General features: G+C 60.9%; 56 protein-coding genes and 6 pseudogenes (1 of these 62 running past the window's edge). 41 read left to right on the top strand and 21 right to left on the bottom strand.

Annotated elements, in window-relative coordinates; translation table 11 throughout:
* The 4 genes from galE to NKH89_RS31385 all read right to left on the bottom strand — a co-directional run.
* A protein-coding gene (gene galE, locus NKH89_RS31400; protein WP_352911197.1) for a UDP-glucose 4-epimerase GalE crosses the window boundary here: on the bottom strand, positions 1-953 show its 5' portion. 16 nt of this gene lie to the left of the window's left edge; 953 of the gene's 969 nt are visible here — the first part of the coding sequence; the start codon lies at positions 951-953; its stop codon lies beyond the left edge, outside the window.
* A 218-nt stretch (positions 954-1171) separates the two neighbouring features.
* Positions 1172-2224, bottom strand: coding sequence for a UDP-glucuronic acid decarboxylase family protein (locus NKH89_RS31395; protein ID WP_352484241.1), 1053 nt, complete (start codon positions 2222-2224; stop codon positions 1172-1174).
* Between the two features lie 58 nt (positions 2225-2282).
* Positions 2283-3242, bottom strand: a complete 960-nt coding sequence (locus NKH89_RS31390) for a glycosyltransferase family 2 protein (protein WP_352484242.1) — start codon at positions 3240-3242, stop codon at positions 2283-2285.
* A 150-nt stretch (positions 3243-3392) separates the two neighbouring features.
* The gene (locus NKH89_RS31385) at positions 3393-4637 is read right to left on the bottom strand and encodes a glycoside hydrolase 5 family protein (RefSeq protein ID WP_352484243.1); all 1245 of its coding nucleotides are present in this window, start codon (positions 4635-4637) and stop codon (positions 3393-3395) included.
* A gap of 263 nt (positions 4638-4900) precedes the next feature.
* Between NKH89_RS31385 and NKH89_RS31380 the strand changes: the two genes are divergently transcribed.
* The 10 genes and pseudogenes from NKH89_RS31380 to NKH89_RS31335 form a co-directional block, all read left to right on the top strand.
* Positions 4901-6055 carry a hypothetical protein gene (locus NKH89_RS31380; protein ID WP_352911139.1) on the top strand — a complete coding sequence of 385 codons (1155 nt, stop codon included), beginning with the start codon at positions 4901-4903 and terminating at the stop codon, positions 6053-6055.
* Positions 6040-7593, top strand: coding sequence for a glucosamine inositolphosphorylceramide transferase family protein (locus NKH89_RS31375; RefSeq protein WP_352911136.1), 1554 nt, complete (start codon positions 6040-6042; stop codon positions 7591-7593). The genes NKH89_RS31380 and NKH89_RS31375 overlap by 16 nt, the downstream gene beginning before the upstream one ends.
* A gap of 676 nt (positions 7594-8269) precedes the next feature.
* Positions 8270-8635 (top strand): hypothetical protein, encoded by a 366-nt coding sequence (locus tag NKH89_RS31370; RefSeq protein ID WP_352911133.1) that lies wholly within the window; start codon positions 8270-8272, stop codon positions 8633-8635.
* Complete coding sequence (locus tag NKH89_RS31365) at positions 8632-9438, top strand: glycosyltransferase family 2 protein (RefSeq protein ID WP_352911131.1); 807 nt, start codon at positions 8632-8634, stop codon at positions 9436-9438. Before NKH89_RS31370 ends, NKH89_RS31365 begins: the two co-directional genes overlap by 4 nt.
* Positions 9438-10583: a glycosyltransferase family 4 protein gene (locus tag NKH89_RS31360; protein ID WP_352484248.1), complete on the top strand. Its 1146-nt coding sequence runs from the start codon at positions 9438-9440 to the stop codon at positions 10581-10583. Before NKH89_RS31365 ends, NKH89_RS31360 begins: the two co-directional genes overlap by 1 nt.
* Positions 10584-10591: 8 nt before the next feature.
* On the top strand, positions 10592-12559 hold the full coding sequence (locus tag NKH89_RS31355; protein ID WP_352484249.1) for a putative glycosyltransferase family protein: 1968 nt from the start codon (positions 10592-10594) through the stop codon (positions 12557-12559).
* Positions 12546-13301 carry a hypothetical protein gene (locus NKH89_RS31350; protein WP_352484250.1) on the top strand — a complete coding sequence of 252 codons (756 nt, stop codon included), beginning with the start codon at positions 12546-12548 and terminating at the stop codon, positions 13299-13301. Before NKH89_RS31355 ends, NKH89_RS31350 begins: the two co-directional genes overlap by 14 nt.
* Before the next feature lie 14 nt (positions 13302-13315).
* On the top strand, positions 13316-14596 hold the full coding sequence (locus NKH89_RS31345; RefSeq protein ID WP_352484251.1) for a glycosyltransferase family 4 protein: 1281 nt from the start codon (positions 13316-13318) through the stop codon (positions 14594-14596).
* Positions 14587-15921 (top strand): lipopolysaccharide biosynthesis protein, encoded by a 1335-nt coding sequence (locus NKH89_RS31340; protein ID WP_352484252.1) that lies wholly within the window; start codon positions 14587-14589, stop codon positions 15919-15921. The genes NKH89_RS31345 and NKH89_RS31340 overlap by 10 nt, the downstream gene beginning before the upstream one ends.
* Before the next feature lie 13 nt (positions 15922-15934).
* Positions 15935-16900, top strand: a pseudogene (locus NKH89_RS31335) (acyltransferase family protein); the annotation flags it as partial.
* Between the two features lie 144 nt (positions 16901-17044).
* On the opposite strand, the gene NKH89_RS31330 reads toward NKH89_RS31335, so the two are convergent.
* The 6 genes from NKH89_RS31330 to NKH89_RS31305 form a co-directional block, all read right to left on the bottom strand.
* Positions 17045-17896: a class I SAM-dependent methyltransferase gene (locus NKH89_RS31330; RefSeq protein WP_352484253.1), complete on the bottom strand. Its 852-nt coding sequence runs from the start codon at positions 17894-17896 to the stop codon at positions 17045-17047.
* Between the two features lie 341 nt (positions 17897-18237).
* Entirely contained in the window at positions 18238-18456 is a 219-nt protein-coding gene (locus NKH89_RS31325) for a hypothetical protein (protein WP_352484254.1), read from the bottom strand.
* A gap of 644 nt (positions 18457-19100) precedes the next feature.
* Positions 19101-20099 carry a carboxylate--amine ligase gene (locus NKH89_RS31320; RefSeq protein ID WP_352911123.1) on the bottom strand — a complete coding sequence of 333 codons (999 nt, stop codon included), beginning with the start codon at positions 20097-20099 and terminating at the stop codon, positions 19101-19103.
* Between the two features lie 265 nt (positions 20100-20364).
* Positions 20365-21657: an NAD(P)-binding domain-containing protein gene (locus NKH89_RS31315; protein WP_352911194.1), complete on the bottom strand. Its 1293-nt coding sequence runs from the start codon at positions 21655-21657 to the stop codon at positions 20365-20367.
* 123 nt (positions 21658-21780) lie between these two features.
* Positions 21781-23070, bottom strand: coding sequence for a GNAT family N-acetyltransferase (locus tag NKH89_RS31310; RefSeq protein WP_352484257.1), 1290 nt, complete (start codon positions 23068-23070; stop codon positions 21781-21783).
* Between the two features lie 365 nt (positions 23071-23435).
* Complete coding sequence (locus tag NKH89_RS31305; RefSeq protein ID WP_352911120.1) at positions 23436-25400, bottom strand: polysaccharide biosynthesis/export family protein; 1965 nt, start codon at positions 25398-25400, stop codon at positions 23436-23438.
* 200 nt (positions 25401-25600) lie between these two features.
* Between NKH89_RS31305 and NKH89_RS31300 the strand changes: the two genes are divergently transcribed.
* From NKH89_RS31300 to NKH89_RS31285, 4 genes are all read left to right on the top strand, one after another.
* Positions 25601-25768, top strand: coding sequence for a hypothetical protein (locus NKH89_RS31300; RefSeq protein ID WP_352484259.1), 168 nt, complete (start codon positions 25601-25603; stop codon positions 25766-25768).
* Between the two features lie 249 nt (positions 25769-26017).
* Positions 26018-26299, top strand: a complete 282-nt coding sequence (locus NKH89_RS31295) for a hypothetical protein (RefSeq protein ID WP_352484260.1) — start codon at positions 26018-26020, stop codon at positions 26297-26299.
* A 319-nt stretch (positions 26300-26618) separates the two neighbouring features.
* Complete coding sequence (locus NKH89_RS31290; RefSeq protein WP_352484261.1) at positions 26619-27452, top strand: LuxR C-terminal-related transcriptional regulator; 834 nt, start codon at positions 26619-26621, stop codon at positions 27450-27452.
* A 792-nt stretch (positions 27453-28244) separates the two neighbouring features.
* Complete coding sequence (locus NKH89_RS31285; protein ID WP_502895924.1) at positions 28245-28541, top strand: hypothetical protein; 297 nt, start codon at positions 28245-28247, stop codon at positions 28539-28541.
* Between the two features lie 148 nt (positions 28542-28689).
* On the opposite strand, the gene NKH89_RS31280 is transcribed toward NKH89_RS31285, so the two are convergent.
* From NKH89_RS31280 to NKH89_RS31245, 8 genes are all read right to left on the bottom strand, one after another.
* The gene (locus NKH89_RS31280) at positions 28690-28878 is read right to left on the bottom strand and encodes a hypothetical protein (RefSeq protein ID WP_352484262.1); all 189 of its coding nucleotides are present in this window, start codon (positions 28876-28878) and stop codon (positions 28690-28692) included.
* A gap of 303 nt (positions 28879-29181) precedes the next feature.
* A complete protein-coding gene (locus NKH89_RS31275) occupies positions 29182-29934 on the bottom strand; it encodes a LuxR C-terminal-related transcriptional regulator (protein ID WP_352911115.1) in 753 nt (250 codons plus the stop codon).
* A gap of 941 nt (positions 29935-30875) precedes the next feature.
* Complete coding sequence (locus NKH89_RS31270) at positions 30876-31580, bottom strand: Crp/Fnr family transcriptional regulator (protein WP_352484264.1); 705 nt, start codon at positions 31578-31580, stop codon at positions 30876-30878.
* 590 nt (positions 31581-32170) lie between these two features.
* Positions 32171-32845 carry a protein-L-isoaspartate(D-aspartate) O-methyltransferase gene (locus tag NKH89_RS31265; RefSeq protein WP_352484265.1) on the bottom strand — a complete coding sequence of 225 codons (675 nt, stop codon included), beginning with the start codon at positions 32843-32845 and terminating at the stop codon, positions 32171-32173.
* 192 nt (positions 32846-33037) lie between these two features.
* Positions 33038-34210: a tyrosine-type recombinase/integrase gene (locus tag NKH89_RS31260; protein WP_352911111.1), complete on the bottom strand. Its 1173-nt coding sequence runs from the start codon at positions 34208-34210 to the stop codon at positions 33038-33040.
* Positions 34200-34616, bottom strand: a complete 417-nt coding sequence (locus NKH89_RS31255; RefSeq protein ID WP_352484267.1) for a type II toxin-antitoxin system VapC family toxin — start codon at positions 34614-34616, stop codon at positions 34200-34202. The genes NKH89_RS31260 and NKH89_RS31255 overlap by 11 nt, the downstream gene beginning before the upstream one ends.
* Positions 34616-34858: a type II toxin-antitoxin system Phd/YefM family antitoxin gene (locus NKH89_RS31250; RefSeq protein WP_031195006.1), complete on the bottom strand. Its 243-nt coding sequence runs from the start codon at positions 34856-34858 to the stop codon at positions 34616-34618. The genes NKH89_RS31255 and NKH89_RS31250 overlap by 1 nt, the downstream gene beginning before the upstream one ends.
* A gap of 361 nt (positions 34859-35219) precedes the next feature.
* On the bottom strand, positions 35220-35462 hold the full coding sequence (locus tag NKH89_RS31245) for a DUF982 domain-containing protein (RefSeq protein WP_352484268.1): 243 nt from the start codon (positions 35460-35462) through the stop codon (positions 35220-35222).
* A gap of 157 nt (positions 35463-35619) precedes the next feature.
* Between NKH89_RS31245 and ligD (NKH89_RS31240) the strand changes: the two genes are divergently transcribed.
* Together ligD (NKH89_RS31240) and NKH89_RS31235 are read left to right on the top strand one after the other, a co-directional pair.
* Positions 35620-37398 carry a DNA ligase D gene (gene ligD / locus NKH89_RS31240; RefSeq protein WP_352911108.1) on the top strand — a complete coding sequence of 593 codons (1779 nt, stop codon included), beginning with the start codon at positions 35620-35622 and terminating at the stop codon, positions 37396-37398.
* A gap of 634 nt (positions 37399-38032) precedes the next feature.
* A complete protein-coding gene (locus NKH89_RS31235) occupies positions 38033-38917 on the top strand; it encodes a hypothetical protein (RefSeq protein ID WP_352548626.1) in 885 nt (294 codons plus the stop codon).
* Positions 38918-39672: 755 nt separating this feature from the next.
* Here the strand turns inward: NKH89_RS31235 and NKH89_RS31230 are convergent.
* Complete coding sequence (locus NKH89_RS31230; protein WP_352911104.1) at positions 39673-39981, bottom strand: hypothetical protein; 309 nt, start codon at positions 39979-39981, stop codon at positions 39673-39675.
* Complete coding sequence (locus tag NKH89_RS31225) at positions 39930-40187, bottom strand: hypothetical protein (protein WP_352911101.1); 258 nt, start codon at positions 40185-40187, stop codon at positions 39930-39932. Before NKH89_RS31225 ends, NKH89_RS31230 begins: the two co-directional genes overlap by 52 nt.
* A gap of 22 nt (positions 40188-40209) precedes the next feature.
* On the opposite strand from NKH89_RS31225, the gene NKH89_RS31220 reads away from it, so the two are divergent.
* The 15 genes and pseudogenes from NKH89_RS31220 to NKH89_RS31150 all read left to right on the top strand — a co-directional run bounded on the left by NKH89_RS31220 (position 40210) and on the right by NKH89_RS31150 (position 48649).
* Positions 40210-40422, top strand: a complete 213-nt coding sequence (locus NKH89_RS31220) for a hypothetical protein (RefSeq protein ID WP_156948261.1) — start codon at positions 40210-40212, stop codon at positions 40420-40422.
* 131 nt (positions 40423-40553) lie between these two features.
* Entirely contained in the window at positions 40554-40736 is a 183-nt protein-coding gene (locus tag NKH89_RS31215; RefSeq protein WP_352911099.1) for a DUF3606 domain-containing protein, read from the top strand.
* A gap of 123 nt (positions 40737-40859) precedes the next feature.
* Positions 40860-41636, top strand: a complete 777-nt coding sequence (xth, locus tag NKH89_RS31210) for an exodeoxyribonuclease III (protein ID WP_352911096.1) — start codon at positions 40860-40862, stop codon at positions 41634-41636.
* A 16-nt stretch (positions 41637-41652) separates the two neighbouring features.
* Positions 41653-41883 carry a hypothetical protein gene (locus tag NKH89_RS31205; RefSeq protein WP_023722182.1) on the top strand — a complete coding sequence of 77 codons (231 nt, stop codon included), beginning with the start codon at positions 41653-41655 and terminating at the stop codon, positions 41881-41883.
* Positions 41880-42191, top strand: coding sequence for a hypothetical protein (locus NKH89_RS31200; protein WP_023722181.1), 312 nt, complete (start codon positions 41880-41882; stop codon positions 42189-42191). The genes NKH89_RS31205 and NKH89_RS31200 overlap by 4 nt, the downstream gene beginning before the upstream one ends.
* Complete coding sequence (locus tag NKH89_RS31195) at positions 42188-42811, top strand: cysteine hydrolase family protein (RefSeq protein ID WP_023722180.1); 624 nt, start codon at positions 42188-42190, stop codon at positions 42809-42811. The genes NKH89_RS31200 and NKH89_RS31195 overlap by 4 nt, the downstream gene beginning before the upstream one ends.
* Position 42812: 1 nt before the next feature.
* Positions 42813-43649 carry an NAD(+) synthase gene (gene nadE, locus NKH89_RS31190; protein WP_352911191.1) on the top strand — a complete coding sequence of 279 codons (837 nt, stop codon included), beginning with the start codon at positions 42813-42815 and terminating at the stop codon, positions 43647-43649.
* A gap of 300 nt (positions 43650-43949) precedes the next feature.
* Positions 43950-44159, top strand: a complete 210-nt coding sequence (locus tag NKH89_RS31185; RefSeq protein ID WP_084643038.1) for a hypothetical protein — start codon at positions 43950-43952, stop codon at positions 44157-44159.
* A 983-nt stretch (positions 44160-45142) separates the two neighbouring features.
* Positions 45143-46092: pseudogene (locus NKH89_RS31180) on the top strand (IS481 family transposase).
* A 75-nt stretch (positions 46093-46167) separates the two neighbouring features.
* A complete protein-coding gene (cutA, locus tag NKH89_RS31175; protein ID WP_023722176.1) occupies positions 46168-46449 on the top strand; it encodes a divalent-cation tolerance protein CutA in 282 nt (93 codons plus the stop codon).
* A 4-nt stretch (positions 46450-46453) separates the two neighbouring features.
* A pseudogene (locus NKH89_RS31170) lies at positions 46454-46718 on the top strand (hypothetical protein); the annotation flags it as partial.
* 443 nt (positions 46719-47161) lie between these two features.
* Positions 47162-47389, top strand: coding sequence for a hypothetical protein (locus NKH89_RS31165; protein ID WP_023722175.1), 228 nt, complete (start codon positions 47162-47164; stop codon positions 47387-47389).
* Positions 47390-47514: 125 nt separating this feature from the next.
* On the top strand, positions 47515-47649 hold the full coding sequence (locus tag NKH89_RS31160) for a YHYH domain-containing protein (RefSeq protein WP_156948257.1): 135 nt from the start codon (positions 47515-47517) through the stop codon (positions 47647-47649).
* A 193-nt stretch (positions 47650-47842) separates the two neighbouring features.
* The gene (locus NKH89_RS31155) at positions 47843-48019 is read left to right on the top strand and encodes a hypothetical protein (RefSeq protein ID WP_023722174.1); all 177 of its coding nucleotides are present in this window, start codon (positions 47843-47845) and stop codon (positions 48017-48019) included.
* A 126-nt stretch (positions 48020-48145) separates the two neighbouring features.
* Entirely contained in the window at positions 48146-48649 is a 504-nt protein-coding gene (locus NKH89_RS31150; protein ID WP_352592177.1) for a cupin domain-containing protein, read from the top strand.
* Between the two features lie 352 nt (positions 48650-49001).
* Here NKH89_RS31150 and NKH89_RS31145 read toward each other — a convergent pair.
* Positions 49002-49794, bottom strand: a pseudogene (locus tag NKH89_RS31145) (class I SAM-dependent methyltransferase).
* Positions 49795-49857: 63 nt separating this feature from the next.
* Here NKH89_RS31145 and NKH89_RS31140 point away from each other — a divergent pair.
* The 10 genes and pseudogenes from NKH89_RS31140 to NKH89_RS31090 all read left to right on the top strand — a co-directional run.
* Positions 49858-50064, top strand: a pseudogene (locus NKH89_RS31140) (hypothetical protein); the annotation flags it as partial.
* 348 nt (positions 50065-50412) lie between these two features.
* Positions 50413-50664 (top strand): DUF982 domain-containing protein, encoded by a 252-nt coding sequence (locus NKH89_RS31135; protein ID WP_352911093.1) that lies wholly within the window; start codon positions 50413-50415, stop codon positions 50662-50664.
* Positions 50665-50862: 198 nt separating this feature from the next.
* A complete protein-coding gene (locus NKH89_RS31130; protein ID WP_352496234.1) occupies positions 50863-51108 on the top strand; it encodes a DUF982 domain-containing protein in 246 nt (81 codons plus the stop codon).
* A gap of 8 nt (positions 51109-51116) precedes the next feature.
* A complete protein-coding gene (locus NKH89_RS31125) occupies positions 51117-51362 on the top strand; it encodes a DUF982 domain-containing protein (protein ID WP_352496211.1) in 246 nt (81 codons plus the stop codon).
* A gap of 870 nt (positions 51363-52232) precedes the next feature.
* Positions 52233-52374 (top strand): annotated as a pseudogene (locus NKH89_RS31115) (nucleotidyltransferase); the annotation flags it as partial.
* Positions 52375-52685: 311 nt separating this feature from the next.
* Positions 52686-53828, top strand: a complete 1143-nt coding sequence (locus tag NKH89_RS31110; RefSeq protein WP_352911090.1) for an RHE_PE00001 family protein — start codon at positions 52686-52688, stop codon at positions 53826-53828.
* 90 nt (positions 53829-53918) lie between these two features.
* Positions 53919-54605, top strand: coding sequence for an XRE family transcriptional regulator (locus NKH89_RS31105; RefSeq protein ID WP_352496210.1), 687 nt, complete (start codon positions 53919-53921; stop codon positions 54603-54605).
* Positions 54502-54951, top strand: coding sequence for an RES domain-containing protein (locus NKH89_RS31100; protein ID WP_352496209.1), 450 nt, complete (start codon positions 54502-54504; stop codon positions 54949-54951). The genes NKH89_RS31105 and NKH89_RS31100 overlap by 104 nt, the downstream gene beginning before the upstream one ends.
* Before the next feature lie 199 nt (positions 54952-55150).
* Positions 55151-57049 (top strand): DNA ligase D, encoded by a 1899-nt coding sequence (ligD, locus tag NKH89_RS31095; RefSeq protein WP_352911087.1) that lies wholly within the window; start codon positions 55151-55153, stop codon positions 57047-57049.
* Positions 57050-57152: 103 nt separating this feature from the next.
* Positions 57153-57296, top strand: a 144-nt coding sequence (locus tag NKH89_RS31090; RefSeq protein WP_352911188.1) for a helix-hairpin-helix domain-containing protein, incomplete at its 3' end; no start/stop codon positions are given.

The raw sequence follows: 57296 nt of genomic DNA, 5'->3' as shown, positions 1-57296 counted from the left end.
ATCCATTTCCATGCGTCGCGGATCTGAATTTCCAGGTCAGATCGCTTTGGTTTCCAGCCGAGCAGGGTTCGTGCTCTTTGGAGAGCACCAATCAAAACCGCCGGATCGCCAAGCCGTCTCGGCGCCAGCTCGATTCGGATTGATTTGCCCGTAACGCGCTCAGCCGTGGCCACTACTTCCAATACCGAGTAACCCCGGTCATTAGCCAAATTGACCGCGCAGGTGGCCCCGCCGTCGATAAGATACCTGAGTGCCCTCACATGAGCATCAGCGATATCAAGCACATGGACGTAGTCGCGGATACAAGTTCCATCCGCCGTGTCGTAATCGTTCCCGAACACCTTGATCGCTGTGGCGTCACGGGCGGCGGCGAGGACAAGCGGGATTAAATGGGTTTCTGGCTCGTGAGCTTCGCCGATTTCTGCTTCGGGGTCAGCACCCCCAGCATTGAAGTAACGGAGCGAGACCGAACGAAGGTTGTGAGCCGCGTCGAGATCCCTGAGCATCTGCTCAACAACAAGCTTCGAGTAGCCGTAAGGATTGATCGGTCGTTGTGGATGATCCTCCGAAATCGGAAGCCAATCAGGCACGCCATAGGTCGCGCAGCTTGACGAGAACACCACCGGCATTTGCTTGAAGCTGATCAAGGTTTCAAGCAGGGAGATGGTTTCGCCGATATTGTTGCGATAATAAAGCAGAGGATTTACGACCGATTCCCCGACGTAAGCATAAGCGGCAAAATGCATCAGAGCTGACGGACGGTGTTTTTCGAGTACCGAACGCACCCGAGCGCGATCACCGACGTCGCCCAATTCGAACGGGCCGAATCTCGCGGCCCAGTGGTTGCCACGCGAAAGATTGTCGTAGACAACCGGCTCGAATCCATGGAGCGCCAATACTTTGCAGGTTTGGCTGCCAATATAACCAGCGCCGCCCGTTACCAGAATCTTCATCACGGTCTATATCACCTCAAGCTCAACACTGCGCGAAAAGAAGCTCATCCTTAGCTGTTCGGCGCCATAGCTGGCTCTAATCGGGCGAAATGAGAGCGCACAGTTCACATGGGTTCAGCGGTTCAAAACTTAGAGGCATAGACTGTCGCGAAGCAGCTTCGGGCGCCGGAATATGCGGTCGATAGTCGGAATGGCCGAAGCTCGCGATGTGCGAGTGGTTATCCAGCTGGGAGGAAGTCGCCAGCAATGGAATGGAACCGTTGTCTCCGCTCTTCGAAAGCGATCAGCTGTGGCTCCTCCTGCGAGCATGATCGGCGTGCCTGGTCGCGGCGAAAAAATGCAACGGTTGGCTTCAGCCCGTCTTTCAGTCCCATGGTCGGTTGCCAGCCCAATTCGGCTTTGGCGAGAGAAACATCGGGTCGGCGTTGTCTTGGATCGTCGCGGGGTAACGGCAAATTGACGAGTTTTGACGACGAGCCGGTTTCAGCGAGCACCAGTTCCGCAAGCTCTCGAATGGTGAATTCTCCATCATTTCCCAAATTGACTGGCCCCGTGAATGAGGCTCGACTGTCCATGAGGCGTACAAGACCATCTATCAAGTCATCAACGTAGCAGAATGAACGAGTCTGGTTGCCGTCACCGTAAAGCGTAATCGGCTCGCCGCTGAGTGCCTGAATAATGAAATTGGAAACAACGCGACCGTCAGCCCGATGCATCCGCGGGCCGTATGTGTTGAAGATGCGCGCAACCTTGATTTCAAGGCCGCACTGTCGATGATAATCGAAGAATAGCGTTTCGGCGCAACGCTTTCCCTCATCATAGCAGGACCGAGGGCCAATGGGGTTCACATTGCCCCAATAATCTTCGGTTTGAGGATGAACCGCGGGGTCGCCATAGACCTCACTTGTCGACGCCTGCAGAATTCGACATTTGAGCCGCTTGGCGAGGCCCAACATATTGATCGCGCCTTGCACCGACGTTTTTGTGGTCTGCACCGGATCGTGCTGGTATTGGATGGGCGATGCGGGGCAGGCCAAGTTGTAAATTTCGTCGACTTCGACGTATAAGGAAAACGTGACATCGTGGCGCAGAAATTCAAAGCGCGGGTTTGCGTGTAGATGTTCAATGTTGTGCTTGGTTCCGGTGAAGAGATTGTCCACGCAGAGAACCTCATGACCGTCGGAGAGCAGTCGATCTATTAGATGGGAGCCGAGAAAGCCGGCTCCCCCGGTGACCAAAACGCGTTTGCGACTCTCATAAATCCGTGACATGTCAATCTCCTTACGAAATGAATAGGCTGACGCTGCATTGTGCCAGTAGCTGCGCCACTCACGTCCTGAACGTAACGCCCTTCTGTTCCGGGGCTATCGTTGGATCCTGCGAGATGGCGGCCCGTGCCCGTGCCTGCGTGTAAGCAATTGAGGTAGTCGCCAATCCGACAAAGATGGCGAACGCCTGACCGATTTTGCCAGCCGCTGCGTATTCGAGTACGGAGCGCCCCAGAGTAAGAATGTAATGCCGCTCGGAATCCAGCCCGTCCTTAGTCCCCGCCAAGCCTGCGAGTACCGCTTTGGAGGTCCCCTCCATGCGGCACCGATGGAGGAAATACTTCCAGGTCGTGCGTTCCGCTGTAACCACATGGCGAACGCTGGCCTCGGGTTTGTATATCCATACGCCTCCAATTTTTTTTGTGGCACGGATACAAAACTCGGTGTCGTCGCATGTATTGGCTGAGCCCCTACCGCCGCCGATGCGTCCCATTTGACCGGCAAACCCGCCGCAGCCATGCAGCACGTCGGCGCGGACTGACATGTTCGCGCCTATCACATTACGCACTTCGCCACCGTCTCGTACCCGCATTCCGCGATAGCTGCAGCCGATGATCCAGTTGAATTCAGGCGGGAACCACCAGGGCCGAGCTTTGCGCCATAGAGGCTCAATGCGCCCGCCGACGCCAAGCACGCGCGGATCGGCGTAGGGCACCAGCAACTCTTCCAGCCAGCGCTCATCGGCCATCGCATCGTCGTCGAGAAATGCCACGACCGGTGCGGTTGCCAATCCGGCACCCGTAACGCGACCGCCGCACAGTCCACGCACGTTATTGTTAGGTGTGACGACGACACCCTCGATCTCGCGCCGGGCTCGCTTCAAGAGAGCCTCATTGTTGTCGACGACGAGAATGATTTCGCGGGCGGGGCTGGTCTGGTTGCGCACCGACGCGATGGCCGCATTCAAATCGTCCCAGCGATCGAGTGTGTAGGCGCAGATGACAACCGACGCATCGATCATGGCTGCTGATTCCTTTCGCGTGCCTGTCGAGTTGCGGCCATTACAACGATATCGCGCGGGGCGCGCGTTTGGGTGTGGCCAGACCCGACGGACGCTTCAATTCGTCCCAGCGGTCGAGCGTGCTTGCGCAGGTCACGATGGACACTTCGGTCATGGGATCTCCCCGGTGGTTTCTGAGGCCCGGCGGGCTTCGCGGGTCTGCGCTGCCCGGGCCGTCGCGGCTTTGAAGATCTTCCAAATCACGCTTCCGTCGTTGCGGATATCGAACTGGTCGTGTTCATCGACGGGATAGCGTCCGCTGTCCTGCCGTGAGGCCAGCTGCCACACAATCCAGCCAGAGCACTTGGGATCGCGGGTAAGCGTATCGAGCCATGTAGCGTAAGCATCGGCGGAGTCCCGATTGGAGCGGGCATAACCGAATTCCTCCAGAAGGACCGGCTTATTGGCGCGGGCCGCCAGTTGGCAGAACTCGGTGATCAGGTCGTTAAATTCCTGGACTGTGAGGTTGTAGTAGAGCGGGTAGCCGTGCCAGGTCCCGAAATCGAGAGTTGGGATCATCAAATCGGCCAGCTTCTCGGAAACGTTGGCGTGCCCTGAGCTGACAAGGTGATTGGAATCGAGCGACTTCACGTAGGCCGACATTTCGGCAGTCCAGGCCAGCCGCAAAGCCTCAGGGCGCGCATTGCCTTCGTTCATCAGCTCCCAGGCCATGATGGTTGGATCATCCCGGTAGACAAGTCCGGTGAGCAGGTTGACGCGCTGCACGACGTGGCGGACCCAGGTCCTGTAGTCCCGCTTTGTGCGCGGGTCATCGAAGAAAAACCTGGACTCGTCTTGGCTCCCATACCAGGCCCGCATCTGCTGGGCGCCACCCGTATAGGCCCAGAAATCCAGGAAGGCGATGACGAGCCTGAGGTGTCGCTTGCCGGCTTCGGCGACGAGGAAATCAATCTTCTGCATGCCATTCACGCCGTCATTGATCGCCATCCTGTTCTCACGAGGGTCCCAGGAGAGCAGGTACATTCCTCTCACAGCGACGTCGCTGGCATCAGCCTCAAGCCGCCAGTTCCAGATCGTAGCAGTGCTTCCATCGGGCGACCCGATCACTGGCTGGAGGAAGATGCGAACCGCATTGGCTCCCATTGCCACCGCGTCATCGAGAACGCGGATGACCTCGTCCTTCGACGCGAAAGTCACATAGAAGCTGTTCACGCCGGTCAAGAAAAATGGCCTGCCGTCGACTGTAAACTCCGTGCCGGAAGTCTTGATGAAGGACGCTGGCGCCAAGCTGTCCGCGGCGCTCACGGCTGCCGGAACACATAACAGCGCCAAGACCAGCACACGCCATCCGGCATTGCGCAGCCCGTATTTCGCCCGTTGCCAGCCGACTGTCATCCCGCCATGTGGCTCTCACCGGGCGCCGAGTGCAATGGCGCCTAGGGATTACCCCCTCTGACCTCGCACAGCCCGGCGTCAACGGGGGCATAGTGGTGCTTGGCCGATTACGGTCGCTCGAGTACAGACCCGTGCTGTCAGACGTCGCTCCCAACCAAGAGTTTGGCTCTTCGCATTGGCGGGTCCCCGCGGTTGCAACAGGTGGGGAGCTGAATAGACTCGGGGTGTGCCGCAGCCTCGCCCCAGGCGGAATGCCCAATTGGGTGGTCGACCGCAAGCGGTCGAACCCCGCGCTGTGGTCGCGCTACGCCCACCCCTTCCTGGCAGACGCTCTGAATGGCCATGGCTTCGTGGTCTTCCTCCGCGATCTTCGGAGACAAATCGGAGAGCGGCCCTTGCTGGTAATCACCGATGAGCTGGCGCTTCTTACGATCTCGGAGTACCGCAAAGCGCTGGAGCGGCTTTACCACTTCCGCCTCTCAACTCACGACACCGCTAGTATGCTTCACGACAAAGCCAGGTTCCCCGAGAGCGCCGGAGAGCATGGCTGGCCAGTGCCGAACGGCGTGGTCGTGCGGGACCTCGCGGGTGTTCGCGAGACGTCGCTCCGCCTGGGGATGATCCTGAAACCCGCCGACAAGCGCCACTTCCACGAGGGGCATGCTCCCCGCCCGATCACAGCGAACAGCTACGCTGACGCCGTCTCGGCGGCCGAGAGGCTGCTGGCTCAGACAGGCGAGGTCCTGGTACAGGAGACGGTCGAGGGACCAGATGACAACGTCTATTTCTGCCTGTTCTACCGGGGACGCAACGGCGAGACGCTCGGCATGTTCACCGGGCAAAAACTCGCCAGCATACCGCCGGGCACCGGGAGCACGGCGTTCTGTAGGGCGGCAGTAAACGAGGAGTTGGAACGCGCCACGAAAAACCTCCTCGATCAGGTCAACTACTTCGGATTTGGCGGCCTCGAGTACAAGCGGGATATCAGGAGCGGACGCTTTCTGACAATAGAGCCGACGGTCGGGCGCACCGATTGGCAGGAGGAGTTGGCGACGCTCGTCGGGCTCAATATCTCGCTGATAGCTTGTCGGCACCAACTCGACCTGCAGCCATTGCCGACCGGCTCGCTTGACGGCCGCGTGCTCTGGCAGGGTTCCTGGATCGAGCGGATCCGCTTTGGCGCGAAGCCGATCCCGCCTCGCTCGGTCGTGATGGATGGCTTCCGGCGCCGGGACGATCCGCTGCCGGCCTTGGTGCATCATCCTTGTGATGTGGCGCGCGCCGTGGCTTTCTATCTGCCGCCCTGGCGCGCGGGCCTACGGCGGATAGCTGGCAAGGCGCATCGCTCAAGGTGGTTCTCGTCAAAGCTGGGGTCTTTTTGGAATCCCCCGCGAGAACAACAATGCGCATTTGCTTGAGTCTCGATCCGTCGCGGCCGCTGCGCTGGCATCTGTGGCTGGCAGAAGCGCTTGCTGAAGTGCCCGGCAACGATGTCTCCTGCGCCTTCGCGGCCGGCTGCCGCCCGCTGCCGTTGATCTTCCGTCTGCTGCTCGAACTCGAACGACTACTCTATGGCTTTCGTGTCAAGGGCGCGACCGACGCCGTCGAGGCGGCGCTGCGGTCCCTGCCGCCTCCGGCCGAGCAAGTGGACGTGGTGATCGATTTCAGCGGAGAGGGGCCGCTCCCGTCGGGAAGGCGCGTGCTGACGCCGCTCTTCAACGGCGTACCGGGCGAGATTGGAGTCATGGCGGCCTTGGCGAATGATCAGGACCTTCTCGTCGAGCTGCACGACACGGCGCGCCCGTCACAGCCGTGGATGGCGCGTCCGGCCAGTTTAGACCGTGCAGTATTCTCAGCGAGCCTCGATAGCGTCCTCTCCTGCGCTGTGGCGCTGACCTTAAAAGCCTTGCGCGAGGAAACCAGTTCAGCTGCGGCCGGTGTCCCCGGCCCACGCATGGCCGTGCCTTCGTTAAGCGCGCTTTCGGCCACTGCATGGGAGACTGGCAGGGTGGCATCGAAGATGATCAAGTTCTTGGACATCTTGGCGAGAGGCGGTAAGGCTTGGGGGATTGGCTGGCGCTTCGACCAGGCGGCGAGCCTGCTCGACAAAGGCGGAGCAGCCTTCAAGGTGCTCACCGGGGACACCGGCAGCTACCTTGCCGACCCGTTCCCGTTTCGCCATCAGGGGCAGGACTTTATCTTCGTCGAACAGTACCTCTACTCAAAGAACCGGGGGTGCATTGCGGTCGTGACAGCAGACCGGAGCGGGACCGCCGGCGCACCCCAGATCGTCCTGGAGGAGCCGCACCACCTCTCGTACCCGTTTGTATTCGAGCAGGACGGACAGATCTGGATGATCCCCGAATCGGGGGCGGCCAGGAATGTCGCCCTCTACAGGGCAGTCGAATTCCCGTTCCGGTGGACGCGGGAGGCCTGCCTGATCGACGGCATCGAGGGCTACGACACCACGCCGCTGCGCCATGAAGGCGGCTTCTGGTTTTTCGTCAGCCTCAGGGTATGGAGGTCCACGTCCTGGGATGTCCTCAGCCTCTACCATGCCGAGAGCTTGACTGGCTGTTGGACGCCTCATGCCGCAAACCCCGTCCTGATTGATGCCGCGCTCAGCCGCCCCGCAGGCGCTGTCATCCGACACTGCGGACAGACGCTACGCCCGGTCCAAGACAGCGCGCTCGGCTATGGCGGCGCGGTGACGTTCTGCCGGATCGATGCGCTCGGCGAGTCGGAATTTGTCCAGACCCCCGTCGGTCGCATTCGGTCCGGAGAGTTCGGGTGCCACACCTACAACCGGCGGTCCGGCTTGGAGGTGATCGACTTGTTCGGACATATCCGGGGTTTGCGAGAGGTCACGACCTCGTATCGGTTGCTTGTACCCGACGCGCCGGTCTCAGGACCGCGTGGCCAGCCCCTCTCTAGGCAGGTCTCGCGTCCAGGTTAGCTGCCCGCAGCCAGTTGGTCGAGCGCAACGTACACCGCCTGCGAAGGGCGGGTGCGCTCGACTCCGGCTTGTTGCCGCCCACTTGGCTAGGCGTCACGCTGCCGGTCTGTTCCACCCGCTTTAGCCACTCAATCGCCCCGTTATAGCTGACGCCAAATCGCGCCGCCGCAGCGCGCCGAGAAAGCCCCTCGGCTTTGACCGCATGAACAACCCGTTCACGAAGGTCCATCGAATAGCCAACCATTCATACTGGGCTCCAGCTCCAGCCAGAAGGTTGAAACAATATCCAACCGATCTGGGAATCCCTCCTCGACTTGCCCCAACGTCATCCCGCTCTAGCCGTGGCCGCGGGTCGATGAAGGTCCTCGCTGGCGTTGAAGGTGGCCCCAGAGGTCTAAACGGTTTGGCAACGCTGCCGACACAGCTGCTGAAGATGATCGGTGCCGCTGCCGCACTATCCGCGCCGGTGGCATGGCTCGAAATAACCTAAATGGATACCACCAAAGAGCTAATCACCTATTGTTTCTCCCTAATCATCTATCGTTCTTCCATTTCAGATTTTCATCAGTAATGCTCAGGTAAACACAGATTAAGATGCCATCTAGGCAAATCTTATCCAAGATCATCTTGATTTCACTTTCCGGGGAGTCGGCGCGTGGCTAGATCAAGCACATCCGTGGATGTGGCGGTCATTGGAGCGGGCCCCTACCTGTCGCTGGCCGCGCATTTACGTGCGCGAGATGTCGAGCACCGGATTTTCGGGGAGCTCATGGGGTCATGGAAGCATTTCCTCGGCCCAACGCTGTTGCGCCAGATCCGCCTGGTTGAGGGCGCGCCGCAGCGATCGGCCCATTACGAGACCTCGGTGCCTGGCCTGCATTTCATCGGTCCCGCCGCCGCGAACAGCTTCGGCCCGGTGCGTCGATTCGTATACGGGACCTATCACCCGGCCCATCATCTCGCCCGACGCCTAGCGGCAGTTCTTGCGCGCTTCCAGGCCGCCTTCTGGGTTCCATCGTACGACCTCAAAGCGCTGTCATGAACGCCCGTCTCGCCAGCATTCTCGCCCCTGTCGGTGCCGTATCGCCGCCTGACCCGATTGATTTCGCGCTGCGCCGATCGCTCACTCTGCCCCGGGTCAGCTTCGTCGTCCCGACGCTCAATGAAGCCGAGAACCTCCCTTGGCTTCTGCCGCGCATCCCCAACTGGGCGCATGAGGTCATTATTGTGGATGGTCGCTCGACCGACGACACGGTCGCGGTTGCGCGTCGCCTGCGCGAGGACGTGAAGATTGTCATGGAGCCCCGGCGGGGCAAGGGTGCTGCACTGCAAGCAGGATTCCTGGCCGCCACAGGCGAAATCATCGTGATGCTGGACGCCGACGGCTCCATGGTGCCGGAGGAGGCTATCGTCTTTGTAAGTGCGCTGATGGCCGGCGCGGATGTCGTCAAGGGTTCTCGATTTATCCAGGGCGCCGGCACCGACGACATGTCGCTGTTCCGGATGTTCGGCAATAAGGGGCTGACCCTGTTCGTGCGGCTGCTCTATGGCGGTTGGTTCTCCGATCTATGCTACGGATACATAGCCTTCTGGACCAAGCACGTCGCCACGCTGGACTGCGATTGCGATGGGTTCGAGATCGAGACCCTCATCAACGTGCGGGCCTTGAAGAACCACCTCAATATCGTCGAGGTGGCGAGTTTCGAAGCTCCGCGCATCAGCGGTGTGAGCCATCTGCGCCCCATGCCGGACGGCTGGCGCGTACTGAAAACCATCCTGCGCGAGAGGGTGCACCAACAGCGCAGGCAGAGCGCGACAGCCTGTGTTGTCAGTGGACAGACCTGATGCGAATCCTGATGGTTGCCGCTCGCTGCTACCCCCTCATAGGCGGCATCGAAACTCACATCCAGGAAGTCGGTCCCCGCTTGGTGTCGCGCGGCCACGCCGTCGACGTGCTCACCACCGATCCCTCGGGGGAGCTGCCGGTTGAGGAGGAGGTGCGCGGCATGCGGGTGCAGCGCGTACCGGCCTGGCCGAGGGAGCTGGACCTCTATGCTGCGCCCGGCATTTATACTGCTATCCGGCGCGGGGCTTGGGATTTGATCCATTTCCAAGGTTACAACACCTTCGTGGCGCCGATCGGGCTGCTCGCGGCCGTCCGCGGACACCTGCCGTTCGTCCTGACCTTCCACAGCGGCGGACATTCCTCCCGGCTCCGCAACGCCGTGCGCGGCACACAGCACGCGCTGCTTCGGCCGCTGGTTGCCCGGGCCGCGCGGCTGATTGGCGTCTCCGAATTCGAGGCCAATTTCTTCAGCGGGAGGATGGGCGTGGCGCGGGAACGGTTTGTCATCATCCCGAACGGCGCCGCGATGCCGGCTCCGACCCCTGGCATCAAGGTCGATCCGCACCTGATCGTCTCGGGCGGCAGGCTGGAGCGCTACAAGGGCCATCAACGGGCGATTGCGGCCTTGCCCGAACTGATCCGCCGGGTGCCAGACGCACGACTGCACGTCGTCGGAACAGGCCCGTATGAGGGAGAATTGCGGCGCCTCGTCGCGACGCTCGGCCTCGAGAGGCGGGTCACTATCGCGAGCATCCCCGGGTCCGAGCGGCAGCAAATGGCAGATCTTCTGGCGAGGGCTGCGCTGTTCGTGCTGTTCAGCGACTACGAAGCCCATCCGGTCGCCGTAATGGAAGCCCTGTCGCTGCGCCGTCCGGTCCTTGTCAGCGACACGTCCGGGCTGCGGGAGCTGGCCAGCAAGGGCCTGTGCAGGGCGATTCCGCCCAATGCCGGTCCGAAAGAGCTGGCCGCCGCCATGGCCAAAGAGCTGAAGGCCCACCGGCAGGTCCCGGATTTGGCGCTACCGGACTGGGATGCCTGCGCTCAATCGCTGAGCGACGTTTATTGTGATGTCCTGAGCAGCCGATCCACGGTCCGCTTGCCCCCCGACGGCCTGATGTCGTGGCCTCCTGCGACGGAGGCATGAGGCTGATAATGCCAGCTCATTTCGCCGCGGGAGCCAGGATCAACCCGCTCCGGGCCGGGATAAGGTTCGTCTCGGCCGTTATCGGTCCCGACCTTCGCGGCGGCAGCGCCGATGCCCCGCCGCAACGGGCCAACTTCGGATGGATCGCGGTTCTGTGCCTGACGACCGCCACGGCTCTGCTCCTGGTTGTGGCCGGGCACGCCGCCGGGCGCCGGGGCTATGACGTAGCGCCGCTTTTCTTCTGGTCCGGTGTCGTCCTCCTGGTCGTCCCGACCAGCCTGCGCATAGCTTGGCCGATCGTAGCCCGGGGTGAGCGCCTCTTCCTCCTGTTTTTGCTTGCCGAAGCCCTGTTCTATTACAAGGCGGTCTATTCCCCGACGAGCTTCATCCATCACGACGAGTTCTTGCACTGGATCGCAGCCGACGACCTTATGACGGCCCGCCGGTTATTTCTGTCCAACCCGCTTCTCCCGATCGGGCCGACGTATCCCGCCCTGGAAATCCTTTCGACGGCGATCGTCAATCTGACGGGATTGCCATTGTTTGTGGCGGGGACTCTATTGTTGGTCGTCCTCAGGGGCACGTTCGTCGGTGCCTTGTTTCTGTTCTTCGAAAGCATCACCGGATCGCCGCGCATCTCGGCCATCGCCTGTCTGGCCTATATGGGTTGCTCAACCTTCGTCCTGTTCGAGTCGATGTTCTCTTACGAGAGCCTCGGCATCGTGCTGTGCGTACTGACCTTCGCCGTCGAAGCAGCGTCCAAGGATCTCGTCGGGCGACCGAGGCTGAAGGCGTTCGGTCTGATTGCCTTGCTGTTGGCGAGCCTCGCGGTCACGCACCACCTCTCGGCCGCCTTCACCGCCGCCTACTTCGCAGTGCTGGCGGCCCTCGAGGCTTTGCGCCGGCGCGGCCCCTTGCGGATTAAGGCCAGGACCGTCGCAGGCTTCACCGCGCTCCTGGCCATAGCCCTGCCGCTCCTTTGGATACAGGCCCGTGGCAACCCTCTCACAAGCTATCTCGCCCCGGTGGCCGAAACCGGCTTCAAGACATTGCTCGGAAAGATCCTGGGCGCGCCCACTCCATCGTCGGAGCACCTCGGAGCGCCTACCCAGCCCCTCGGCATGCGGCTTACCACCTTATTCGCGATCCTGCTGTTGGCACTCGGGCTGGCGACGGGTTTCTTTCGGTCGCTGGCCATGGCAGCGCCGCGCGATGCGCAAGCGGGCTGGCGTCCGATCCAGGACATTCTCAACCGGCGCTGGCGCGACAGCCGCATCGTGCTCCTTACCTTGCTGGCCTTCGCGTTCCCGGTCTCGGTGGCCTTCCGGCTTACCATCGCTGGATGGCAAATCGGCCACCGCATGGGAACGTTCGTGTTCATCGCCGTCGCACTGGTCGTCGCGGTGAGCATAGTCCACTTCTGGCAGGGTCGCACGCCACGCGGGTGGCGCCGCGTCGCACCGGCCGTTGCTCTGGCGGCCATCGTCCTAGGCGGCGTCACGAGCGCTTCGCTCGATCCGTTGCGTGGACGCTACAGGGTGGCGGCCGACCAGCAATCGGTCGAATCCATGGGGATCGAAACCGCGCTCTGGACCAAGGAATGGCTCAAGCCCGGCAATCGCTTCACCGCCGACCGCGTCAATCGCCTGCTGCTCGCCGGCTACGGCCGGCAGGATGCCAGGGTCAACATCGTCCAAGGCGTCGATGCCGCGCGCATTTTCGAGGCCAAGGAATTATGGCCTGACGACCTTTACGCCTTGGCGAGGAGCGACATCGATTTCCTGCTGGTAGATCTGCGCCTGTCCACAGCCATCCCGGTGCTCGGGTTCTACTTCGAGCCGTGGCAAGCGCAGGAGGGAACTCCGCTCTCGGGCGCACAGCTGCTCAAGTTCAACAACATCAAGGGGATCACGCGCATCTACGACAACGGCTGGATCGTCATCTACGATGTGAGGGGATTACATGGGAATTTCTAGTAATCGGGACCTTGCGGCCGCCTGCCTGTGGGCAGTGGCCACGGTGGCCGTCGTTGCGATCAGCGACAGCTTGCTCCTCCGGACCGTCCTGGGCGCGCCAATGGTGTTGCTCGTCTCGGGCCACGTGGTGCTGCGGGCTCTTGGGGTGAGGACCACCACCGTGTCGGAACACCTCGTCTACGCGGTCGGAGCAAGCCTCACTTCCGGCATCGCCGGGGGCTTTGCCCTGAACGCCGCTGGCTTCCTCACGCCGCTCGGCTGGGCGGTGTGGTTCTGGACCGTGACGACCGCCGCGGCGCTGGTGGCGGTCCGCCGCGACGCTCCCAATCTGCCAGCTTGGGCGCCTCCGCCGCGGCTCCGGCTCTGGCAGGGGGCCGCACTGATGGTAGCGGTGCTGGTGGCGACCGGAGCTTATGCGCTGGCCGTCCGGGACGAAGCGACCTACCGGCAATTCAAATACACCGAGCTCTGGATGTTGCCATCGCCCAATGGGGAGCCCGACCTACTCACCGTCGGCATCAGAAGCGCCGAAACCCGAGTTCAGCGATTTGACCTGGAAATCACGCTTGACGGGCAACCGTTCGCCGTCTTCCGATCGCTCACTATCGCGCCGGGCGACACCTGGGCGCGGGAAATCTTGGTGCCCGTCTTGGCAACTCGCCAGACGGCGGAGGCGCGGCTCTATGGGCCGGAACACGACCGACTCTATCGCAGCGTTTCGACGCTGGTGCCGCCCATCTGAAACGAGGCTCAACCATGCGCATCCTGCTACTGTCGCAGTTCTATCCTCCGGTGATCGGGGGAGAGGAGCGGCACGTCCGCAACCTCGGCGCGGCGTTGGCGCAGCGGGGCCATCATGTCAGCGTCGGGACCTTGCGGCATCCCGGATCGCCCGAAACCGAGCAGGACGGCGCGGTCCGCGTGCACCGCCTGCGCGGCACGCTCCAGCGTCTGTCAGGCCTTCACACCGATCCCGAGCGCCGCCACGCACCACCTTTCCCGGATCCCGAACTGGTGCTAGCCCTGAAGCGGCTGGTCGCCCAGGAGAGGCCGGACATCGTCCACGCCCATAACTGGATCTATGCGTCCTTCCTGCCGGTCAAAGTTCTCAGTGGGGCACGCCTCGTGGTCACGCTGCACGATTACGGTCTTGTCTGCGCCAAGAAGAACTTCATGCACCTGGGCACCCATCTCTGCAGTGGCCCAGCACCGGCCAAGTGCTTACCTTGCGCTATTGTGCATTACGGAGCGGTGAAGGGAGCCGCGACAACGTTGAGCAACTGGGTGTCGAGCTTCGCCGCTCAGCGCCTGGTGGACCGCTTCATCCCGGTGAGCCACGCGGTGGCGCATCACACCGGACTCACCCAAGGCCGCGCCAGCTATGAGATCATCCCCAACTTCGTGCCCGACGATGTCGGGGTGCTTGGCCCGGAAGATCCCTGCCTGCGGCAGGAGCTGCCTGCGAATGGATTCATCCTGTTCGTCGGCGACATGATGCGCCTCAAGGGCATCGGCGTTCTCCTGCAAGCCTATGCCAGCCTGGAGCGGGCGCCACCGCTGGTCCTCATTGGGCGCCGGGTCGCCGATACGCCTACCGAGTTTCCGCCGAACGTCCGCGTCTTCAATACGTGGCCGCATTCAGCCATCATGCATGCATGGCGGCGCTCACTGTTCGGCGTGCTTCCATCGGTCGGACCCGAAGCCTGCGCGACGGTGATCATGGAAGCGATGGCGTCGGGCAAGGCAGTCGTCGCAACCGACGTCGGCGGCATGCCGGATATGGTCGATCATGGCCAAACAGGGCTTCTCGTGCCGCCTGGTGACACGCATGCGCTGGCCCACGCGATGCAAACACTTGTGGACGACCGCGCCCTGCTGGCCCGCCTGGAGGCGACAAGCCTCGCCAGGGTGGGGCGCCTCAAGGCCGGAGTGGTTGTGACCCGGATCGAGCAGGTCTACTGGGATATCCTGCGTCCAGCCGCCAGCAGGTCCGCGGTGCCGGCGCACCAAGACTCGGAAGAGCCATCATGCCGGTAGATCTCGCCGTGACTGCACTTATTCGCGTGCGCCGAGTGCTTCAAAAGAACGCTACGCTCGCCACGAATTCCGGTGCTCTGGCGATCGGAACAATGGCAGCGGCCGGTCTTGGGTTTATCTATTGGTGGCTCGCCGCCCGACTGTTTCCCCCGGAGGTGATCGGCAAGACCTCTGCCCTTCTGTCCGTGATGGGGCTCGTCGGTCTGTTGGGGGAGGCCGGGCTCGGCACCCTGCTGATGGGCGAAATCGTTCGGCACCCCGGCAAGGAGCGCGGCCTCGTGGCCGCGGCAGCGTCCGTCGGGGTGGCATTGGCGGCTGGCTTCGCCTTGCTGTTTGTCTTCGGAGAGGCGTATTTCAACAGCTCGTCCGGGCCGATTGACGGATGGTTCGGGGGCGTCGCGTTCGTCCTCGGCTGCTGCCTGACCGTTTTCAGCGCGGTGGCCGATCAGGCGCTCGTCGGCAACTTGCGCAGCACCGACAGGATGATCCGGCAAGTGCTGTTCTCCACATTCAAGCTGGTGCTCATCGCCGCCGCAGCAGCAGCTGGCTACGCCTCCAACGCCGCGATTCTTCTGACCTGGGTGGCCGGTATGCTGGCGTCCTGGATCGGTGTCGATCTCTTGACCCGGGGCGGGACGCGTCACCTGGTTGGGGCCCCCGATTTTCCGTTGCTGTCTACGCTCCGCCGCAAGGTCTTCGACCACTACGCGCTTGATGTGGCCTTGCAGGCCCCTGCGGTCATCATGCCGTACCTTGTGCTGATTCTCCTGTCGCCGGCCATCAATGCCGCCTTTGTATCGTTGTGGATGCTGGTATTCATGGCCTCGATCATTCCCGCAGCCATGGCTACGGCCCTGTTCCCCGTAGTCAGAGCAAGCCCGAAACGATTTAGGCACAACATCCTTTTGTGCCTCGTGGCGTCATTGCTCTTCTCAGTGGTCTGCGCCGCCTTCGTCTTCACATATTCTCAGGAGGTCCTTGCGGTCTTTAATCCCGCCTATCCTGAGATCGCTGGTTCGAGCCTGCGCTTTCTCGGCTTTAGCTTGCTGGGATCAACGCTCAAATTTCATGCCTGCACGCTGGCGCGGCTGAGCAATACGATGCGCAAGGCGTCTCGCTGGTTCGCGCTTGGCGGAATACTGGAACTGTGCTTCGTCGTCGCTGGGGCGAAGCTTGATGGACTTCAAGGCCTGGTCCTAGGCTGGACGCTCGCCCTCAGCATCGAGGGTGCATATGCGGCCCTGATTTTGGCCTTCGCCATGAAACTGGATTCTGCCGCCGGCCGCGCGCACGACCGACCGACCCCGTCGCCGCTCCAGACTTGAGGAGACACCGACCATGGCGCAGGATTATCGACCGCAGTTGGATGGCCTACGGGCCATCGCGATCGGACTAGTCGGCGTAGAGCACTTCGGCGGGTCGTGGGTCACAATGCGCTTCCCCATCGGGGCGGGTGCGCTGGGGGTCGAACTGTTCTTCGTCCTGAGTGGCTTCCTGATCACGCGCAACTTGCTGTTCAGACTAGAGCAAGCCCCTGCAGGCGAAGTCATCCGCAGGTTCTTCATCGGCCGCGCGGTTCGGCTAATGCCGGCCTACTATCTAACCCTGCTCGTGCTGTTCGTGCTGGGCGTGCCCGAGGTTCACGACTTCATTCCCTGGCATCTCAGCTACACGAGCAATTACCTCGCGGCGACCGGAGGCCCACTCCTTGTGTTCTGGTCACTGGCCGTGGAGGAGCAGTTCTACCTGATGCTGCCGGTGCTGTTGCTCATCTCCGGTCGCAATGCGATGAGGGTGGGGCTGTTCCTGATCGCGACCGGATTCCTGTTGCGTAACATTGTCCTAACGACGCCGATTGACCCGTTCGCCTTTGAGCTGTCGATCTTCGGAAAGTTCGAGATCCTGGGCATCGGCGTGCTGATCGGCGCTCTGTCCTATGCCGCGTCGCGTGGCGGCCGACGCCTCGTCGCCGGGTGGGACTTTGGGATCCTTGCGCTGGCCTGCCTGCTGTTCCAGGCCGTGGCTTGGTACGTCTACGGCAACGGCATCCTGCGTCACGTGACCTTCAACGCGAGTGTGGGGACCTTCTTTGCCTGGGTGGTTTTGCGGGCCGATGCCGGGCTGCCGGGCCCGCTAGCGTTCTTCAGCGGGTTCGCGTTCGTCCGCTTCATCGGCAAGATCAGCTACGGCATCTATCTCACCCACGCGTTCTTCCCGAGGATCTTCGAGTCGAGCGCCGTGATCGAACGGATGGGATCCGTCCCGGTCTGGGCTCAGGGCATCTGCGTCCTGGTCCTGAGCGTCGCGGTGCCAGCGACCTCGTGGTACGTGATGGAGTTGCCGCTACTCCAGCTCAAGGAACGCCTGTTGGACGGGGGTCCCGCCCAGGTGCGGATGAGGCCGACGGGCAAGGCCCTAGAGGTCCTGGCCGCGCCCGCACCAGCGCTGTTATTTGGTGGCGACTGCCGTGATTCCCATCAGGACGCCGGCCAATTGATTGCGCCGCAACCGAGCCGGAAGCCATTGCAGAGCCCGCTCGATGCCGTGCAGGAGTCGGTAGGGCGGCTTGACGAGCCAATATCCGGTGACCACCAGCGGGAACTCGATCCGGCGAAAGCCCGCCTGGAGCGTCAGCGTGCGCAATGAACGGTAGTCGTATTCCCGCATGTGCATGCCCGTCGCCACCTCGTCGAAAAACACCGAGATATCGTGCGGCCCCGTGACGCCACTCGGGGTCGTGCACACATAGTGCCCGCCGGGCCTGAGCACCCGGTGGATCTCCCGGAGCTGGGCCTCGGCGTCCTCCACGTGCAGGTGCTCCATGAGCTGGTCCGAATGGGCCAGATCGACGGAGTTGTCCGCGAGTGGGATATCGACCCCGCCCGTCTTCAGGAAGCGGAAATTGGTCGGAGCGGCGGCGAAATCCACCAAGGCGTCCGTGACATCGAGGCCCAGCACCTCACGAGTGTTCCCGGATAGCGCGAACGGCAGCGAGGCGTCACCGCAGCCGATCTCAAGGTACACTTCGCCGCGTCCCATTAAAGGCTTGAGGGCCCTGACCTGTTTCGCGACCCGGTTAGGGCGCGAGCCGACGGCGGCTTTTTGCGGATGGTCCGGCAGGCTGTTGAACAGTTCCGAATACACCTCGGCATAGATTCGGGAGCGCTCGTCGCGGGAGGCGGCCCGCAGCCGATCCGCGAGCCGGCGTTCCAGTTCGTAGTGCGCGACCAGGCGCTCAGGCGGCCGTGTGTCCTTGCAGCGCCGCTGGATCGCGACATAGTCAGGCTTCAGCTTTGTCAACACACGCCCCCCTTTGATCTGGCCGCTTCCTGGGGCCGAGTCTGATGAGACCCTGGCGACCGGCTGGCGATGTCCACCCGGCAGCTGAGCGGCCCAGCGCAAAGGGCCCTAGGGAAGCCTCGGCCCGACAGTTGAAGTCCTGGGCCAGCCCCGAGCGTCTCCGTGCAGAACAATCACCTTGCTGACCAATTATGCCGGGCATCAATTCGGCCGATCCTCTCTACTCCCTCACCACGCGGGAGGGTTCGACATCGTTGGGGTTGGACGCGGCCGGCAAGCTCTCGCTGGTCGGCGACGAGTTGAGGCGGTCAACGACGCCGAACAGGGTTCCGGTTGGCACGTCAGGCGCCTTGCTGAGGTTTCTTGGGGCGCTCAGCACTGGTGGGGAGGGCAGGGACGACGCTCCGCTCGACCAACGCCACGGCCGACGCATCCGGTCCCGACACGATCGCGCGGGAGGGTTCGGCCATGGCTTGAACCAGTCGTTCTTGCCAGCTGTCGATAGCAGCAGACACCTTCTGCGCCACGGCTCCGGAGACATCCTGGACCTTCTGCGCCACGGCTCCCCTGCGTCGGGCCGCCTGTCACGAGGGAGTGATGGGCTCGGAATTGTATTTTGCATCCATGGCCAGGGCATGTGGCTTTCACTTTCAAGGGTGGCCATCGGTGGCCATCCCGTCCCGATCTGGTCGGGCACAGGTCGACGAGCAAGGCTCTGCCGTATCGTGACCCTTCACCGCCAGCGGCACAACTATCCCTTTGTGGGCACTCCTTCCGGATAAGGCACCGCCTTGTATGCAGCCGACGGCGCGAGCGCAGTCTATTTTCTTGGCCGGCGTTCGGGACGTGCAATGAAACCGAAGGACATCATTGCCTATTACAGGTCGCGCAGCGATAGTCGTCTCTGAAGAAACGCTTGAGCTCCCATTCAAGCGCGTTGCCAATCTGCGCCGGTCTTGACGAACGTCCGGATCAAAGCACGCAAAAGCTCTGCGAGCCAACGCAGGAGCAGGCCGAATGTTGTAATTGGCAGCGGCGAGCCTGCGCGCCATCGCGATGGGACTCGCCAGCGTCGAGGACTTAGGCGGGCCGTCGTGCCGCGCGTGCAACGAACTATCCCGCGGCCTTCAGCGGATGCCCACGTTTGAGCGCTCTTGCCGATCGCCTCTTTGTTGACCCGCGAGTCGGAATAATGCTGAGCCAATCAGCACCTTAACTCTGATTGTTCTTTTCGGTACGTTGATATCGGTTCAGTTTTTAAAGGCCGCCAGATCACACGGCGCAGCGTTTCTTTCGCGGCTTTCGCTGACTCCAGTAGCGCCGGACCTGGATCGTCCCAGCGCCAGTAGGCGTTGTGAATCCGATGACTCGGTGGATAGAAACAGCCGGCGCCAAGGAGCCGGGCCGAGATGAAATCCCTGAATTCATCGCGCCAGACGTGCGTCGGATCAAGCTCTAATGGTGGGTGTGGCTGCCCGGCGGCGTCGCAATAGCCGACATGACAGAGATTGACGCCACAGAGGGCGGAGATCTCCACCTGCCCATCGATCCGGCCAACGGTTGGCTCAACAAATCGAAATACACCGTCACGCTGGTCGCGCTTGAATTCCATGCTGGCGAATCCGTTTGTCAAACCGATTGATCGGAAGAAACGGATTGTCAGATCCTCCAATTCCTCGGCGACTTCCGGCGCCGCCCAGCAACTAGCGGTTACGCCGATTTGAGGTGGCCAGGAACGGCCTTTGCGGCCTGTAAAGGCGACCGAAGCACCCGGGCGCAGATAGCACAGGCAAAAGTAGATGGAGTCATTCGACCCCTCAATCCACTCCTGAACAATCACCTCCCCCACCGCGTCCAGCACTCGCTCGCAGAGCAACCGAGCATCGGCTTGGGTTTCGATGCGATAGGCCTTCTTGAACGAGCCATCATACGCCGGGGAACGGCTGTTTGGCTTCACGCACAACGGAGGCCGAAGGTCACGCAGGCCAATCAAGTCACCATGGTTCTGCGCCAAGAGGGTTCTTGGCACCGGAAAGCCACCGCGCTCGGCCAAACGAAAAAATGGCTCCTTCAGCGTTAAGTCGACCAGCAGTTCGTGGAGTGGGAGTTGGAAGCTGAACCAGGGAGCCACACGGTCACGGTACCGTGACACAGTCAAAAGTGGACGGTCATCGGCAAATATTATCACACCTTTCTGAGGCATTATTTCTCGCAATCTAACTAGTTCCTCCACGAATTCTTCGCCGTTAAATGTCGAAACAATAACTCTTCGGGCATACCGCGATACAGCTGACACATCATACCTTGTCTCAACTACTACAATCGGCCGAAGTCCCGCTTGAGCCAAGCTGCGTACAGCGGACAGGCCGTTTATTCCTCCTCCTAAGACCACGGGTGTCGGTGCGCCATCGGCTGCTAGAGTGTGTTGCCGCGGATTTATCACGTGACTAGGCATAATAGCCCCAATCCTAGCGAGAAGACTGACTTCCCTTGATTGGTTCAAGGCGAGCGTCCACATTTCCGGCTGAAGTTGTCGGCACAGTGGGCCGATGCTGCCCCGCTCGCCAGGGCCTAGGGCGCAGGCTCGCTAGGTGCCTTGATATCGTGCGAGAGGTGAAGCCGGTGCCAAACACGAAACGCATGACCGGTCCAAACGTCGTAGTCGATACATGCCCGACGAAATACAATCCCGGGATGGACGACTCGAAATTCGTGGACAGCCTGGGAGTTTTTCCGACAAGACGCAGCTGTTCGACAACTGAAGAGCTTAAGAAAGGAAAACGACGCACGTCGGCCTTATATCCCGTCGCCGCGATTACATGATCTGCCTCGACGACGTGAGCGTTGCCGTCCATGGAGAGTAGTTTCAATTGTACTCCGTGCTCTGATAATCTCACCTCTCGCGGCGAGCGTCCCACAAGCAAAGGAATGGTTGCTGCCCGATCTTTCATTGACTCCCCTCCGGACGGCGAGGGAAACTTTTCTGCCATTTCAAGTCGATAGTACTCGGGGAAATACCGAAAGAGCCAAGGCCAGTCTGCGAATAGTCGATGTGTCCAACCCGGGCCGATTCCAGAAACGGGATGTGCCAGGCGGCGTAGCCCCGGGTGCGAGCCTGAGCCTCCCCACCGACCACTGTAAATGATGGCCGGCTTGCGCGAGATAAGCTGAACGTTGACCCGCGCTTCGTTCAAGAGCACCGCTATATCAATTGCGGATGCTCCGCTTCCGAGTACCGCGACGCGCTGCCCCCCGAATCTTTGTAGGTCGTGAATGTCAGCGGCATGCGACAGCTTATCGCTGGGCAGTCGGGACAACAGCTCGGGGATATGGCGGAAATAGGTCAGGCCTGTTGCAATCACCACCTTCCGGGTCCTGAAGGATAGCCCGCTCTTCATGCGAAGATCGAATCCTTCTGGAGCCGGAACCAAGGAAACGAGTTCCTCGTCTTCCACGTCCGGCACGCAGCGTTTTTGGAACGCCAACCCGTAGGCGGAGAATATTTCCAGCGGAATTGGAAGATCCAGATGGTCATAGGGACTGCCGTGCTCGAGGCAGAATTGCCGAAGAGTAAAAGCATGCTCGGGATCAGAAAGGTTTGATGCAAAGCCAGCTGACTTGAGCAGCATGCCTTTCGGCATCTTGCTTTTCCAACTCTCCATGGGGCTGCCGATTATCCGGCAGTCAATACCCAGTCCGCGCAAGTGTGCGGCTACCGACAGTCCATACGGGCCAGCACCGACAATGGTCACATCGCACATCGTATACAAAGCGCACCTCCCGTTGATTCTCGCCTGCCGAAGGTCCGCACCCGCCGACCACATATCCAAGAACCTGCTAACAATACTGACATTGAGTGGCGGGGTCCTTTTTTGGCCGATGCCTCAAGCCGCGGCCTGTTTCATCTGGGCAACAATGCTCCCCAGCACCCGCTTGGCACCGCGCAGCTTGGCTTCAATGCGGCGCTCTGGATTGTCTCTGCCTATTGCGATCCACTTCATGGGATGCTCCGCATTGGCCAGGCGGGACTTGTGCCCGGAGAAGCCTGCCAGAAAATCGTAGCCGCGCTCCCCGCGTCGGATGCTGTCCTCAATAGCCAGAACATGGCTGATAAGCCCGGGCTTGAGCCGGCCGTCGCGCTCATACAGAAAGCCGCTTTGGTAGTTGTAAACACGGCCGTCATGCACGAAATTGTACAGGACCCCAATTGTCTGGTCCCCAGCCAACGTCCGTGAGATGCGGACCGTCCCGCTGGGAGCTCCGCGTGCAATGAGCTCCTCGTGAAATCGACGGAAGCTCGGATTGGCAAAAGCCCCCTTGCGTCCCCACCGCGCCTGATGAAGCTCGGCGAGCAAATCAAACGCGGCGAGCGCCTCCGATGTCATTTCCATAGTCCGGAACGCAATGGGGCCGCGTTCCGCATATAGTCGCATGGCACGGCTTACCGCCTGTCGAGTATTGCTGCCCAATGTGGCGCGGTAATTTCCGCCTTTCTGGCGGACTTCGGCGAAATCGATCCACCGTGCCGTCTCTTCTGCTTTCACCTCGGTAAGGAGCCCGGCTCGGTCCGCAATGCGACAAGCGGCCAACTCGAAGTCCGGTTCAATTCCGGAGAGCACCAGTTGGTCAGAGTGGTGCAAGTGATGCGCCAAGGCCTCGACGCATGCCACTCGAGTGGCATCGGCCAGGGATCGCTCCGCAAGAATATCATTGTACTCGATGAACAATCGATCGAAACGAACATCTCCAGTTTCATTGAGCAGCCAACGCGCCCGCGCATGCCGCCCGAAACTCCACGCCCTCCGCCGGCAAATAATCGCCAATCCAACGATCCTGCTTGACGTCCGAGCGATTAGAACATGTGGTTGCGCGCCCCCCGGCAGATGCCGCAGCCAAGTTCCGATCCAGAGCCAGGACAGATAGAACGAGTGAGTTGCTCGCGCTTCGAGCTCTCTCCAAACGGTCTCGAGTCTCGCGATGTCCGGCAAGGCCTCCACGGTAACGTCGATGACAGTATCCTGGCGCATGGCTTGTTCTACTGAAGCCACCCGATAGGGTTCCGCACCGATGGCTGAGACATCAAGAGGTCCTGACATACAGCCATCTTCCTGATCCTTTGCGCCTTGCGGCGGGAATGCCAGGAGTATCCTCGCTGCGAGCTGCTGTTCGTCCATGGAGCACTCGGGGTTTTCCTGTTCGGTGAAGACTTCATGTCGCTGGAAGGGAAGACTTGCGAGCGCCGGAAGCGTATCCGCCTAGCGCAAATATCCGCTCGAGCGTGCGCGCCGTCGTGACGAAAATTCCGAAATCTTTGACCAATCCCGCTTGATACGCACCTGTGTCCCGTTCGATGTTATCTCACTGCACCTTGCCAATGATCCGAACTCCTGAGGGGAGGCGGACATGCTCGTTTCCTGAAGCGGCTCAAGCTGTCGGCGAGGGGTCGTTTCGGGCTTCCCACTTCGTCCCGACGAGTTCATCCACACAGACCGGTGATGCAGACCAATCTCCTTGCCGGGCATCAATTCGGACCGATCCTCTACTCCCTCACCACGCGGGAAAGCTCGACATCGTTGGGGTTGGACGCGGCCGGCAAGCTCTCGCTGGTCGGCGACGAGGTCGGGACCGGCGAACCGGCCGGCTCTCGTGGCCCGTTTTCGCCCACGATGATGTTGACGAGGTCACCTGGCTGCAACAGGGTCATCCCGACGGACTCAATGCTGACCGGCCCGGCTGCCGATTGCCGCACGATTTGATAGGTTGCGCTGTTCGCGTCCTTAGCAAACTGGACGCGGGTCACCGGCAACGTGTACAGGACGCCTTCGCTGACGTTCAACTCGCGCACATTGGCCTCGATCTGGCTTTCCACGGTCTCGATCTCGACCTCCATATCGTCCCTGAGGTCGGCCCGGGTCCGCAACACCTCAGACTCCAGCGAAGCGAGGCGCTGCTTGGCGCTCGCGTACTGGTTGAGGGCGTCCTGCCGACGCTGTTCTGCGTCGGACAACTCACTCTGGATCTGATCCATTACCGTCATGCTAAGAACTTTGCGGTCCACCAGCGTGCGCATGCTGTTGACGCGCTCCTGGCGCAGCTTGACGAGTTTGTCGAGCGACTCCATGCGCCCATAAGCGACAACATCTTGCTTGGCCGCCTCCAGCGCACGCAGGTTCGCGCGCTCGCGATCCTTGCGGGCCGTGGCGACGGCCTTGCGCCGGTCGCTCTGGTCGTTGACCAGGTTAGCCGCTTCCGTCGCGCCGGCCAGTTCCAGCAACTGGGGCGGGATAGCGGGTGCCGTACCGTCGCGCTCGGCCTTCAGCACCGCCGCGCGCGCGAGCAACTTCAACATGGCATCGATCGCCCCGCTCCGCTTCTGGGTCTCACGCACGGCTTCGATCTTCTGCCACGGCTCGCTCTCCGCCCGGTCGAGTCCGCCGGCCAGCGCGATCGCGTGCAGGATCGTCATGCCGGGCGCGTACTTGAACGAGCCTGGATTCTTGACCGGCCCCAGCACGTAAATGGGCGGGCGCTCCAGCGGCAGGATGTTGACCAGCCCCTTGCGGCCCAGCAGTTGATTGAAGATCTCCGCCAGGTCGGCCTGTACCTGTTGCGTCGACCGGTTGGCGACCGGAATGGAGCCAAGCAAGGGCACGGAAATTGTGCCGTCCTCTTGGACAATATATTCGCCGCTCAGTTCCGGACGCTGCAGGATGCCGTGCAAGGCCGAGGACGCGCCCCCCCACTTGTCTTCCTCGACGTCGACGCGCTCGTAGAATGCGACCTTGAGGCGGTCGCCGACGCCGAACAGGGCTCCGGTTGGCATGCCTGGCGCCGTGCTGAGGGTTTTGGGGCGCTCGGCACTGGTGGGGACGGCAGGGACGACGGTCCGCTCGACCAACGCGGCGGCCGATGCATCCTGTCCCATGCTGAGGGTTTTGGGGGGCTCGGCACTAGTGGGGACCGCAGGGGCTGCGCTCCGTTCGACCGGCGCCACCGCCGACGTATCCGGTCCCGACACGATCGCGCGGGCGCGGGAGGGTTCGATCGTGGCGTGGACCGGTTGTTCTTGCCAGCTATCGATAGCAGCAGACACCTTCTGCACCACGGTTCCGGAGACATCCTCGACGTTCCGCACCACGGCTGCGGAGGCGTCCTTGACCTTCTGCCCCATGGCTGCCGAGGCATCTTCGACCTTCTCCATTACGGCTCGGGAGGTATCTTCGACCTTCTGTATCACGGTTCCGGAGGCATCCTCGACCTTCCGCATCACGGTTCCGGAGACATCCTCGACCTTCTGCGCCACGGCTACCGAGGCATCCTCGACCTTCTGCGCCACGGCTCTGGAGACAACCTCGATGGGTTCCCAGTTTCTGACCGCTCCCGCTCCCAGGACGGCGACCCCGGAGACCCCCAAGACAAGCAGGACGGCCTTCATTCCCCTGCGGCGGGCCGCCTGTGACGAGGGAGTGACGGGCTCGGAATTGTGTTCTGCATCCATGGCCATGGCGCGTGGCTTTCACTTTTATTGGTGGCCAGCCCGTCCCGAACTGGCGAGCATCGGTCGACGAGGAAGGCTCTGCCTTATCGTGACCCTTCACCGCCAGCGGCACAACTGTCCCTTTGTTGGCACTCCTTCCGGATAAACACCCCCTCCGGCGAACCCGTCCAATGAGCAGATTGCTGCGCTGAAGGAGAACCTCTTTGATGGCAAACGGGACAAAGGCGATCGAACGCAACGAAGAGCAGGAAAAAGTGGTCCGACGCGGCGTCTCGAACCCTCTGCGGCCCCAACATGCGTTCGCAGAATGGCTGGGCTCCAACTTCGTCGTCCAGGCCCTGGAGAACGAGCCGATCACGATCTCCGGCTCCTAGTCGCAAACCCGATCATTCTGCTATGTCAATGACCGATCGACGGCTTGACTCGCCTGATGAATGAAGAGGCGACCTCGACGAAGCCGCAATCTTGGCAACCCTATCAAGATAGCAATAGCAGAACTGGCCCGCCTCATCATTTCTCGCCGGATCTCACCAGGCTCGAATTTCGGCCTCAGCCACGGGACTTCCCCGGCAGCGCTGCCCCGATATGGGCCGCCCCAGGGGCCGCGCCAGGCAACTCCTGTATTGCTCACCGCAGGTGCAACGCAAGGAGCGGCTCGGCAGACCATCGCCCATTTCGATGCCCGGAAGGTATCCGTGCTGTTGTGCGCGCTGCGGCTCATCGCGCTGGCCCACACCCAGTCGCCACGCCAGCTGTGGCACGTTGCTCCTCAAGCTGGTGAAGCTCGGGCGCTGGTCAGGATCAGCGCGCGCCGCGTCAAGATCGCCTTCTTCCCGGCCTGCGCCGTCATCCCAAAATCGCGGCTGGTCGCGGCGCGGCCCCTGGCCCGCGGTTCTCCCGCCTGAGACGCCGCGTCGCCCCGCGCCAGACCGGCGGCACCCCCCACGCCCCAGGGAGACCAAGCCCGACAACTCTCGCAGTCCGCGCATGCGGCGCCACGATGGTGCTGGCTGCCGCCCGGAGCGGCTGAAACCCGGGGCTCGCACTCCTCACCAAGACCTCAGGCTTGAGAATCCGGGGTACCCCTCGACGAAGCTACCCTACGCCTAAAGAGGGTGTTCTTGTCTAGGGTTTTCCTAGCGTAAGGTAACACGGTCAAAAAAGAAACTTGCGAGGAGCGCCTTGCGAGACGCGCGTACCTCAATCGCGTCAGGGGAGGCTATGATGACAACGAAATCCTTGGTGACCACAAAGTCTTTTATGACAGTGCTTGTCAGCCAAAGCGAGTTACTCCGAGAGGGCCTTGTTCTAATTCTCGATGCAGCAAAGTTTCGCATTCTTTTCTCTGCGGCTTGTGTTCACGACCTTCTGCAGAAGCCCCTACCCAAGCACCGGTCCATCTTGCTCATCATGGATCTCGACGGTACTGATGCGGGTGCTGGATTCGCACAAATTTCAGAATTTAAAGGGATCTATCCGACCAGCCATGTCGTTGCGCTAGCCGATCACTGTCGACCGAACGATATAGTTTCAGCCCTTCGTGCGGGAGCTGACGCGTATTTGACAAAAGTTGCCGCTCACGACACCTTCATCAAAGCTCTCGAATTGGTTATGCTAGGTCAGACGGTGCTACCTGCAGAAACTTCGACGTTTATTCAAGACATAAGACATGGTCTGAAACATGATGCGGTACATGAGTTTACGAATGTGGCTGTTACAATGGAGAACACTGATCGAGAACCATCAATGTTGTCAACTCGGGAAGATTGTATTATACGTTGCTTGATCGGAGGGGAATCTAACAAAACAATCGCGCGCAAGATTAACATCGCCGAGGCTACGGTGAAGGTGCACGTGAAGGCCATCCTTCGAAAGATTCGGGTCGGCAACCGCACCCAGGCTGCAGTTTGGGCGATGAACCATGGTATGCTCACGTCCGCTCCTGGCACTGGCCCGTCAGGGACCGAAAGGACGGTAACTCAGCCTTCTCCCCATCCGCAAGAGCTACTTGAAGCACAAAAGGAGTACCACCTTGTCAAGAACACTCATCCGATGTGACCGCCTCCGCGTCTTGACAATATCACCTTCGGGCTGCTGACCTGTACGCTGCATTAGCTGCCGCACGAAGGAGACCCCGGTCGACCGATGCGACGAGCTACCAGTACATTAAATCCCGATGCTGAAAACCGCAATTTTGAGATGGTCTCAGGTCCCGCAACCACACCTTTCTACGATGCACTTTCCAAAGCTACGCCCTGATACGAGGTTGCGCGATCAAGAACGGGTAGGTTCAAATCACCCCCGGCGATGGTAGCGTAAGGAGGGTGCAGTAGAGACGGGATCGCAACGGGGCGCTGCGCTGGACCCCGCCAACGGGACCACGACCGGCCTTTTGTGATTGCCGTGGCGGATTTCGAAGACAGCCACTTCCCCGCCCACAGCCGATCGATAAAGCAGCGGCTGACGGATGCAAGATCACGGGTTCATCCCGACGTGGTGTTAATCCAGGCCAGGTTCGACACCCATCAGGACCACCGGGAGGTTCAACCAACTGACCTGGAACGTCTTCCGCGATCAGCGAGATTGCGCGCAATGGAATGCCGGGCACCGAGCATTTCGCCGAGGCTTTCACGCTCCGGAAGGCCAAAATTCTTTAGCAGTTTGCACACAAAAAAACCAATGGGGAGACCATCGAAAAATCGAGTGGGCCTTGAACTCACCGGGCGATCTGCTAACTAATTCGTCTACAGCGGTCCGGCAAGTAGACATCTACAAGGAAAGACAGTACAGAACTAACCATGCAAGCCGCCCGTTTTTACTTTCCATTTTGAAGTTGAGGGATTCATCAAAGTGGGCATGACAAAAATTGCTCCTGGATTTTCGTTCAAGAAAGCCCGGATCGGAACGGTCGAGGGCGGGGAATCCGGGGTTCTGGTGTGGAAATGGGACCAACTGGTAGCGGTCCTTACTCAGATCGACGAGGAAGCCTACTCCACGCAGGGCAAATGGTTCCTCGAGACAGGCTTCGGGCTGCTGAGCGGGCAGCACAAGAATTTCGATACGATCGAAGAAGCCGTAAGATGGGTGGCCAGGCACACTTTCCCTGACACTGCAGATGGATCCGCGGATTCAGCGGCAGGAAGTTAACCCGAATCGCGGTCAGCTTCCGAGCTGGCGGAAGTCGCGCATGTCCCTTTCAAGCGGTCGTCCTCCAGGCCTTCGTGTGCCGCCGTATGTGCAGGTCCCACCGAAGCCTTTCGGCGGGACCTAGGCTTGTTTGTCAGACACCGTCGCCTTATTTGGTCCGCAACCGAAGTGAGATCGTGCTCATCACCGCCAGCGCACCGTCGGCGGCCGCTATCATCTTCATGACAGCCGCCTCGTCGCGGGTGTAGCTGACGACGAGAGCGCGATGAGCACTCCACGCCTGAATGCCCTGCAGGAACACGGGACGGTATGTCCAGCCGGCTTGCCGTTGGGTCAAGCGCCGAGAGCTTCTGCGGCCGCATGCGGACCACTGCCTCTGACACCGCGCCCTTGGAACAGCTTTCCAGAGGACTGCAGAGCAAGTTCATCGCGACGAAACCGGGCGCTTCGGAGCACCCCGCCAAGATTCCTTACAGCATACAATCAGAAAGCTCGGGGCAACGAACCCCACCGGGGCGGGGGCCGCTGTATCTCGGGCGGCTCCCGGATGCCATTCACTGCAACGGAGATCCCCCGACTTTCAATAAGACGGCGCGCCGGGATTCATTCGAGGCTGGCCGTCTTATTGCTTGGGAACGCTTCAGGAAGACTTCATTCTCGCAAAGAGATCGTTGACCTTGTAGGCGACTTCCGTGCGGTTGGTCGCCTTCAGCTTCTTCATGATGTTTCGGATGTGGACCTTCACGGTGCTTTCTCGCAGGTTCAGTTCGTAGGCGATGATCTTGTTCGCTTTTCCGCGCCGGAGCGCCTGGGCGACCTCGGCCTGCCTAAGCGTGAACATGCCTTTCAAAGGCTGGGTGTCGCGGCTGTCCGACCCTATCAGGTGGCGCATGCAAAGGACACTGCTCGCAGTGACGAAGATGCCTCCCGCTGCCGCAAGGTTTATAGCCTCGACACAGACATCGATTCCGACCGAGGTCGGAATGTAGCCGCGTGCGCCGCATTCGAGAGCGGTCAGTATGTGTGCAAGATCTTCGGTGTCGGCCAGGATAACCACAGGAACTGATTTGAATTCGGACGAAATATGCCGAATCTCGTCTGCGATCCCATGATCGGTGACCTTCCGGCCGCCAAGGTTGAAGAGTATGGCTGCGAGGCGAGGGACCGAGCCCTTCTTCACGCGCCATTCATCGATCGAACCCATGGCCGCGATTTCCATGCCGAGTTCGTGGTCCGCGAGGGCAAGTGCGAGACACTCGCCGTCCAGGGCCCTTCCGTCCAGGACGAGGAGGCTTCCTTTGCCTGCTTGGCCGTGGACGCTTTTCGTTCCGCTGGACAGGACTCCTGGCCGATCGGTCGAAGTGTAATTATGCCGCCCTGCTGTGGAACCCATGCCAATCCCCAATCTTTCGGATATAAGCCGCGTTGCGGCTGCCAAAACCCCCTCATTCTTCGCAATCTGAAAGCTTGAATACGCTGCCGTGTGTTTGAGTGCGCTTGTGATTGAGCACCCCGCCCTTGTGAAAGCCTGAGGCTCACCCAGCAGTTTTCAGCAGTTCTTCGCCCCTAGCCGAGAACAGCTTGTGCAGCCTATCGTCTATTTATAAGCGTTCTCTAACATAAGTTAATTTTTAGAAAATTTCGCGTCGACGGTCGCCTGGGGGCATGTGTTCAGACCGCGTCACCCCGCCTTGAAGCTCCCGCGAGTTCGATCGTGACGCGCGGCACCGGCGAGATTCAATCTCTTTGGCCATGTGCCAACCGTTGAAATGATTCCCGACCGCTTAAGGAATGCCAAGGAGTGGGATAGCTCTGCGAGGTTGACTAACCGGGTAGGCGATGATGCCATTCTCAGGATGGGACCGCTCAGCCAAACCCCAAGCCCAGCAGCCATTCGAGGGAGGATCGGTAGTTCCCCGCGATTGTGGACGAGAATTCCTGAAGGTGGATATTGGCATGACCAGGGCGCAGTTCGTGGCATCCGTTGCCAAGCGCTTTAGGTCCGAGAACACCCGGCTGTATCTGCCGCAGTTTATGGGCAGCTTACACGCATTTCGGCAGCACCTTCTCCTCATGCGATAGGCCATGGTGCCGTCGATCATGATAAGCGGGCCTTTGCCGCTGCCCTCGTCAAGATAAACCGCGGCCCCGCCAGGTCAGCCGCGCACTAGCAGCCCGGAAAACATCGTGTGGAACTGCTCCAGCGACAGCGCACTGTCGTCTTCCAGCAGAAATTTTGCTGATGCCCTATGCGCTGGCGCCCAGCACCGCGCCGCAGGGGCGACGCGAAAGCCCCGCTAGAGACGGTTGAACCCGAGCTAGAGGTAATAACCTTTACCTGAGGTACTCGCTGTCGAATCCGGCTGTTTTGACCAGCTTCTTGCGGTTGATCACCTCTACATGGCCTGTCTTGAAAGCGACGAGATCGGCCTTGCGGAGTTCCCTCAACGTCCGATTGAGGTGAACGGTGGTCATTCCCAGGATGTCGGCCAATTCGTGCTGGGTAAGGGGACACTCATATCTTCCATGGGCCGATAGGCCAACGATCGAGAGCCTCTCCTCCAACTCGAGCAGGAAATGGGCGGTGCGACTCATCGCGTTCCGGCGCCCGGCATTCATGAGATGTTCGGCAAGGATGGCGTTCAGGCGGGCCAGGGAGCAGGCGATAGTCTTGCCGAGGCGGCCTTCCGACAAGATGGCCTCTACCAGTTTCTTGCTGGAAATTTCATATACAGCTAGTTCGGTTATGGACGCCAGGGACGCTAAACGGGGTCCGTCCACGGAACGGAACCCGACAATGTCCCCCCGCAGAGGAGTGTCGATGATCTGCCGTTCTCCGTCCAGTAGTCCGCGGTAAAGGAGGGCCCAACCCGATTTTACGATGAATATCCCATCGTTGTTGTCATCCTGGCGGCATATCACCGAATGGGGTTTGTAAATTCTTGCGGCCACACCGAGAAAATCGTTGTTACCCCAATCGTCCTTCGAGAATGTCCCCCCTACGGGATGCGAGTGTATGAACTGCAACAGTGTTTGCATGTTGCTTCAATTTCCGCACAACCTACAATAATTTCTCCCGCACGAGTTTGACAGAAGGACCACCCACGGTAGAGGCAGCATGGCCTACTGTCCTCGTCTGTTCGAATGAGGTAGACTGCGTTCAGATCAAGGAATTGCAAGCATCAGGCGGTCAAGTCTTCCGGCTTCGGCGAGACGATCTACGCCAAGCCCTGCAGAAGTGTGGTGAGATCATTGCTCAGCAGCAGCTAGCCTGCACGAAGCAAGGGCGGAGCCTATCCAGACTCGCATCTTTACGAGCACTTCGGGCTCGTACGTCTGACCCGACTTGGACGTGGCGTGTCGTGGCTGAAGGCGTGAGTACTTGTCCGAGAGCCGGATGCGGGAGATCTGCAGGTCCGGTTCGATGAGCGGGGTGTGGAAACGGAGCCAAGGTTGGATCAATAAGGCAGGACAAGACGAAGGGGCGGCAAACAGATATGTTCAACCTACCGCCATTGCGCCACACCTCGACTCTACCGTTTCTTCGCGTTCACCAAGGGCGAAGAAACGCGGAAGGCTGGCATCTGATTGACGGTCGGAAACGCGGTCGCGCCAGTTGTCGCACCTCATTAGACCGTTTCGAGCCGGCTGAACCGAACCGGGATGAGTTTGCGAGTCTTCAGTTGCCCTGCCGAATCCTTGTCGATGACCGTCAGCAACTGCACATCTTCAGGTCCCACAGGCAGAACCAGGCGTCCCCCCGGCTTGAGCTGCTCAAGCAAGGCCGGCGGCGCCCGCCCAGCCGCCACGGTGACCAGGATCTTGTCGTATGGGGCGTGCTCAGGCCAGCCGCGCGACCCGTCTCCGACACGAATGCCGACATTGGATAAGCCGAGGCCCTGCAGCAGAGCCTCGGCATGGCTTGCGAATTCCTCGATGATTTCGACGCTCCAAACTTGCCCGGCGAGCTCCGCGAGAATTGCGGTTTGATAGCCCAGGCCGGTGCCGATCTCGAGCACCGCCTCGTGCGGCTGCAGCGCGAGGAGATCGGTCATGAGAGCGACGATGAAAGGCTGCGAGACGGTTTTATCGAAGCCGATCGGCAGCGGCATGTCCTGGTAGGCATAAGTTGCAACCGAGGCTGGCACGAAGAGATGCCGCGGCACTCGCCGCATCGCTGCCATCACCTGCTCATCGAGCGCCGCCTTGCCGAGTTCTTCGCTTGCAAGGTCGGTATGGATTGCAATCATCTCGACCATGTGCCTGCGTAGGACCGCGAGGTGCTCTTCGTTCATTGGCTTCATGACGGTGGGGCTTCCCTCAACCAGCTTGCTGCCAGAGAGCCTTATATCCTGTTCGTCACGGTAGCGCCCGCGATCATTTCCATTACGGGTGCCCAGGGCAAGCGTGGGTGACAGTCACAGTCTTGGCAGGCTATCGCCGGCGGCGACTCTTGAGATTCTGGGCGCGCCGCAAGGGTCGGATCGATCTGCGACTCAGACGATTATCCGCGCCGCCCGCCCGAGCGTGCGTTCCGCGTCATTGTAGTAGTTCGAGGCCTGCTGCACAGAGCGATGCTGCGACTGCTGCATGGCTTCGGGCAACGGAATGCCGCGGCGTGCGGTTTCGGTGAGATAGCCGGAGCGCAGGCCGTGGGCGGAGAAGGCTTGCGGATCGAACCCGGCCTCGGCGATGCGGCGCTTCAGGATCAGATTGACGGCCTGCGGCGTCAGGGCGCGCGCTTCGAGATTGCCCCAGCGGTCGATGCCGCGAAACACGGCGCCTTCAGTGACGCCGGCGCGCTCGAGCCACGCTCGCAGCACCGTCACCGGCCGGCCGACGAGCAGCACGAAAGCGTCGCCATCGGCCTGTGTCGTCTTGGTCCGGCCGAGCCGGATTTTTAGGCAGGGAATTTTTTGCCCCTCTGAATCCTTGCGATCCGCGGGCACCGGCTCTTCTTCGATGAGCTGTTCGACGCGGAGGTCAGAAACCTCGCTGCGGCGGCGACCGCCCGAGGCGAAGGCGGTGATGAGCAGCGCGCGATCGCGCATGTTGACGAGGCGGTCGCCGGCGCAGGCCTTCAGGAGGGCGGTCAAAATGTCAGCAGTCACCGCTTTCTTGCTCTTGCGGTTCCGCGGCCGGGCGCCGGCGCGCACCGCCAGTCTGATGGCGCTCTGCAGCCCCGGCGCGTTGAAGTTTCCGACAAGTCCGCGCCATCTGGTCAAGGTGGACCAGCTCGACAGGCGCCGGCGCACGGTGGACGGCGCATGCGGTCTTTTTGTCACCCGTAACAGGCCCTGGGCTACCAGCGACGCCGCTATGTCAGCCGGCATGCCATGGGTCGGATCACTCTCGCGCCGGGAAGAATCCCACAGGTGGTGGGCGACGAATTTGATCAAAAGCGTTTCCGGCGCCGGCCAGGGCAGCGGAGAACCGGTGGCGGCAAAAGACCATGCCTCGAGATAGCCAAGGTCGGAGGCCAGCGCGCGGAGAGAGTTTGCGCCGATGCCTTCTTTGGCCAGGTGGCGCAGCGTTGCGACATCGTCGTCGGTCAGGATTTCGGCCAAAAGATCGCGCCGGTCGAAGGGCAGCACCGAATCCAATGCGTCGAGCGCCTCGGCGCGTCGAACACCATTGCCAGGTGGCCGAGCGACGAGGTCAGTTGCCATTGGCGAGCGGTCCGAAAATGCGGACTCCCTTGCCGCCCGCGGCAACGGCGAGCTTGCGATCGAGGGTCGCCAGCGGCAACTCGGTTTCGATGGCCAGCGCAAGGTAGGCGGCGTCATAGGCACTGAGACCGTGCGCGGCCGCTAGCGCCAGCACCGCGCCGTCCGACCCGCCGCCGGCGTCCTCCAGCGGCAATCGGCGCAGCCGTGCCATGGCGGTGGCCGCTTCGCCTGCGGCGATGCGGCTACGCCGCTCGGCCATCAGCACGACACTGCGCGCCTCGTGCCAGAACAGCGACGGCACGGGCGATCGCTCCGTCAGGCCGGCAACCAGGGTCTCGGCGACCGCGCTGTGCTCCTCCGGCAGCAGCCAGGCCGCGGCTATGGACGCGTCCAGGACGAGACGCATCAGTAACGGTGGCCTTCATGCTTCCAGGCCAGAATTTCCTCGGTGGTGACAGGTTTTGCGTGGGCCCGCGCGGCGCGGACCTCTTCGATCAAGGCGCCCAGATCCTGGTTTTGGGGAAGGCGGGACAGCTTGGCAATGGGATCGTTGCCGCGCGAAATGATCACCTCCTCACCGGCCTCGACCTTAGCGAGCAGTTCCGAAAGGTGGGTTTTGGCCTCGCCAATTTTCACCGTGATGGTCATTGTTTTGTCCTCGTAGGAGCTTGCTGTGCTGTAGCGCGCTATGCGACTCGCGTCGCGCTGAGCCCAGCCATGCACGACAAACACGGTTCTGCACCACGATAGCGCCGATTCCGCAGATTGGTCAAGCCTTGGTCTGATCGCTATCGATAAGAGGTAATTATCGATAGTGAGAAGGCCAGAGAAAATCCCCTGCAAGTCAGCTTAAATGCCGGATAGCTTGACTATCGCTGAAGGCGCAGCGGTAGTCGGCAAGTCAATGATCCTCGCTTGCCAGTTCTACGACCGCCGCCTCGCTGCAGAGCCGACGATGCTCTTTGTTAGGTTCGTGCCCGACCAAGAGTAGGGCTTTCGGTCGCAGATGCTAAGGAGGCACTAGGTTTCCCTCTTCCTTGGCCGCTTCGAGAAACGCCCTGCGGACCACTTCGGGTTTCACCTGATCGATCATGGCATCCATGCAGAGCTGCACTGCGCTGTGCCACTTGGGGCCACGCTTGGTCCACTGCAACAGTTGCTCGGCGGCTCCCTCGACGTTGTTGCACTGATAAGCAATGCCAGGACGGGTGGTCCTTACGGAGACCGGCGGAGAGAACCAATGGAGCGACATTCGTACATAAGCGACGGCTTAACTAAGAGTTCCCTCAACCACGCCCGGTTCGAGCAAGGATCGGGTAAACCGGCTCGGGGCCTTGCTCCTCCGGCCAGCCCTGTTGCGGAACCTATTCACTGGCCGCAAGGTTTGGGTGGAAGGTCAGGAGTATGCCATGAGTTCCAAAGCTGGGGATGGCCAGCTCTCTTTCATTGAGTTCCAGTCGCCCACGCTGGTCGAGAATGCGCCCGAGGGCGGCGAATGGCTTCACGAGATCAAATACGACGGCTACCGCACCGAGCTGATCATTGAGGGCAGTAAAGCGCGGGCCTTCACGCGTCGTGGCTACGACTGGTCGCATCGATACCGACGAATTGTTCAAACAGCGGCGGGCTTGCCGGTGAAGGCGGCGATCATCGACGGGGAGGCTGTCGTTCTCGGCGACAGCGGCCTGCCGGATTACCAAGCCTTGGAACGGGAGTTGGGCAATCCAGACTCGGCGAGGCTCATCTTCTACGCGTTCGACCTGCTGCACCTCAACGGGCGCGATCTACGACAGCAGCCGCTGGTGAGGCGCAAGGCAGCCCTAGAGAAGCTGCTTAAGAACTCAGCGCCGACACTGACCTATGCCGAGCATCTGGAGGTGAGCGGCACGGACGTGTTTGAACATGCCTGCCGAATGGGCTTGGAGGGGATTGTCTCCAAGCGCACCGATGCCACGTACCGCTCGGGTATCCAGACCAGTTGGCTCAAGGTGAAGTGCATCAAGAGCGACACCTTCCCCATTGTCGCTTTCGTGGAAAAGCTCGGCGCTCACCCGCGCCGTATCGCATCGCTTTACATGGGCCGCCGCGAGGGCGACCGACTGCTCTATGCCGGGAAGGCTCGCAGCGGCTACACCTTGAGCGCTGCGCGACTGGTTCGAGAGCGGCTTGACCCGCTGATCATCAACAAATCACCTCTGTCAGAGCCGATCGTGAAACCGAAGGCGACATGGGTCAGACCGGACGTGCTGGCCGAGGTGCAATTCAGTGGCGTAACAGATCGCGGCGTGCTGCGTGAAGCCGTGTTCAAGGGTCTGCGAGAAGACCTCGTGGCGATCCCGGCCAAGCCTCCTGCGCCATCAAAGCGACGTGGGCCAGCCCGGGAATATGGCGTTCCCAGCGAGAACATCCTGCAACTGCTGCCCGAGGCGGTCTCGCCGTCCAAAGAAGAGCTTGCGCGCTATTGGCAGAGGGTTGCCGATCACGCACTCGTCCATCTCGGCCACCGACCGCTGAAGCTGGTCCGCCATGCTCTCGGCGCAACCTTTTACCACAAGGGCGCGCTGCCGAAGATCCCGCCAGCAGTGCATCAGTTGCGCGTTCAGAAGCGCGAGGGTGGCGAAGGTGTGCGCGTGTGGGTGGACGACCTTGCCGGCCTGCTAGGGCTGGTCGAGATGGATGCTGTAGAGCTGCATCCTTGGAATGCCACCGTTGATAACATCGAGCATGCCGACCGCATCGTTCTGGACCTCGACCCGGGTGAGGGGGTCGAGTGGGATGAGGTCATCCGGACCGCGCTAGCGCTCCGCGACATCATGGAACCAGAAGGTCTGGAGAGCTGGCCGAAGGTGACGGGCGGCAAGGGAATTCACCTGATGGCCCCACTTGCGACGAAGATCACGCACGACAATGCCCGGCTCCTTGCCCGGTCGTTCGCCAAGCGCCTCGCTGAAGCTCATCCTGACCGCTATCTGCTCTCCGCCGCACCGGCAGCCCGAAAGGGCCGCATCTTCATCGATTACCTCCGCAATGGGCGCGGCAACACGGCGGTCGGCGCCTTCTCCCCACGAGCGCGACCTGGCTTCCCAATCGCTTATCCCGTGACCTGGAGCCAGGTTGAGGCAGCCATCCGTCCAGATGCCTTCACCATCGACCGTCCGTTCAGGGCGGCCGTCAGAAAGGCAGCGTGAGGATCAAGGGCAGGAAACGAAATTCCCGGCAGGGATTTTTGTCAGCAGTCGGCGAAGACGCCTAGCCGAACAATGGATCACTCAACTATTTGCCGCAGAGGTCGAGCTCTATCCAGGCGAGCGCATGATCACTCGGCTTTTGCCAACCTCGCAAATCAGCGTCCACGCCGGCATCACGTAACCTGTTCGAAAGTGATGGGCTCACGAGGAGATGATCCATCCGGAGGCCGGAACTCCGATCATAACCGCCCCGGTAGGAGAAGTTCCAATACGTGTAGATGCCTTTCTGTGGAGGGATGCGGCGGACGGCATCAATCCAGCCGTTACCCAGCATTTCGGCGTAGGCTTGCCGGCTCTCCGGAAAGGTGACTGCGTCCGCCTAGCCAACGTCTCGGCACCACGGTTGCCACGAACGAGCTTTTATCGGCCGCACGGCCGCAAGCCGCTCTCCCATCTGGTTTAGACATTGGTCATCCTCTCGGCTCTCCCTAACCGCCGAGCGTGGGAAAAGATTCACTTCGCCGGTCTCGAGCATCGGGGATCACTTCAGGCGCCATATTCCGCGGAGTCCGTCAGGCTGGTGAACTTTTAGGGCCGGCGCTGCGTTCCGTGCAGCGAACTCGGTTGATGCACAATGACGGAATCCAACGCTCGTCCCGCGCCGCAGAAAAAGGATGCACGTGGTGCCGAGGCCCGCTTTTCGTTCGATCGAATGGCGATCGAGCGGTTTCAGCAAACCTTTCCGCGTGCCAGATGGAGCGACGAGCGCAGCAGCTGGTTCGTACCCGGCAAGACGGCGGCCCGGCGGATCGACCGCTGGCTGGCGCAAGAGGCGGCGCTACGGGCGCCCCATGACGATAGCAAGGGACGCGATGCCTTCGCCTTCGACCCAATATCGAGCCAGTATCTGGAGATCGCGGACGACCTCCGCATTCGCACCTCCTATTCGAGGACCGTGCTTGAAGAATTGCGCGCTGTTCCGTGGGCGAGTTGGGACGATGAGTTGCGGGCTTGGAGAGTTCCGTTCCGCTCATATGAAGAGCTACGGCGCCGATGGCCAAGCATCGAAAAAGCTGCGCAGCATGCCGAACCGGAGGAGAGGAAACGGCGACGAGCAGCCGCCAGGAACACCGAAGCATATAAAGCCGCACAAAAGCGGGCTGCTGAACGCCGGCGCCATCGCTATCCGCTGCCAGCTCAAGATCTACCTACTCTGGGCCGCGCTGTCGCAACCGAGCAGTACGGGATTGTCGTCTTCACTGAAATTTCCGGTGAACTGGTTGAGCTATCCGACGTAGCCGCCTTCTACCCCCGCGCAATGCCTGCGAACGGCGACTTCGTTTGGGGCAGGTGGCGTTCGGCTACGCTGGCCGAACTTGTGAGCACATGGCCCGCTCGGCTATCCGCCGGGCCGACCGAACGCTTCAGGGGCTGGTGGAGGCCAACGCTCGCCGAACTTAGAGTTGCCCGTCGAAAAGCCCGCGGCAGTGAGCGTAGTAGGCGAAGTCGCGAGCGGTAGATGCGGCGCTCACATCCGGCGTTAAGGCGGCCGCAACACACGGATTCTTCGGTCGGGCGGAGCTTGGGCAGGTCTACTGCTGACTGATGGCGACCGCCTTGGGTCCAGCCTGTGTGGAAACGCATTGATTTGGTAAAGTGATTCCCCGATCAGAGAGGGGAGTCGGGTATCGCTTGGAAGTTAACCGCAAGAATTGTCATATCGCTCCTTAGCAGCGTGGAGAAAATGTTCGTCGCTGGATACCGCCCTTACAAGGCGGAAAGGGCACCGCGGCGGAAATGACAAACCCGCCGAGCGCGAGGCGCGGCGGGCGGTCACGCGTCGCGCCAGGCTGGGCGGGGGCTTGGGGTACGCCTGGTGCAGCCCTGTTCCATGCCGGCGAAGCCGACTGACAGCGCGCGTGGTCAGGTGCCGGCCGCTGAAGGCGGCTCGAGCGTCGACGATGCGGAGACCCACACCCGTCCTTGAGGCCATGCAGCGTGCCAGTCTTAGCGACCCCCGGCCGGGCGTGCCGATCGGCGAGCTGATCGCCCGCCTGCCAGCCCGTCTCCGCGCCATGACACCTCCGAAAACAGGATCCTAACCGTCCTACAATATCCTCGGGGTGTGGGGGCAGACAGCCAGGCAGACAGCCCCCACGGGGTAGCTCACCGCCCCAGCCGGCGCAGGAGCCGCCAGCTGAAGTAGAGCAGGGCCCACACCACGGCCGAGGCCAGCCAGCTAACTGGTGAGCGTGACGGTCAGGCCGGCGAGCGTCAGCGCCGAGGCGCCGAGCACGGCGAGGAGGCCCCGGAACCCCTGCCGAACCGCGCCGACAGGCGCGTGAACCGGCCCATGTCCGCCGCGGATGTCCACAGCTTCAGAACATCCGCCGTGGCGCGGTAGCCTTGCGCCTTGGCGACGATGCCGAGGAGGTCGGCGGCGGCTGTGCGCAGGGTGGCCAACGGGGCAGGGCGCAGCACGCCCGTAAGCGTGGCGCAGGCGGCGGCGAGATCGCCGGCCCTGGCGAGAGTCACCGTGGCGCGCAGCGCCTCGCCATCGACGGCGTCGCCGGCGAGCCGCACCAATTCGCCGCGCAGCGGCTTCGACAGCCGGCCGCCCTTGCTGGCGGCCTTGAGAACCGTGGCCCCGACGCGTGCCGGCGTGGTGGCGCCGAGATGGTCACCGTGACGACCGCGATGGTGAGCCCGACGGCGGCGAGGCCGAGGATGACCGGGTCATAGGCGGCGCCGTCGAGATAGGCGCAGCCTTCGTGGATCAGGTCGCGCACGTCGCCGATGCCGGATGCATCGGTGACCAGGGCGCCAGCCAGGCCAGCGGGGATTGTCGCGTCGCCGGTGGCGGCGCCGTGCCAGGTATCCCTGGCGACCCGGCCGAGGTCGGTGGCCTGCGCCGCACGACGCGGTCGCTCAGGCTGGCGGGCAGGGGGTGTGCAGCTGGTCGGCCAAGTCGTGCAGGCTGGCGGCGAGCTCGGGGGCGTCGTCGGTGAGCGCCTGGTCGACTGAGGGCCTCGAATACATGGGCTGATTCAACAAACCCGGCCTGGATTCGGTTCCATGGCCCGCGCGTCGAAGGATTGAACCGGAAGAGTCCGGCTGCGTTGTTGGGACTGGAACGGCAATCCTCGGAGGAAGAAATGGCAAGCACTGGAACAACACGTGGACGCAATCAGGACCGTGCCAGGGTCGCTGGTGGGCAGGATCATGAAATGAAGTACGAGGCGGGCAAAACCGGCGCCAGCAAAGCTGACGTCAAATCGGCGGCGAAGTCGCTCGGCAACAGTCGCAAGAAGGTCGAAGACGAGCTGGGCAAGAAGTGAACCTCGGCCGCACAGGATGCCGGCGAAGTTGGCGATACCAAGAGCTGAGGGTTCAGCGCAACGGGATAGGCCACGCCCCCCTGCGCGCCGGTCGCCGCCAGTATCTCATGAGGGGGCATGCACATGACCCGCATCGCCACCTTCAATGTGAACGGCGTCAACGGCCGGCTGCCTGTGCTCCTGAAGTGGTTGGGCGAAACCGACTACGACATCATTTGCCTGCAGGAATTGAAGACGTCGGACGACAAGTTCCCTGTCGATGCGATCAGAGAGGCGGGTTACGGCGCCATCTGGCACGGCCAGAAATCCTCTAACGGTGTGGCAATCCTCGCTCGCCGAATCGAGCCGGTGGAACGTCGACGCGGCCTACCGGGCGATCCAGACGATACCCACAGCCGCTATATCGAGGCCGAGGTAGATGGGATAGTCGTAGGCTGCCTCTACCTGCCCAATGGCAATCCAGCGCCTGGCCCAAAGTTCGACTACAAGCTGCGCTGGTTCGATCGTCTCATCAGCTACGGCCAGCATTTGCTCGACGACGGGGCACCAAGCGTTCTCTGCGGCGACTATAATGTCGTTCCAACCCCAATCGACGCCGTGGTGCCGAGGCGATGGCTGGGCGATGCGGTCTATTTCCCGGAGAGCCGGCAGGCCTATGCCAAAATGCTCAAAGGTGGCTGGATCGATGCCGTCCGGCGCATCCATCCGGAGAAGGGCATCTACACCTATTGGAATTTCTCCTACCGGGGCGGCTTCGATCGGAGTTCCGGCCTGCGCATGGACCATCTCCTGGTGAGCCCCTCTCTTTCCGACCGGCTGCGTAATGCCGGCGTGGATGTCGAGCTTCGCGGGTGGGAGAAGCCAAGCGACCATGCGCCGGCCTGGATCGAGCTCAATTGAACCACGAGGAACACGGATGGTCGAACCGGATTATCCCGAAATGAACGAGTCAATCGACAATATCTCTCTCTACGCGGCCGGCGGCTACAGCTTTGCGGTTGAGACGCCCCAAGAAGGCCGGACGCAGAACGCCCACGATGCTGAGACCAGGATGTTGCGAGCCAAGAAACTGCTCACTTTGGGTTTCGCGTTGCCTTTTTCGTTCGGCTTCTCGGTTCGACGCAAGCTGACGAAGGTGATCCAATGAAAAATGTCGCTGCTTACGGATCCCAATCTTCCGATGGGCTCACTGCTGCGGTGCCGCGTCCTCGGAGGAATCGCGGCGGATGTGTCGAGCGGGGAACCGCCAAACGCAACAACCGCCTGGCGGCACCGCTCCTGCTGCACCAGGATCATCCACCATATGAGTTCGCCTACATGCCACTGAACAAGCTCAAGAATATCGAGGACTACTTCGTCGGCTGCCAAGTCGCCGAAGGCAAGGAAGCGAAGATCGTGGGTCATCAGGACAAGTCCGAGGCGCAGAGCATTGTCAGGGAGGCGGTCGGGCCTTGACGAAATTGGACCAAGCCCTGCGGTTTGGACCGCTTCGTGAGCGCTGGGTTCACCTCTGCGTCGACATGCAACGGATGTTTGCCGAGGCGACTGAATGGCACACGCCGTGGATGGAGCGTGTATTGCCCAATGTCGTCGCCCTCGTCGAACTTGATCCGGCGCGGACGATCTTCACCCGGTTTATTCCCCCTCAATCTCCCGACGACGCAGTCGGCGCCTGGCGGCGGTACTATCACAAGTGGGGGACGATGACCCGCGATCGGCTCGATCCTCAGCTGATTGATCTTGTTCCGGAACTGGCGCGGTTCGTGCCGCCCGCTTTGCTGGAGGACAAACCCGTCATGTCCGCTTGGCACGGGTCACTGCATGCTCGCCTGCGGTCTGCGGGCATTGATTCACTCATCGTGTCAGGCGCGGAGACGGAGGTTTGCGTGCTCGCCACTGTGATGGGGGCGATCGATCTCGGCTACCGGGTGGTCATCGTGGCTGATGCGGTATGTTCCGGAGCTGACTCGACCCACGATGCCATGCTCGCGATCTATGAGAGCCGCTACGGCATGCAGGTCGAGACGGTGACCACCGCCGACCTCCTGGCCGCGCGGCTGGACGGAATGTTGTGACATCAGGAGCACCACTGCGCATGACGGAACAGGAAATGATCATCGACGGGTTGGCGTCACTCCGAGTTTCGATGTCGCGCTGGAAGCGCGCCGGCGCGTGGACTTTCTCGTCACCTATCTTCGTGCATCGGGCCTCAGTGCGTATGTGCTGGGGATCAGCGGCGGAGTGGATTCACTCGCCGCGGCCCTTCTGGCTCAACGGGCCGTCGAGGAACTGCGAAAGGCGGGATACGAGGCAAGATTCGTGGCGGTTCGTCTCCCGTACGGCACTCAGGCGGACGAGAAGGACGCCCAGCGAGCTTTGGACACCATAGGAGCGGATGAAGTGCACCGGGTCGACATCAAGCCGGCTGCCGACGCGATGCTGGATTCGATCAAGCTGGCCAGTGTCGAGCTCGGCGATGCCGGCCGCGAGGATTTCTTGCTTGGCAACATTAAGGCGCGTCAGCGCATGATCGCCCAGTTCGCGCTCGCCGGCGCCACCCGAGGGCTGGTCATCGGCACCGACCATGCGGCTGAGGCATTGATGGGCTTCTTCACCAAGTTCGGCGATGGTGCCGCCGACATTCTTCCGCTTTCCGGGTTGAACAAGCGCAGGGTTCGCGCTTTGGCAGCGCATCTGGGCGCTCCGTGTGAACTTGTTGACAAGATCCCGACCGCCGATCTGGAGAACCTCGTTCCGCTTCGGCCGGACGAAGATGCATATGGTGTCTCGTACGATCAGATCGACGACTTCCTCGAAGGCCGAGAGATCGACGAAGCGGCGCGCACGCGCATACTTCATGTGCATTCCAGCACAGCGCATAAGCGAGCGCTTCCGGTCACAGCCATTGCCTGACTAATTCGCCATTGCCGCATCGCCAATAACTGCCTCACGATACACGGCCGACGTGCTCGCCGCAGCCACCGCGAAGCCGAGCCAGAGCCATTCCACGCGAGAATGGTAGGGCCTGCGCGAGGCTCAAGACGTCCCCCTTCGCCCGCGCCCAAACTGCCCGACGGCTAGCCGGCATCATCGAAAACAATGAGATGTAGGCGCGACTGCAGAGTGCATTATTTAATCGATTGACTCGCGGAATGCACCGGCAGTTAATTTCCCCGGTAGGGCAAAAGAGGGGCCACGAACTGGGAGCAAACGATGACTGTGCAAAAAGAAGAGGACTATCGAACCAACAGAGCCGACTATGCCATTGCTGCGACGCATAGCCGAGCGACCGCTGAAGGCGATCGCCACGATTTACTGGCAAGAAGAAAGTCGCTGTGGGTAAAAGATCGGCGATCTGCAAAATTGGCTGCAAACCCGTCGGAAAGCTCGCCAGAGCCGAAGGCCAAACCGCGCGGTTATTGAATCAACGCCAGTCACTTCGTCCTGCTATCGTCAAGCGCGCCCCTGCGGGGGGCGGCGCTTTGTAGTGCATAGCGGCCGAAATGGAAATCGGCGGATCGGGTCTCATTACGATCGTGTTGCGCGAGTGGCTGGAAACTAACGCCTAGCTGCCAAGGCGGGAGATCGACGAAAACGGATGGGGACGCGTAGACGCGTCTTCCGCGATCGCGGAATTACCTGAAACGCCAAGCTCGCTACTATTCACGTGGCGGACCCCAACCCGCCAGGCCGGCGCCGCCAAGCGTTCTTACCCCACGCCCCCAGAGGCGCCGGCCGCCTTCAGAAGGAAGGCAGCCGAGTTTGCGGGTTTCTGACACTGCATCGCCGGTCATGTCAGCAGCGTGTACTCTCATTCAGAAGAGGAAGCTTACGGCAAGTGCCACCACTCTCCGCGATTGGCTCACAGCATCCTGACACTTGCGGGTTCGGTCAGATCAGGCATGGCGCTTGAAGGGTCCGGCAACCTGTTGGCGTCTGGTCCAATCAACCAATGCGAGCCATAAGGCCGTTGGCGACCGCGACCTATAGCGTGCTCACTGGCGATGTGTTCTGTGGATGGCTCCCGTTGAAAGAGGCAATTCGTTGTTCTGGCGCATTGGTTGGGTGCCTGTTCATGCAGCCATTTGAAGCTGCTGGCCCTGATGGGGTCGGCGACGCTGCTGCTAGCCGCAACGTGCACACCGCGATCCATGACGCGCTTCGCCTATGCGCGATACTTTGTAGCGAAGCACAGGTTTGTCGAAAGGAGCGAAGTCCTTTTGCCATTTCAAGAAGCGGGAATTGCCGGAAATGCGAGTGGGCGTATAGCTACGATGCTGACCATGCCTCACCCCCTTGAAAGCCCGGGAGAGGGCCGGCAGCGGGTGGTCGCCTTTAAGGTGGCCTAAGTGTTTGATCCCGAGCTTTGATGGTGCATTCTTTTCTTCCGAATCGAAGGAGGCACTATGGGCCAGGTTCTTCACGGCAGCGCCACGACGACAGAGGCAGTCCGTCGAGCAATCAAAATAGTCAAGAGAGCCTGAGAGCGCTGGCGAAGCGCTACGGGATCAACCAGAAGACGGTCATCAAGTGGAAGGGGCGGACGTCGGTCGCCGATGTGCCGACGGGGCCGAGGAACCCCTCCTCGACGGTGCTTACGATCGAGGAAGAGGCAATGATCGTCGCCTTCCGGCGGCACACCTTGCTGCCGCTCGATGATTGCCTCTACGCACTGCAGCCAACGATTCCGACCCTGACGCGTTCATCCCTGCATCACTGCCTGCAGCGACATGGGATCAGTCGCCTGCCGGAAGTCGAAGGCGACAAGCCGGCCAAGATCAAGTTCAAGACCTATCCGATCGGCTATTTCCACGTCGACATCGCCGAGGTGCAGACGGCCGAAGGCAAGCTATACCTCTTCGTGGCCATCGATCGGACCAGCAAGTTCGCCTATGTCGAGCTGCACAAGCGGGCCACAAAAATGATCGCGGCCGAGTTCCTGCGCCATCTCACCCCGGCGGTTCCCTACAAAATCCACACGATCCTCACCGACAACGGTATCCAGTTCAAAAACCGCGAGCAGGACCGCACCGCCATGGAGCACATCTTCGGGCGCACCTGCCGGGACAGCGGCATCGAGCATCGCACGACCAAGGTGAAGCATCCCTGGACCAACGGACAGGTCGAAAGGATGAACCGAACCATCAAGGAAGCCACCGTCAGACGCTTCCACTAGGACAGTCACCAGCAGCTCGAAGCCCATCTCGCAGACTTCGTCAGCGCCTACAACTTCGGACGCAGGCTAAAGACCCTGAAGGGACTCACACCATACGAATTCATCTGCAAAATCTGGACAAAAGAGCCAAAACGATTCAGGCTCGATCCTCTCCATCAAATGCCGGGACTAAACCCTTAGGTCACCGGCGGGCGGAGCTTGCGTTTTTCTTTCGGAAGGGAAAGTCTCGCGCGAAATGAAGGCGGGAGATTTGGGATGCGCAGTCGGGTGATATTCTCTTTGGCAATTCTGGTTCTGTCCGCAGTTCCGGCAGGAAGCAGCCTCTTTGACAAGAGCACATGCATGCAAGGTGCGAGCAGAATCGCGCGCGATTTAGCTGACCATTTCAATGGCGTCAGCGAGCGCTTGGCCGCCTGTGTCAACTACATTAACGACAGAGAGGTCGAGAACCATAATAGTCAGCAGGAATTGCTCCGCGAGTTGGCGCAGCAGATTGCAGCGTTGGAGATTAGAGTCAGCGAACTTGAACAGCGCTAGTCGAATGCCCCGCCAATCTATCGCTGAAGAGCTTGAAAGCGCCGCCGACCGCATCGCGGACATCTCACGCGCGGATCTGCAGGTCATCCTGCGCCGCGCCGCATTAATGCTTAGAAACGTCTCCGGCGCCCGCAACGGAGGACGCTCTCAACTCCATCGCGGCTGAAATGAAAATCAGTAGATCCGACCGCATTCAGATCGTGCTGGAAACCAACGCCTATCTGCCGGTCCGGGCGATCGATGAGGAATGCGAGACGGACGGCAGTGCGCAGGCTGGTACGGGACCTCTATGCAGAAGACCCGCCGCTACATTTGCGAAGCGACGGGCCTCCGCCCCATTCCCCCACACTGACCTTGCAAGTGCGGTGCCAGACGCATTGACCCATTCCGGGGCACCTTATGGCTATACACAGCGGAATTTCCACCACGTACTTCGTTCGCATGTTTCGATTCCATTAGCTTGAGCGCATGTATTCGCCAGCCAGGCGAGCACCCCCGAAGGCTCGCTGGTCAGGCCCAGCGGCCTCCAGCTGCCAGTCCCCCCGCAACCAAGCCGCTGGGCCGTCCCCGTTAGGGCGAAGCGCTAAGACCTTGCTTGCACCGCTCAAATGAATGGCAATTTTCCGTCTGAATGCGTTTACGGTCCATTGTCTGCGACCAGCATGGGTGTCGCGTGGGAGGCACAGTAACTCCCCTTTTTAAAGGCGTCGAGATGCTACGAGCACCGCAAAGCCAGTTCCTGAGACCTGAAGATCGGGCGATCTGCCAGCGGGTGGTCGACCAAATAACCGCCGACGCTAAATGGTACAGCACCTCGATAGACGGTCAGATTCTGGCCTCGACGACGCTGACTCTCTTTCAATCCGGGGTCGTCAATGAAACGAATTTGCTGGCACATGTTCGCGCGCGCCGCCACGACTTCACTAAGCTGACCGGCTAGCTCTTCACCTTCGGCGTGATCTCTTCGATCTTGGCGCCGGCCCCCGATCTAGCGCGCCTCCGGCAAGTTGCTTGGACCTCTCCTGCAAAGATACTTTGGTGCAGATTAATTGAGGGAGGGCTAAAATGAAATGTGCAATTCTGGCCGTATTGGCGGCTTTGACCTTGGCTTTTGCGACCAGCGCCTATGCACACAGCGGCGGCACCGACAGCAATGGTTGTCACAAGAACCACAAGACAGGCGACTACCACTGCCACTGACTATGCGGCCCTCTGAATGACCCGCCTATCTGTTGCGGAAGAGCTTTGAAAGCGCCGCCGACAGCATTCACTTCCCTCCTCGTCATGACGAACAGTGTTCGTTCGAATGATGCTATTCCGTTGCCTTGAGCGCAAGTTTTTGGTCAGCCAGCACAGCGCCTCCTCTTAAGCTTGCTGGTGGTCAAGGCCCGCGATGAAACGGCCAATCAAATACGACCCCAAGCGCCACGTGCGCTACGATCCGGACCTGCTGCCCCGCACGGGGCACAGGTACAAGCCAGCCAAACCGGCCCACGATGCCGTATGGTGGCCCAATGTCATCTCGGCAATTGCTATTGCCGGTTTCTTCCTCACGTTCATCTGGAGCTAAGACAATGCTACCTTTTGTGCAGGCAGATGGCTCTCAGGCAGGCCGTGCTCAGCCTTTTGTGCAAGAAGTTCGTACCGCGGGTGCTCATTCCGTAGTTCCTTCGTCCCTGAAATCCTGCAACGACGCGTGCCGCAAGTCGTCCTCGCCGCGCAGATGCTTCACACGGCCAATGACTGGCGGCTGGAGAGTTTCCCGACGCTTGCGCAGGCCCAGGGCGCTGCAAGCCCGACCTCGCTTGCGGCGGAGGTCGCAGGCAAGGTCTGGCTGTTCACGCTCGGACCGAAGGATGGCTCCACGCCCGACGGAACCAAGGTCGTCGAGATCGGGCCCCTTCCTCCGATCAGCGCGAGCGAGCATTTGCTGCGCGTCAACCGCGCCGGTGGAGCGCCCGGCGCCAAGTCGCAAATCCATACACATCCGGGACCGGAGGCCTTCTACGTGCTGGCCGGCAAGCTCGGCCAGAGAACGCCCTACGGCGTGACCTATGCCGAAGCCGGCACAACCATGACCGGACACGGGGCCGACACGCCGATAGAAGTGTTCAGCGCCGGCACAACCGATCTCGATGAGCTGGCCATCTTCGTGCTAGACGCCGACCGGCCGTTCTCGTCCCCGGCCAAGTTCGACTGAGGCGAAATTTCGCGGGGTGGCGCGAATGTTCGTTCGTTGAGCAGGTTCAGCGCCCGCTTTACGTCAAGATGCAGTTGGCCGATGGCATCGTAATGCTCACGAAACGGCTTGAGGCCAACTTCGCGTCCCGCAGTTCACGCTTCAGTAGCGAAGCCTGCTTTCACCACACGCTAGCAAAGCGCGAGGCAACCAAGAAGCCCGCGCCTCTGGCGGAGAGCGCGGGCCCGATCGGGTTGCGGCCCGATCTGCAGCGGGCAGTGGAGGGAGCGTGCCTAATGGTCACAGGCAATTATTAGAAATCCCTAAAGTTCCACCCTGACTAGAGCGACCGACGCCGGCAGCGCCGAGGAGTTTACTTTGGCTTTGTCGCGCAGATCGCGAAGCGGTGCTGGGTGGCGCGTTCGAGCGCCTTGGGCCAACTCATCTGTTGAGCTTGGGCGTGATGGATCGCAACCAGTTTCCAGACGACGACGGGCTGATCGAACCCGGCTTCGGCCAGCAGGCGCCCTATCTCTTCCGCCCGTGCGCCGCCCGAGAAATAGACACCGGCAAGAATGCTCTGGTGGCGTCTGGCCATGGAGGCGAGGTCATTGTCCACGACCCGCGACTTGCCGGTTGTGAGCTTCTCCCAAAGTTCCCGCAAACTCGTCGCCCAGTTGCGGCTGACAAAATCGCCGTCGATGACCAGCAGCTTGCCGCCGGGCTTCAGCAGCGAGAACCATTCGGCAAACGCGGCCTTTGGCTCCACCAGCGTCCAGACTAGGTGACGAGTGGCGATGACATCGTAGCTCGCCTTGTCCTCGAGCGTCCGCTCGGCGTCCCCTATGATGAAGCGTATACCGGCGCCGCGGTTTTGTGCCTTGGCGCGTGCCTTGGCGAGCATGGCTTCTGAGCAGGTCGAGGTCCGCCACCACAAACCCCAGATCGTGAATCAGATGCGAAATCACGCCCGTCCCACAGGCGAGATCCAACGCCACCCGTCCGACGCCGGGTCCGAGGTGTTTGCTTATGAGCGCATCCCATGCGGCGCGCTCCTGCTCGGAAAAAATCTCGTGACCGACCTGCAGGTCGAAGGTCTCGGCGCGATCGGACCAATGGTCCCGAATTTCGTCGCGCAGCGAATAGTTTGCGTGAGCCGTCATCACCCGAAATGCTCTCCCCCAAAGCGGTACATTGGAATTGCTCTGAAAGATAATTCTTGATTACACCTCCGGTTCGCCGACAAATGCATCGTTATCGCCGAGGGCCGGATGTTCGCCTGCGGCACGCCGGAAGATGTCGTCACGCCGGCGCTCTTGCGTGATGTGTACCGCGTCGAGGCGCGGATCGAGCGCTGCTCGCGGGGCATCGGTCATGTAATGGTGGATGGCGTCGCGGACGAAACGGCAGCAGCTTGGCGGTTCCAACTTCTCTGACGGGGATTGTTAGGGCCTCGCCAGTGGGAAACGCAGGGCGCGCGGGGGGCCTCGCGCGAGCCAGTTATCCGATCACCCGCCCAGATTTTTGTCTCAAACATTCTGGCCCCCTTAAGGAACAAATCCGCTCGAGGTGCAGTTCGGTCCTTTTAAGATGTAGGCCCGAATCTGGTTGAAATCGATAAAGCCAAACAGAAGGTTATTGCCGAAGTTGTGCGGCGGTGGATCACCTCAGAGGTAATCCGCAATTACCTTCGCAACATGCTAAATCTGCCTGTAGAACGGGAGCTGCCGGCTGAGCAAAGGTATTTGCTGGAGGAACTTGATAGGGCCGACAAAGAGTGACGTATGGCTCTCCACTGGTTCAACCCTCCGGTCCCTGTCAGGACCGAGCGTCCCGGGATCATCCGCAACGTCAACAACGCCGAGAAAGCCGGCGAGGAGCTGATGAAGTGGACCAAGCGTGGGCCTTGCTGGGACCTCGCGGTGCGCGTTTGCATGGCCGTGATATTCGACGAGATGGGAGCTGAGGAGGCCCGTAAGGCATTCCTGGCTGCCGATAAGGAGGAGGGGACGTTACTTCCCCCCAACGGCAAATAGCTAAATTCGATTGCAAAGTCAGTCTCTAGCCACGAGGGCCCGCCGCCCGTGAGAAAAGCGACGGGCCCGACAGCGGGTGCATCCACGAAGAATCGACCGCTGCGAGTTCTAAACCCGCGAGGGCCTGCGTTGTTCCCTTATCAGCGGAGGCTGCAACTGGGTTGGTCAGCAGCCTCTTGCCGCTCTAAGTTCATCCTCATGGGTCCCTTCTGGTTCTCTCCACCGGTCTACGTGAAGACGAAACGTCCAGGCATTCGCCATGGGGTCAGCCACGTCGAGGGAGCCGCCGAGGAACTCATGGCGTGGGACACAAAGGGCCCGAGGTGGACCAAGGCTGTCCAATCCTGCGTCGATGCATTCGAGGGCAAATCCTCCCCCCAAGAGGTCCGTGAAGCCTTCGAGGCGGCTGCCAAGGAGGCCAACGTGTATCTCTCCCCTGAGTAGGAGGTATCATGGCAACCCATTGGTTCGTCCCTCCGGTGTTCGTGAAGACTGAAACCGGTGTCAGGCATGGCTGCAACAATGCGAGGGCAGCCCTTGAGCAGCTCAAAACGTGGACCCGGAGAGGACCCTGCTGGCATAAGGCGGTGACGCTGTGCCTGTCAGATCTGGAGGGCGATTCGATTGACCCTCAGGTGGTGCGAAAGGCCTTTGAGGCTGCCGCAAAGGAGGCCAAGATGTATCTCTCCCCTGAGTAGGAGGTGTCGTGGCAACCCATTGGTTCTCCCCTCCAGTGTACGTCAAGACCGACCGACCTACGGGTCTAACAATGTCGAGGGTGCCGCCGAGGAACTCCTGAAGTGGACCAAGATGGGACCTAAGTGGCGGAAGGCTGCACAACTATACATCGACGCGCCGTCGAGGATCGGGCGACTCCGGAGGAGGCCCGTAAGGCCTTCGGGGCTGCTGCTAAGGAGGAGGGGATGTTCGTGCGAAACGTTGGCGAATAGATTCGCTATTTCGGTGCGTTAGCCTACAGTCATGAAGTCGCCAGCCAACTGTTAGGCAGCCGGCGATTGAGAGGGTGTCGTACTCTCGCCTCGTGAGGTGAGATGTTTAAGCGTTACGTCGGCACAAGCGCATTTTATCCGAATGATCTTGCGCTACTCCAACGAGTGTTCGACGAGATATGCGCAGACGGCAACCACGATGCAAGCTCGGGCGACGCTGAGATAATCGCGTCTACGCTATTGCAATTGTTCCAAGACGGAATGACTGACGAAGCGGCCTTGCTCGCTGAGATGCGCTCACGGCAACGCTATGGCAAAGATGCGCTGTTCAGCACGGTCGAAAGGGCCCTGTTCTGTACGAGCTGTGACAGAGGCGGCCCGGTCAGGTTGGAGATCCACAAGCTGCCGAGGAACTGAAGCGCTCGCCTAGCGGGGAAGGTGGCCGGCGCCGCTGGGGGGGGCGTTGGGGTAGTTTGCCTGAATAGGCGCCGGCCGGGCGGGTTGGGGTCCGCCGCGGTGGATAGTACCGAACTTGGTGATTCAGGTAATTCCGCGATCATGGAAGACGGCCTACGCGCACCCGTCGGTTTCGCTTTCCTCGTCAACCGTCTTCACTGTGTTAAGGCCCGCTATTCCAAACATTACTGGATCAGTGAGGAAGCGCTCGTCTGGCTGGGAGAACGGACGGCACTGCACAAGTGCGCTGAACAGATCTGCCGTGGAGCATCTGGCGCGCATGAAGGAAGACGCAGGTGCCTAGCACGCGAGGGGGAAGTCGCGCGGTCGTCTATGATCTTAACTGCGCAACGACCACGCCGCGGGGCGCCCGGGTTGCGAGTTTGCCGGAGCTTGCGCAACGAGCAGTATACCAGTTGCTGCTTCTGACCTGCGAAGGGATCGCCGCATCGTGGGCTCGGAGGGAGAAAGCAAACGAACTTGGAACTGGGCTGCCTGAGTGTAACGATTAGGTATCGATAAGAGGTCATTATCGATAGTGAAAAAGCCGCCAGAGAAAATCCCCTGCAAGTCAACTTAACAGCCGGATAGCTTGACTAACGCGAATCAGGCATCATGAAAACAATGGCTTACGACATCGGTCTTTTGTCCCTCGACACCCTCATCGCGCCCGTCGCGAAGGCGACCGAGGCTTTGGCGCGGCTTGATGAGCGACTGGCGCGTTCCCCCGTCCGCGACGGTTTTGTCGAGCGCCAGCACTTCGCCGACGCAGCCGCCGCGCTGTGGATCGAGGGCGAGCTCGCCCATCTTGAGGACCTGGTCCTGCACGACGCCCATATGGACATTCGGACGCCGACCCATGAGCTCACCCGGGCCCATGCGGTGCTGCGAACCCGCCGGCGAATTTTTTCGCAGAAGCCGGACTGGGCGCTCAGCCGTGACGGTTTTTTGGCCCTGACCGGCCGGGGTGGCGCCATGTCGGAGGCGGAACAAAAAAACCGGGAAGGGCAGGGGGGTGGAAACAGCGTCGTTGAAGCCGATGTTCGGGACGATATTGAGGACGAGCTTCTGGCTGAGGAGTTTGCCGAGATCGATGCTGTCCTGGCACGCTCGTCGAAGATTCTGAGCGGCGCCGACGTGCCTGCTCGAAGAGAGGAGATGTCACTTCGTCACCGGCCGGAGCCGCAAAACGGCCTGATCTACGATCTTGACTGGAATGAAGAAGAACGGCTGGCCGAATGGCAGGACGTTATCGCGGAAACGCGGGAGTTGCCGGCGGTGTTGCGCGCGGCGATCCTGCTCGAAGCCTGGGCGGACATCGAGGTGCTTCAGCATGGAGTTTGGCTCGGGCCGCTGCTTGTTGCCGCGCTGCTGCGGCAGGAAGGCCTTGCCGCCAACCATCTGGCCTGCTTGCATCTCGGTGCCAAAAACATCCCGCGCGAGCGGCGGCGGGCGCGCAACCGGTCGGACCGGTTGCTGGCCTGCCTTTATGCTATCCACGACGCCGCGCTGGTCGGCCTGAAGGAACACGATCGGCTGGTGCTGGCAAAAGGCCAGATGGAGCGAAAACTCCGCGACCGCCGCACCAGCTCCAAACTGTCCGAGGTCGAACTCGTGCTGTCGCGGCCACTCGTCTCGGCAGGCATGATCCAGGAGCGGCTAAAAGTGACAAAACAGGGGGCGCTCAATCTGGTCGGCGAGCTCGGGCTGCGCGAGATGACGGGCAGAGGAAGGTTTCGAGCGTGGGGAATTGTGTAGTCCGCAACGCAAGGTTCTCTCCCTTACGAAGTTATCCAACTTGACGAACTTGCGATCTGTAACCATATTGGTGACAGCAGGAGGTTCTTCATGGCCGCTCCAAAACCAAGCAATCATAGCGGGTCCGCGTCGCATGCGGGAGTCGCCACCCTGAGCTTCACCACAAAGCTTCCGGCACAGGCAGACTTCAAGAAGGTATTGCTCGAACGCTATCAGGAAGCGATCGCACGCAGCCGGAAGATCGGCCACCGCGTATCGTTCCGGGTAGAGGTCGATCCGGCGGCTGATGCGCAGACGATCACGCCAGTCGAAGAGCAACCGATCGCTTCAGACGACACCTTTCCCGTCGAGGACACGGGCATGCCCGATGCCGAACTTGAGGCGGCTCTTGCCGGAGCGCGCGCGCGTGGCCGCAAGCGTGTTGCCGAAATTGTCGCCGGCGAGGGCATGCTGAGCGCGGATGCCTTTGCCAAGCTGCTCGGCACATCGCGGGTGACGGTCAACGCCAAGCGGCAAAGCGGGCAGGTGCTCGGGATCGATGGCGCCAAACGCGGTTTCCGCTTTCCTGTCTGGCAACTCGACAAGGACGGTCGTCCCTTCGGCGCATTGCCGGCGCTGCATGCCATGTTGGGCAACAGTGCCTGGGCCGTCTATCGGTTTCTGGCGTCGCGCCATGGCACCCTCGATGGGCGGACGGGCCTTCGAGCCCTTCAGCAAGGTGATGACGCCTCGGTGTTGGCCGCGGCGGAAGGCATGGCCAGGGGCGATTTCGACTGAATGCCCGGCGTTCCACCTCCACCCGATTTCGCAGCCGCAAAGCTCGAAATCGAGACCATACCGCGGGGTCGGACGTTCGGTCGGATCTACTGGAGCACCTATCCTGATCCATTGGGGTACGGGAAGTCGCCGAGCCGGTTCAGCGATCCTCGACGCCGTCTTTACGCCAACCGGTTTTGGCGTTCTTTACCTCGGTGACTCCTTGAAGGTGTGCTTCCTAGAGACCGTGCTCCGCGACCGCCGCGAAGGAATCCTTGACGATCTTCCAATAGAGGAGGTGGAGCTGACCCGACGGCGCTATGCGGATATCGCTGTGGCGGCGTTGAGGGCACGTTCCTGCTCTTGATTATCGCCTGTGAGCTGTGCGCGAAAATCGGGAATGGAAGGGCCGGAGGCAGGAAGCACGGCCTCAGTCCGAGGCGCTAATCAAGCGGGTCGGCAATGATCGCGAAAAGCTCAACACGGTCGGAAGCGAAACTAAAGAAGTAGTCGCGCGTTGGACGGCGGATAACGCTGTTTCGTCTCTGAGTATGGTTTAGGTCAGAGTGGTCAAGCCAACGTCGCGTAAGGCAATCAATGCGTCGAGCGCTAGTCAAGCGAAGTCGCCCGCTCGTGACGAGCTCACTTTAGCGCCGCCCGCTTTCCGGCCGGTCCAGCTCGCAACGCTCGTGGACACGGTCCCTGCCGGCGATCGTTGGATCCATGAGATGAAATACGACGGCTACCGTATTCTCGTTGCCGTCGGCGGTGGCGAGGCGCGAGCCTACACACGATCTGGCCTGGACTGGTCTAGCCGTTTTCCCTCGATCCTCTCCGAGGCTCGCAAGCTCAAGGTGCGCTCCGCCCTGATTGACGGCGAGGCCGCGGTTGTCGATGCGGAAGGAAGATCTAACTTCCAAGCGCTTCAAAATGCATTGAAGGGTGCCCCGGCGACTATCGACTTTTATGCGTTCGATCTGCTGCAGCTCGACGGCGAAGATCTGACAAGGCTTCCTCTTGTTGAGCGCAAGGCGAAGCTGGAGGCGATCTTGCCTGCGAAAGATCCCGTCCTTCGTTACTCCGACCATATCCTCGGCCGCGGAGAAGAGCTGCTCGATCGCTTCTGCGCAGCCGGCCTTGAGGGCGTCATCTCAAAGCTCGCGGATTCGAGTTATGTGGCGGCCCGCGGCGCAAGCTGGCTGAAGATCAAATGCATCAGGCGGCAGGAATTTGTGATTGTCGGCTGGACGCCGTCCGACAAGGTCCGCGCGTTTCGGTCCTTGATCCTTGGCGTTCATGACCGCGGCAAGCTGCGTTACGCCGGGAAAGTCGGCACCGGCTTCGATACCGCTGAACTTCTTCGTCTCTTGAAGATCATGGCGCCGCTTGAGCAGAAGGCCGCCACCGTCGACGCACCACGCGCCGAAGTGCGCGGCGCACACTGGCTCCGTCCGAAACTGGTCGCTGAGATTGCCTTCACCGAAATGACAAATGAAGGGACGTTACGACATCCGAGCTATCTTGGTCTCCGCGAAGACAAGAAGCCGGAGGCGGTCGTGCTCGAGACTGAACGTCATGCAGCCGATCTCGCCGCGTCTGCGACAACCGCCATCGCGATAAGTAACCGTGACCGCGTCATCTATCCGGAGTCCAACATCACCAAGGGACAGCTCGCCGACCATTACGCAGCGGTCGCGGCGATCATGCTTCCTTGGGTTGGCAGCCGGCCGATCAGTCTGGTTCGATGCCCACAGGGCCGCGCGAAGAAGTGCTTCTTCCAAAAACACGACGCCGGCAGCTTTGGCGACAAAGTCCACCACGTCGGCATCACGGAGAAGGACGGGCACGAGGAACCATATCTCTATGTCGACGATGCCGACGGACTGATGACTTGCGTCCAGATGGGAACGATCGAGCTGCATGGATGGGGGGCTCGGATCGAGGATGTCGAAAAGGCTGACCGCCTCGTTTTCGACCTCGACCCCGATGAAGGCCTCGATTTTGAGGCCGTCAGCGCCGCTGCCTTTCAGTTCCGCGCTATCCTTAAATCGCTGGGGCTTACGACTTTCCCGATGTTGACGGGAGGCAAAGGAGTGCACGTCATCGCGCCGCTCACCCCTGGCGCCGAGTGGCCAGAGGTGAAGGACTTTGCGTCTCGCCTGGCGCAGGCGGTCGCCCGGAGCGATCCGGCCCATTTCACGGCCGTGTTGTCAAAGACGCGCCGCAAGGGTCGCATCTTTGTGGACTATCTACGCAATCAGCGCGGGGCGACCGCGATCATGCCCTACAGCGCGAGATCACGTCCGGGCGCTCCTGTCGCGGCACCGATCACGTGGGCGGAGATGAAGACAATAGATGCGCCCTCTCATTTCCACGTGGGCGATGCTCCTGAATTAAAGAAACGCGCAGCCTCCAAAGCTCTGGCTGGATGGGGTCGCGCTGACCAATCCTTGCCCAATCTGTAGCGTACGTGAAGAGGCAGTAAAGCCGGGATTTAAAGGGCAACGCGGCGCTCATGGCCTTGCCTGATTGGAACCTGCGGAGATCGGCCTCCGTTTGGCTGAAGCCATGGCAAAAATCAATCCGAGGACCGTCGCCAGTCTTTTGAGGGAATACGCACAACGGGCGTCTATGCGCGGCGACAATCCCTATCGCATAAAGGCGTACTTGCGCGCGGCAGACAGTCTGACGGCGCTGTCGCAGCCGCTTGAT

It is taken from the genome of Mesorhizobium sp. M0923 (genome assembly GCF_040319365.1).
Taxonomy (GTDB): Bacteria; Pseudomonadota; Alphaproteobacteria; order Rhizobiales; family Rhizobiaceae; genus Mesorhizobium.
Note: the sequence above shows the minus strand (reverse complement) of the source record. Positions and strands in the feature narration are given on the sequence as shown.

Bases quoted from the DNA above. Each gene is read 5' to 3' on its own strand.
- NKH89_RS31125 (WP_352496211.1), top strand. From the start codon at position 51,117: ATGGCAACCCATTGGTTCGTCCCTCCGGTGTTCGTGAAGACTGAAACC.
- NKH89_RS31315 (WP_352911194.1), bottom strand. From the start codon at position 21,657: ATGTGCGATGTGACCATTGTCGGTGCTGGCCCGTATGGACTGTCGGTA.
- NKH89_RS31300 (WP_352484259.1), top strand. From the start codon at position 25,601: ATGGCAAACGGGACAAAGGCGATCGAACGCAACGAAGAGCAGGAAAAA.
- NKH89_RS31235 (WP_352548626.1), top strand. From the start codon at position 38,033: ATGACGGAATCCAACGCTCGTCCCGCGCCGCAGAAAAAGGATGCACGT.
- NKH89_RS31185 (WP_084643038.1), top strand. From the start codon at position 43,950: ATGACTGTGCAAAAAGAAGAGGACTATCGAACCAACAGAGCCGACTAT.
- NKH89_RS31255 (WP_352484267.1), bottom strand. From the start codon at position 34,616: ATGCGTCTCGTCCTGGACGCGTCCATAGCCGCGGCCTGGCTGCTGCCG.
- NKH89_RS31345 (WP_352484251.1), top strand. From the start codon at position 13,316: ATGCGCATCCTGCTACTGTCGCAGTTCTATCCTCCGGTGATCGGGGGA.
- NKH89_RS31260 (WP_352911111.1), bottom strand. From the start codon at position 34,210: ATGGCAACTGACCTCGTCGCTCGGCCACCTGGCAATGGTGTTCGACGC.
- NKH89_RS31320 (WP_352911123.1), bottom strand. From the start codon at position 20,099: ATGCCTCAGAAAGGTGTGATAATATTTGCCGATGACCGTCCACTTTTG.
- NKH89_RS31250 (WP_031195006.1), bottom strand. From the start codon at position 34,858: ATGACCATCACGGTGAAAATTGGCGAGGCCAAAACCCACCTTTCGGAA.
- NKH89_RS31375 (WP_352911136.1), top strand. From the start codon at position 6,040: ATGCGCATTTGCTTGAGTCTCGATCCGTCGCGGCCGCTGCGCTGGCAT.
- xth (WP_352911096.1), top strand. From the start codon at position 40,860: ATGACCCGCATCGCCACCTTCAATGTGAACGGCGTCAACGGCCGGCTG.
- NKH89_RS31360 (WP_352484248.1), top strand. From the start codon at position 9,438: ATGCGAATCCTGATGGTTGCCGCTCGCTGCTACCCCCTCATAGGCGGC.
- NKH89_RS31340 (WP_352484252.1), top strand. From the start codon at position 14,587: ATGCCGGTAGATCTCGCCGTGACTGCACTTATTCGCGTGCGCCGAGTG.
- NKH89_RS31275 (WP_352911115.1), bottom strand. From the start codon at position 29,934: ATGGGTTCCACAGCAGGGCGGCATAATTACACTTCGACCGATCGGCCA.
- NKH89_RS31160 (WP_156948257.1), top strand. From the start codon at position 47,515: ATGAAATGTGCAATTCTGGCCGTATTGGCGGCTTTGACCTTGGCTTTT.
- NKH89_RS31290 (WP_352484261.1), top strand. From the start codon at position 26,619: ATGACAACGAAATCCTTGGTGACCACAAAGTCTTTTATGACAGTGCTT.
- NKH89_RS31270 (WP_352484264.1), bottom strand. From the start codon at position 31,580: ATGCAAACACTGTTGCAGTTCATACACTCGCATCCCGTAGGGGGGACA.
- NKH89_RS31155 (WP_023722174.1), top strand. From the start codon at position 47,843: ATGAAACGGCCAATCAAATACGACCCCAAGCGCCACGTGCGCTACGAT.
- cutA (WP_023722176.1), top strand. From the start codon at position 46,168: ATGCGCAGTCGGGTGATATTCTCTTTGGCAATTCTGGTTCTGTCCGCA.
- NKH89_RS31395 (WP_352484241.1), bottom strand. From the start codon at position 2,224: ATGTCACGGATTTATGAGAGTCGCAAACGCGTTTTGGTCACCGGGGGA.
- NKH89_RS31245 (WP_352484268.1), bottom strand. From the start codon at position 35,462: ATGTCGCTCCATTGGTTCTCTCCGCCGGTCTCCGTAAGGACCACCCGT.
- NKH89_RS31110 (WP_352911090.1), top strand. From the start codon at position 52,686: ATGAAAACAATGGCTTACGACATCGGTCTTTTGTCCCTCGACACCCTC.
- NKH89_RS31105 (WP_352496210.1), top strand. From the start codon at position 53,919: ATGGCCGCTCCAAAACCAAGCAATCATAGCGGGTCCGCGTCGCATGCG.
- NKH89_RS31390 (WP_352484242.1), bottom strand. From the start codon at position 3,242: ATGATCGATGCGTCGGTTGTCATCTGCGCCTACACACTCGATCGCTGG.
- NKH89_RS31365 (WP_352911131.1), top strand. From the start codon at position 8,632: ATGAACGCCCGTCTCGCCAGCATTCTCGCCCCTGTCGGTGCCGTATCG.
- NKH89_RS31215 (WP_352911099.1), top strand. From the start codon at position 40,554: ATGGCAAGCACTGGAACAACACGTGGACGCAATCAGGACCGTGCCAGG.
- NKH89_RS31310 (WP_352484257.1), bottom strand. From the start codon at position 23,070: ATGGACGAACAGCAGCTCGCAGCGAGGATACTCCTGGCATTCCCGCCG.
- NKH89_RS31350 (WP_352484250.1), top strand. From the start codon at position 12,546: ATGGGAATTTCTAGTAATCGGGACCTTGCGGCCGCCTGCCTGTGGGCA.
- NKH89_RS31200 (WP_023722181.1), top strand. From the start codon at position 41,880: ATGAAAAATGTCGCTGCTTACGGATCCCAATCTTCCGATGGGCTCACT.
- NKH89_RS31100 (WP_352496209.1), top strand. From the start codon at position 54,502: ATGGCACCCTCGATGGGCGGACGGGCCTTCGAGCCCTTCAGCAAGGTG.
- NKH89_RS31205 (WP_023722182.1), top strand. From the start codon at position 41,653: ATGGTCGAACCGGATTATCCCGAAATGAACGAGTCAATCGACAATATC.
- NKH89_RS31165 (WP_023722175.1), top strand. From the start codon at position 47,162: ATGCTACGAGCACCGCAAAGCCAGTTCCTGAGACCTGAAGATCGGGCG.
- NKH89_RS31385 (WP_352484243.1), bottom strand. From the start codon at position 4,637: ATGACAGTCGGCTGGCAACGGGCGAAATACGGGCTGCGCAATGCCGGA.
- NKH89_RS31135 (WP_352911093.1), top strand. From the start codon at position 50,413: ATGGCTCTCCACTGGTTCAACCCTCCGGTCCCTGTCAGGACCGAGCGT.
- NKH89_RS31130 (WP_352496234.1), top strand. From the start codon at position 50,863: ATGGGTCCCTTCTGGTTCTCTCCACCGGTCTACGTGAAGACGAAACGT.
- NKH89_RS31305 (WP_352911120.1), bottom strand. From the start codon at position 25,400: ATGGCCATGGATGCAGAACACAATTCCGAGCCCGTCACTCCCTCGTCA.
- NKH89_RS31355 (WP_352484249.1), top strand. From the start codon at position 10,592: ATGCCAGCTCATTTCGCCGCGGGAGCCAGGATCAACCCGCTCCGGGCC.
- NKH89_RS31265 (WP_352484265.1), bottom strand. From the start codon at position 32,845: ATGAAGCCAATGAACGAAGAGCACCTCGCGGTCCTACGCAGGCACATG.
- ligD (WP_352911108.1), top strand. From the start codon at position 35,620: ATGAGTTCCAAAGCTGGGGATGGCCAGCTCTCTTTCATTGAGTTCCAG.